This window comes from Micromonospora sp. ATLC16 (assembly GCF_057196645.1).
This window is the reverse complement of the sequence record NZ_JBXUOW010000044.1, coordinates 1-43589: the sequence shown is the minus strand read 5'-3', so window position 1 is coordinate 43589 and position 43589 is coordinate 1. Positions and strand designations below refer to the sequence as shown.

General features: G+C 71.4%; 35 protein-coding genes and 2 pseudogenes. 29 read left to right on the top strand and 8 right to left on the bottom strand.

Annotation, left to right across the window (positions count from 1 at the left end; all coding sequences use genetic code 11):
• Positions 1 to 239 precede the first annotated feature (239 nt).
• The 5 genes from AC2CHE_RS18600 (at position 240) to AC2CHE_RS18580 (ending at position 4515) form a co-directional block, all read left to right on the top strand.
• Positions 240 to 989 (top strand): YebC/PmpR family DNA-binding transcriptional regulator, encoded by a 750-nt coding sequence (locus AC2CHE_RS18600; protein WP_484506163.1) that lies wholly within the window; start codon positions 240 to 242, stop codon positions 987 to 989.
• 179 nt (positions 990 to 1168) lie between these two features.
• The gene (locus AC2CHE_RS18595; protein WP_484506162.1) at positions 1169 to 1783 is read left to right on the top strand and encodes a winged helix-turn-helix domain-containing protein; all 615 of its coding nucleotides are present in this window, start codon (positions 1169 to 1171) and stop codon (positions 1781 to 1783) included.
• Positions 1780 to 3051, top strand: coding sequence for an MFS transporter (locus AC2CHE_RS18590; protein WP_484506161.1), 1272 nt, complete (start codon positions 1780 to 1782; stop codon positions 3049 to 3051). Before AC2CHE_RS18595 ends, AC2CHE_RS18590 begins: the two co-directional genes overlap by 4 nt.
• 206 nt (positions 3052 to 3257) lie before the next feature.
• Positions 3258 to 3875: a hypothetical protein gene (locus AC2CHE_RS18585; RefSeq protein WP_484506160.1), complete on the top strand. Its 618-nt coding sequence runs from the start codon at positions 3258 to 3260 to the stop codon at positions 3873 to 3875.
• Positions 3876 to 3891: 16 nt separating this feature from the next.
• Positions 3892 to 4515: a ribonuclease FAU-1 family protein gene (locus AC2CHE_RS18580; RefSeq protein WP_484506159.1), complete on the top strand. Its 624-nt coding sequence runs from the start codon at positions 3892 to 3894 to the stop codon at positions 4513 to 4515.
• A gap of 112 nt (positions 4516 to 4627) precedes the next feature.
• Here the strand turns inward: AC2CHE_RS18580 and AC2CHE_RS18575 are convergent.
• The 4 genes and pseudogenes from AC2CHE_RS18575 to AC2CHE_RS18560 all read right to left on the bottom strand — a co-directional run.
• A pseudogene (locus AC2CHE_RS18575) lies at positions 4628 to 5509 on the bottom strand (ABC transporter permease); the annotation flags it as partial.
• Positions 5487 to 5666 (bottom strand): annotated as a pseudogene (locus AC2CHE_RS18570) (response regulator); the annotation flags it as partial. The pseudogenes AC2CHE_RS18575 and AC2CHE_RS18570, both read right to left, overlap by 23 nt.
• 120 nt (positions 5667 to 5786) lie before the next feature.
• Entirely contained in the window at positions 5787 to 7727 is a 1941-nt protein-coding gene (locus AC2CHE_RS18565) for a M48 family metallopeptidase (RefSeq protein ID WP_484506158.1), read from the bottom strand.
• A gap of 10 nt (positions 7728 to 7737) precedes the next feature.
• Complete coding sequence (locus AC2CHE_RS18560) at positions 7738 to 8334, bottom strand: LemA family protein (RefSeq protein WP_281562018.1); 597 nt, start codon at positions 8332 to 8334, stop codon at positions 7738 to 7740.
• A gap of 334 nt (positions 8335 to 8668) precedes the next feature.
• Here AC2CHE_RS18560 and dnaE point away from each other — a divergent pair, with 334 nt between their 5' ends.
• The 5 genes from dnaE (at position 8669) to AC2CHE_RS18535 (ending at position 16754) form a co-directional block, all read left to right on the top strand.
• On the top strand, positions 8669 to 12202 hold the full coding sequence (dnaE, locus tag AC2CHE_RS18555) for a DNA polymerase III subunit alpha (protein WP_484506157.1): 3534 nt from the start codon (positions 8669 to 8671) through the stop codon (positions 12200 to 12202).
• Between the two features lie 179 nt (positions 12203 to 12381).
• Complete coding sequence (locus AC2CHE_RS18550; RefSeq protein WP_484506156.1) at positions 12382 to 13419, top strand: aminotransferase class V-fold PLP-dependent enzyme; 1038 nt, start codon at positions 12382 to 12384, stop codon at positions 13417 to 13419.
• Positions 13420 to 13821: 402 nt separating this feature from the next.
• Positions 13822 to 14433 (top strand): transcriptional regulator, encoded by a 612-nt coding sequence (locus AC2CHE_RS18545; protein ID WP_484506155.1) that lies wholly within the window; start codon positions 13822 to 13824, stop codon positions 14431 to 14433.
• Positions 14434 to 14569: 136 nt separating this feature from the next.
• Entirely contained in the window at positions 14570 to 16150 is a 1581-nt protein-coding gene (locus tag AC2CHE_RS18540) for a DHA2 family efflux MFS transporter permease subunit (RefSeq protein WP_484506154.1), read from the top strand.
• A 4-nt stretch (positions 16151 to 16154) separates the two neighbouring features.
• Positions 16155 to 16754, top strand: a complete 600-nt coding sequence (locus AC2CHE_RS18535; protein ID WP_484506153.1) for a TetR/AcrR family transcriptional regulator — start codon at positions 16155 to 16157, stop codon at positions 16752 to 16754.
• Between the two features lie 39 nt (positions 16755 to 16793).
• Here the strand turns inward: AC2CHE_RS18535 and AC2CHE_RS18530 are convergent, their stop codons facing one another.
• Both AC2CHE_RS18530 and AC2CHE_RS18525 read right to left on the bottom strand, forming a co-directional pair.
• Positions 16794 to 18713 (bottom strand): helix-turn-helix domain-containing protein, encoded by a 1920-nt coding sequence (locus AC2CHE_RS18530; RefSeq protein WP_484506152.1) that lies wholly within the window; start codon positions 18711 to 18713, stop codon positions 16794 to 16796.
• 17 nt (positions 18714 to 18730) lie between these two features.
• On the bottom strand, positions 18731 to 19513 hold the full coding sequence (locus AC2CHE_RS18525; RefSeq protein WP_484506151.1) for a 3-hydroxybutyrate dehydrogenase: 783 nt from the start codon (positions 19511 to 19513) through the stop codon (positions 18731 to 18733).
• A 256-nt stretch (positions 19514 to 19769) separates the two neighbouring features.
• Between AC2CHE_RS18525 and ruvC the strand changes: the two genes are divergently transcribed.
• The 8 genes from ruvC (at position 19770) to AC2CHE_RS18485 (ending at position 29110) form a co-directional block, all read left to right on the top strand.
• Positions 19770 to 20297 (top strand): crossover junction endodeoxyribonuclease RuvC, encoded by a 528-nt coding sequence (gene ruvC / locus AC2CHE_RS18520; RefSeq protein ID WP_484506150.1) that lies wholly within the window; start codon positions 19770 to 19772, stop codon positions 20295 to 20297.
• The gene (ruvA, locus tag AC2CHE_RS18515) at positions 20294 to 20896 is read left to right on the top strand and encodes a Holliday junction branch migration protein RuvA (RefSeq protein ID WP_484506149.1); all 603 of its coding nucleotides are present in this window, start codon (positions 20294 to 20296) and stop codon (positions 20894 to 20896) included. The genes ruvC and ruvA overlap by 4 nt, the downstream gene beginning before the upstream one ends.
• Entirely contained in the window at positions 20893 to 21957 is a 1065-nt protein-coding gene (gene ruvB, locus AC2CHE_RS18510) for a Holliday junction branch migration DNA helicase RuvB (RefSeq protein WP_484506148.1), read from the top strand. The genes ruvA and ruvB overlap by 4 nt, the downstream gene beginning before the upstream one ends.
• Positions 21958 to 22095: 138 nt before the next feature.
• Positions 22096 to 22434, top strand: coding sequence for a preprotein translocase subunit YajC (yajC, locus tag AC2CHE_RS18505; protein ID WP_484506147.1), 339 nt, complete (start codon positions 22096 to 22098; stop codon positions 22432 to 22434).
• 282 nt (positions 22435 to 22716) lie between these two features.
• Positions 22717 to 24615 carry a protein translocase subunit SecD gene (secD, locus tag AC2CHE_RS18500; protein WP_484506146.1) on the top strand — a complete coding sequence of 633 codons (1899 nt, stop codon included), beginning with the start codon at positions 22717 to 22719 and terminating at the stop codon, positions 24613 to 24615.
• A gap of 1 nt (position 24616) precedes the next feature.
• Entirely contained in the window at positions 24617 to 25810 is a 1194-nt protein-coding gene (gene secF, locus AC2CHE_RS18495; RefSeq protein ID WP_484506145.1) for a protein translocase subunit SecF, read from the top strand.
• A 104-nt stretch (positions 25811 to 25914) separates the two neighbouring features.
• Positions 25915 to 26481: an adenine phosphoribosyltransferase gene (locus tag AC2CHE_RS18490; protein ID WP_484506144.1), complete on the top strand. Its 567-nt coding sequence runs from the start codon at positions 25915 to 25917 to the stop codon at positions 26479 to 26481.
• 196 nt (positions 26482 to 26677) lie between these two features.
• Positions 26678 to 29110, top strand: a complete 2433-nt coding sequence (locus AC2CHE_RS18485) for a RelA/SpoT family protein (protein WP_484506165.1) — start codon at positions 26678 to 26680, stop codon at positions 29108 to 29110.
• A 45-nt stretch (positions 29111 to 29155) separates the two neighbouring features.
• On the opposite strand, the gene AC2CHE_RS18480 is transcribed toward AC2CHE_RS18485, so the two are convergent.
• Positions 29156 to 29989 (bottom strand): peptidylprolyl isomerase, encoded by an 834-nt coding sequence (locus AC2CHE_RS18480; RefSeq protein ID WP_484506143.1) that lies wholly within the window; start codon positions 29987 to 29989, stop codon positions 29156 to 29158.
• A 66-nt stretch (positions 29990 to 30055) separates the two neighbouring features.
• The gene (locus AC2CHE_RS18475; RefSeq protein WP_484506142.1) at positions 30056 to 30976 is read right to left on the bottom strand and encodes a peptidylprolyl isomerase; all 921 of its coding nucleotides are present in this window, start codon (positions 30974 to 30976) and stop codon (positions 30056 to 30058) included.
• Positions 30977 to 31223: 247 nt separating this feature from the next.
• Between AC2CHE_RS18475 and AC2CHE_RS18470 the strand changes: the two genes are divergently transcribed.
• The 11 genes from AC2CHE_RS18470 to AC2CHE_RS18420 form a co-directional block, all read left to right on the top strand.
• Positions 31224 to 31943 (top strand): MBL fold metallo-hydrolase, encoded by a 720-nt coding sequence (locus tag AC2CHE_RS18470; protein WP_484506141.1) that lies wholly within the window; start codon positions 31224 to 31226, stop codon positions 31941 to 31943.
• Between the two features lie 87 nt (positions 31944 to 32030).
• Positions 32031 to 33359, top strand: coding sequence for a histidine--tRNA ligase (gene hisS, locus AC2CHE_RS18465; RefSeq protein ID WP_484506140.1), 1329 nt, complete (start codon positions 32031 to 32033; stop codon positions 33357 to 33359).
• A gap of 262 nt (positions 33360 to 33621) precedes the next feature.
• Positions 33622 to 34671, top strand: a complete 1050-nt coding sequence (locus AC2CHE_RS18460) for a S1 family peptidase (RefSeq protein ID WP_484506139.1) — start codon at positions 33622 to 33624, stop codon at positions 34669 to 34671.
• 151 nt (positions 34672 to 34822) lie between these two features.
• Positions 34823 to 34984, top strand: coding sequence for a hypothetical protein (locus tag AC2CHE_RS18455; RefSeq protein ID WP_484506138.1), 162 nt, complete (start codon positions 34823 to 34825; stop codon positions 34982 to 34984).
• 127 nt (positions 34985 to 35111) lie between these two features.
• A complete protein-coding gene (gene aspS / locus AC2CHE_RS18450; RefSeq protein WP_484506137.1) occupies positions 35112 to 36935 on the top strand; it encodes an aspartate--tRNA ligase in 1824 nt (607 codons plus the stop codon).
• Positions 36936 to 37060: 125 nt separating this feature from the next.
• On the top strand, positions 37061 to 37873 hold the full coding sequence (locus tag AC2CHE_RS18445; protein ID WP_484506164.1) for an SDR family oxidoreductase: 813 nt from the start codon (positions 37061 to 37063) through the stop codon (positions 37871 to 37873).
• Between the two features lie 84 nt (positions 37874 to 37957).
• Positions 37958 to 38545 (top strand): ArsR/SmtB family transcription factor, encoded by a 588-nt coding sequence (locus AC2CHE_RS18440; protein ID WP_484506136.1) that lies wholly within the window; start codon positions 37958 to 37960, stop codon positions 38543 to 38545.
• Entirely contained in the window at positions 38542 to 39879 is a 1338-nt protein-coding gene (locus tag AC2CHE_RS18435) for an MFS transporter (protein ID WP_484506135.1), read from the top strand. Before AC2CHE_RS18440 ends, AC2CHE_RS18435 begins: the two co-directional genes overlap by 4 nt.
• A gap of 173 nt (positions 39880 to 40052) precedes the next feature.
• Positions 40053 to 40262: a hypothetical protein gene (locus AC2CHE_RS18430; protein WP_155217960.1), complete on the top strand. Its 210-nt coding sequence runs from the start codon at positions 40053 to 40055 to the stop codon at positions 40260 to 40262.
• A 75-nt stretch (positions 40263 to 40337) separates the two neighbouring features.
• Entirely contained in the window at positions 40338 to 41864 is a 1527-nt protein-coding gene (locus AC2CHE_RS18425; RefSeq protein WP_484506134.1) for a replication-associated recombination protein A, read from the top strand.
• A gap of 1470 nt (positions 41865 to 43334) precedes the next feature.
• Positions 43335 to 43589, top strand: a 255-nt coding sequence (locus AC2CHE_RS18420; protein ID WP_484506133.1) for a hypothetical protein, incomplete at its 3' end; no start/stop codon positions are given.

Sequence of the window (43589 nt, the reverse complement as noted above, 5' to 3'; positions counted from 1 at the left end):
TTGTGGTTTGGTTGTGGGGGGGGGGGGGGGGGGGGGGGGGGGGGGGGGGGGGGGGGGGGGGGGGGGGGGCGCGCGCCCCCCCCCCCCCCCCCCCACGTCGGTAGGATTGTCGAGATTCGGCAGGGCCATCTGGCCGCCACTGCTTCCACCAGAGCTGACCGGCACCACCGTGTGCGCCGGTGCGGAGCGGGGCGCTCGGTGCGGTCGGTGCAGACGGCGGGTAGCAACGGAGGTAACAGATGTCCGGCCACTCAAAGTGGGCGACGACCAAGCACAAGAAGGCGGTCATCGACGCCAAGCGCGGCAAGATGTTCGCCAAGCTGATCAAGAACGTGGAGGTCGCGGCGCGTACCGGTGGCGGAGACCCGGCCGGCAACCCGACGCTCTTCGACGCGATCCAGAAGGCCAAGAAGAGCTCGGTCCCCAACGACAACATCGACCGGGCCGTCAAGCGCGGCTCCGGCCTGGAGGCCGGCGGCGCCGACTACCAGACGATCATGTACGAGGGGTACGGCCCGAACGGTGTCGCGCTGCTGATCGAGTGCCTGACCGACAACCGCAACCGGGCCGCCACCGAGGTACGCACCGCGCTGACCCGCAACGGCGGTTCGTTCGCCGACGCCGGCTCCGTGTCGTACATGTTCTCCCGCAAGGGCGTGGTGATCGTGCCCAAGGCCGGCACCACCGAGGACGACGTGATGCTGGCCGTCCTCGACGCGGGCGCCGAGGAGGTCAACGACCTGGACGAGGCGTTCGAGGTGGTCTCCGAGCCGACCGACCTGCTCGCGGTCCGGACCGCGTTGCAGGACGCCGGCATCGAGTACGAGTCGGCCGAGTCCTCCCTGATCCCCAGCGTCAACGTGCCGCTGGACGAGGAGGGCGCGCGCAAGATCTTCAAGCTGATCGACGTCCTGGAGGACAGCGACGACGTGCAGAACGTCTACGCCAACTTCGACGTCAGCGACGAGATCATGGCTGCGGTCGGCTGACCCCGCGTACGAGTCGAAGGCGCTGACCCCATCGGGTCGGCCCCTTCTTCATTCGCCGCCTTCAGTCGCTCCCCCGCCAGCGTGTCGAGCGCAGCAGATCGCTTGTCGCGATGGGGTTCGAGTGCGGAGTCTCCGCTAGGGGGTTGCTAGAGATGTCTTTCTAAAGCACTCTCTACTGTATGACTGACGAGGTACCTCGGCGCGCGCTCAAGGTCACCGACCCGCGTGCCCTGCGGGCGTACGCCCACCCATTGCGGATGCGCCTGATCGGGCTGCTGCGCGGCGAAGGGCCGATGACCGCGACCCAGGCGGCGGCCCGGCTCGACGACAACGTGCCGAACTGCTCGTTCCACCTGCGGCAACTCGCCAAGTACGGGTTCGCCGAACGAGTGCCCGGTGCGGACGGTCGGGAACGGCCCTGGCGGGCCGCCACGCCGTACACCTCCTGGGACGACGACTCCGACGACCCGGCCATGCGGTCCGCCGCCGACCAGATCAACAGCGTGATGGTCGATATCTACCTGCAACGGGCGCGAGACTATCTCGCGATCCGCGCCGACGAGCCGGCCGAGTGGCGGGCCGCCGCCGGCTTCGGCGACGCGCTGCTGCACGTCACCGCCGCGGAACTGCGCGAGGTCACGGAACAGATCGACGCGCTGCTGGCCCGGTACGACGAACGGCTCGCCGACCCGACGAAGCGCCCGCCCGGATCCCGCCCGGTGACATTCGTGCAGATGACGCTGCCGCGCGGAGCCGTACCCCCGGAAGAGCCGGCGGGCGGCGACGGGTCATGACCGGAACTCTCGTCCTGGCCGACCCGGCGCCGCCGCGCCGGCCGCGCATCCCACGGCTGCTGCGGCAGGCGGCCTTCCGTCGCTACTGGTCCGCGCAGACCGTCTCGCTCTTCGGCGACCAGATCACCGTGCTCGCTGTGCCGCTGCTGGCCGTGCTCGCCTTCGGCGCCGGACCCGCCGAGATGGGCTACCTGACCGCCGCCGCGCTGCTGCCGAACCTGTTTTTCTCCATGCCGGCCGGCGCCTGGGTGGACCGGTACCCCCGCCGCCGCCAAGTAATGATCGTCGCCGACGTGGGTCGGGCGGGCCTGTTGCTGACCGTGCCGCTGCTCTGGTGGGCGGACCTGCTGAACCTGCCGCTGCTCTGCGCCGTCACCTTTCTGATCGGCGTCCACTCGATGTTCTTCGAGGTAGCGCACGTCAGCCTGTTCGCCGCCCTGGTCCGGCGGTCGGACTACGTGGACGCCAACAGCCTGGTCAACGGCAGCAGGGCCATGGCCGACGTGGCCGGCCCGAGCATCGGTGGCGTGCTCGTGCAGGTGCTGACCGCCCCGGTCGCACTCCTCTCCGGGGTGATCACCTACCTGACCTCGGCAGTCTTCCTGGCCCGGATAACGATCACCGAGAGTCCCGTGGAGAGCGGACCCGGCCGAGGCATGGCCGCCGGCGTGCGGTACGTGGTCCGCTCGGCGATCCTCCGGGCGACACTGCTCGGCACCACCACGCTCAACCTGTTCAACTACATGTTCGCCGCGCTGTTCGTGCTGTACGTGACCACCGAGTTGGGTGTCTCCCCGGGACTGCTGGGCCTGCTCATCGGGGCCGGCTCGTTCGGTGGACTGCTCGGCGCGGCAGTCACCGGCCCGGTCAGTCGCCGGATCGGCATCGGCCCCGCGGTGCTCGTCGGCTTCGTCGCCTTCCCGGCCCCACTGATCCTGGTGCCGCTGGCCACCGGACCACAGCCGCTGGTGCTCGCGCTGCTGTTCGCCGCCGAGTTCGTCTCCGCCCTGGGCGTCATGGTCCTCGACATCGCCGTCGGGTCGGTGCAGATCGCGGCCACACCTGTGTCGATGCTCGCGGTGGTCTCCGGTTTCCGCCGCACCGTCAACTACGGCATCCGGCCGATCGGTGCCGTACTCGGCGGAACGCTCGGCGCCGCCATCGGGGTGCGGCCCGCCCTCTGGATCGCCAGCCTCGGCGCCCTGCTCGGGGTGCTCTGGATCGTCTTCTCCCCACTGCGCACCATGCGTACGCTGCCAGAGAGCTGAGGCCCGTGCTGCGTCTCGGTCGACGCCCGCCCGCCAGGTCAGAGGAAGAGGGAGACCGGAGGGAGGAAGCTGCCCTCGGTGGCCGCATCCCGTACGTCCATGATCGTGCTCCTCGTGTCCAGGCGGTCGGGCACGGCCAGGCGGCGGCACACGTCGCACAGGACCAGTCTGACCCCAGACGTACGGGGCAGCCGCGACTGCCCACTATGGATATGTTCGCCGCTGATTTTCGAGCCGATCGAAACGGGGCGAACACGAGCAGTGTCGACAAGCGGCAGGACGTACCGGAGAAGGTCGCCAGCCTGGCGGCGGAACGCGGGCTGGGCGCGCTCATCGAAAAGCGCAGCAGCGGCAACCCCATCAGCTCCGCCCTCACCATCGTCGCCGTCGGCGCGGTGGCGATCCTGGTGTCGGTCGCCCTCTTCGCGCTCGCGGCCTCCTGGCGACCGCTCGTCTGGGTGGCGATCCCGCCACTGGCGCTCGGGATCTGCGCTGTCGGCTGGTTCGTCGTCGTGTTGGTAAGGGGCTTCGAGGCCGGCTACCTCTACCCTGGCGGGATGGTGTACGTCCGCAACGGCAACGCCCGGGCAACCACCTGGGCCGAGGTGACCGAGGTGGAGGTCCAGGTCTTCGGCGGCGGCACCCTCTTCGCCGGCAAGACCGCGGCATACCTGGTGAAACCGACCGGCCAGGCGCCGATGCGGGTCAACTCGACAGACGTGGGGCTCAAGGCCGGCGAGCAGGATCAGGTCGGCACGCTGATCCTGCGGCTCGCCAGCGGGGCCGGGCGGCCGATCACCCAGCAGCTCATCGGCAGGAAGTAGAGAGGCACCTCCGCCCGTGACCACGGCTGGTCGGTTCGCACCGGGTGACGTGGTGGTGCGGCGGGAGATCCTGCTCGGTGAGGTGTGGTTCGGCTGCCCGACGATCTGCGTCGAAGATTCACCCGACCTGCTCGCGCTCTACCTGCCGACCGGCGCCGAGTTCGGTTTCCCCGACCGAAGTGAGTTTCCGTGCGGCCGGCACCCGTGGCAGCTCGCCGGGCACACCGCCTGGACCGGTCACGGCAAGCTGATGCTTCAGCGGCCCGGCGAGGCGCACTCGGTCGACGTGTTCTGGTCCGGTCCGGAGCGCACCTTCGCCGGCTGGTACTTCAACCTCCAGGACCCGTTCCGGCGTACGCCGATCGGGGTGGACACCCTCGACCACGAGCTGGACCTGTGGTGGGCGGCGGACGCCGACCGGTACGTCTTCAAGGACGTGGAGATGTTCGCCCAGCGGCTGGTGGAGGGCCGCTACCCGGGCATGGGCGAGACGATCCGCGCCGAGGGCGACCGGATCGCCGCCCTGCTCGACGCCGGCGAGCGCTGGTGGGACGAGTCCTGGAAGACCTGGCAACCCGACCCCACCTGGCCCACCCCCCACCTCCCCACCAACTGGGTCACCGTCCCACCCCACCGCTGACCGTCTGCACCCGCCCGGCCAGCAACTTCGGGGAAACTGCTGCATCGCGCCGCGTTGAGGCAGCAACTTCGGGGAAACTGCTGCCTGAGCGGCGGCGCGAAGGCGGCGACGCTCAGCCCAGCGTTTCGCGTTCGCGCCAGGCGGTGCGGATGGAGGTGCGGCCGTTGGTGCGCAGCAGGGAGCCCTCGTACACCCGGGCTCCGGCGAGCAGGAAGCCCAGCGCCGCGACCAGGAGCAGGGCCAGCGAGACGACCAGCTCCCACCCGGCGGCGTCCCCGGTGAACGACCGCAGCGGCATCGCCGTCGGTGCCGAGAACGGCAGGTAGGACAGCACCCGCATGGCGGTGACGTTGTCGTTGAGGAAGATCACCGCGAAGAACGGCAGCATCACCGCTAGCTGTACCGGCATCGACACACCACCGATGTCCTCCAGCCGGTTCACCAGCGCGCCGGCCGCCCCGGCTGGGCCATCGGCTGCGCCAGCCCGGAAACCCGCCCACATCGACGCGATAAGCACGAAGCCGAGCAGGAAGAACGGCACGAACCAGCCGATCGCCGGCCCGAGCAGCGACAACAGCCCGCCGTCGTCGCCGAACGCCAGGCCGGCCACCGCGACCACCGCCACCAGGCCGATCTGTCCGAGCGCCAGGATCGTACCGGCGAGCATCTTCCCGGCCAGCAGGGCGCGGACCGGCACCGCGGCGACGAGGATCTCCACGATCCGGGTCTGCTTCTCCGCGATGATGCTCTGCGCGATCTGCACCCCGAACGTCTGCGAGGTGGTGTGGAAGATGAAGGCGAACGCGAACGGCACCAGGGAAGGCCACCACCGGGTCCACCGCGTCCGGGTTCAGCAGCCGCACCGGGGTTCGGTGCTCAACGCGGAGACCACGTCGCCGGGGAGCGTCGTCCATGGCGAGCACGGCCGGCCCGCCCGGCCTGCCCGGCTCGCCCGGCCTGCCCGGCTCGCCCGGCCCGCCCGGCTCGTCGTCGGCGCTGATCCGCCGGGTGGCCTCCAGCCCGTCCACCCCGGGCATATCCACATCCATCAACACCACGTCCGGACGCAGCGCCCGGGTCAGGCCGACGGCCCGCTCCCCGTCTGCGGCCTCGCCGACCACCTCGATGTCGTCCTCGATCTCCAGAATCACCCGGAAACCGTGGGCCGAGGACGGTCGAGGCCGGGGCTGCGGGTTGAGGTCGGGGACGTCCGGAGGAGGGACAGCACATGAGCCAGGCAGCGGGGCAGCGGGCAGTGGGGAATCGGGCTGTCAGTCGGTGACGTGGCCGGCCATAGGTGGCAGCGGACAGTGCAGCAGACCGCAGATCGTCCGCAGCAACTCGATCTCGGGTACGGTCATCATTCCGTCGTGGCTGATCACCGCGACGGTGGCTGCCACCAGCCGTTCCTTGTCGGCCGGTCGCAACGCGTCGAGCACCGGCCAGGCGGTCTCCAGGGCGAGCACGCCGTTCTCGGGCGGCGCGTACGGCAGGGCGGTGCCGGGCAGCAGTGCGGCGACGCCGGCCTGGAAGGCCCGTTCCGCTTCGGGTCGGTCAGGGTGTCCGACCTGCGCGAGGATGGCCAGCAGGGTGGCCGCCGCAGACCGCGCGTCGGTGAGTTTGCGCCGGTCGGTGCGCCACCGGGAGTCCGGCCTCAGCGACTCCGCCAACTCGGCGAGCAACAGCCGGGACAGGCAGTACTCGGTCACGTTTATCGCGCCGTCGGCCTGGATCAACGTGAAAACGGCCGCCAGCAGCGACTCCACCTCGGGGCCGGGTCGATCGCGTAGCGCCGGGAAGGCCAGCTCGGCCAGCGGCAGCCGCAGCTCGGCGGGGAAATCGACCAGGTCGTCCGCCGCGCGCAGCGCATCGTCGGCCAGTTCCTGGCCATGCCGCTGGGCCACTGCGGCGTACTGGTGCTGCCGGGCCGCCGGCTCGGCGCTGAGCAGCAGGCCGAGCAGCAGCGGTACGGCCGCCTGCCGATCGCGGGCCCGGTCGAGCAACGGATCCGGGATCCGATCGAGGATCGCCGCGGCGTGGGTGTAGGAGGTCGCGGTAGGGGCGGCGACCTGGGTGAGCACGTCGTCCGGTGCGACGCGTACCCGCTCGCCGCGTTTCGGTGGCTCGGGCTGAGCCGGTGGCGTCCGCCCCGGCGCCAGACCCATGGCGATGTCCTCCTGGCGGCCCGAGGGCGGTGCCGCCGCCCACTGCCGCGACAACTGTTGCAACTGGGCCGGGTCGAACGACGGCTCCAGGGCCTTGATCCGGTCGACCAGCGGGGGATGGGTGGCGAACCAGGACGTCCGGGCGGCCTCGCCGAAGAGCATGTGCCCCACCTCGTCGCGCTTCGGCGACTTCAGTTCGGACCCGTCGCTCAGACCCCCGATCTTCTTCAGCGCTCCGGCGATGCCCTGGGTCTGCCGGGTGTACTGCACGGCCGAGGCGTCGGCCAGATACTCCCGCTGCCGGGAAACCGACGCCTGGATGAGCCGCCCGGCGAGCACCCCGACGTAACCGGCCACCAGCAGGGCCAGGCCCACCAGCGCCAGCGGTGCGGCGCTGCCGCCGCTGTTGTTGCCGCGCGAGCGGCCGCCGCCGATGACCCCGGCACGGGCCAGCCCGCGGCCGATCACGGTCAGGAAGAGGATGCCGAACAGCAGGCCCATCAACCGGATGTTGAGCCGCATGTCGCCGTTGACGACGTGGCTGAACTCGTGGGCGATCACCCCTTGGAGTTCGTCGCGGTTGAGTCGCTGCAACGCGCCCCGGGTGACGGCGACGGCGGCGTCGGACGGGGTCCACCCGGCGGCGAAGGCGTTGATCGCCGTCTCCTCCGGCAGCACGTAGACCTCGGGCACGGGTACGCCGGAGGCCAGCGCCATCTCCTCGACGACGTTGCGCAGCCGGCGCAGCTCGGGATCGGTGGTGTTCGCCGGCACCGGCACCCCGCCCAGCTCGCGGGCCACCTTCCCGCCGCCGCCGCGCAACGCGAGCGTACGGACCAGGGCGGCCAGCCCGATCGCCGCGAGGGTGGCGACGGTGACCATGGCGACGAACCCGGCGAGCTGACCGGGATCGGCGGCGGTGGCATTGAAGGCGAACAACGCCGCGAGGTTCACCACCACCACGATCCCGACCACGGCCAGCAGGAACAGCAGCACCAGCCGGGTCGACAGCCGGCGCACCCGGCGCTGCCGTTCGAAGAAGTTCATCGCGGCCCGATCAGAACGAGACCTGCGGCGCCTGGCGCTGCTGCGGGTCGTCCGGCTGGAACAGCTCCGCCGGGCCGAACGAGAACATCCCCGCCACCATGCTGGACGGGAACACCTCGCGCTTGTTGTTGTAGGCCATCACCGCGTCGTTGTACGCCTGCCGGGCGAACGCGACCCGGTTCTCCGTGGAGGTCAGCTCCTCCGACAGTTGCATCATGTTCTGGTTGGCCTTCAGGTCCGGGTACGCCTCGGAGAGCGCGAACAGCCGACCCAGAGTGGCGGTGAGCGCGTTCTCCGCGCCGCTGAGCTGCTGCATCGCCGCCGGGTCGCCGGGGGCCGCGGCGGCGGTGGCCTGCGCGTTGACGGCGGCGTTGCGAGCGTTGATCACCGCTTCGAGGGTTTCCCGCTCGTGCTTGAGGTAGCCCTTGGCGGTCTCGACCAGGTTGGGGATCAGGTCGTGTCGCCGGACGAGCTGCACGTCGATCTGGGCGAAGGCGTTGCGGTACGCGTTGCGGGCCCGGACCAGCCCGTTGTAGATCGACACGCCGAAGCCGAGCACCGCCACGACGATCAACACTAGGCACACCAGTCCGATGATCAGTTCCACGGCCGCTCCCTCGGTATGTGTCGGTTCTTCCGCTGATCATCGTACGTTCGTCGGTCCAGGTCCGCTCCTGCTCCGCGCGCGGATCGACGGGCCTTGAAGCACGCTGTCGACGACGTACCGGAGGGCGATCGCGACGCTCACCACGACGCTGCTCCGGGCGACCGGGTCGAGGCCGCCGTGGCGCCGCCAGGCGAAGCGGTCGACGTCCTCCGGGTCGAGCGGCGCGCGCCGCACGGGTCGCCGAGCGCCGCGCGTGGCGCGCTGAAACGGCCGGCGACGGCGGGGTTAGGGTTAGCGCCGACCGACTCGATCAGCTGACCCGGGGGGCCTCCGCATGGGCGATTCGTTCGCGCATCTGCACGTGCACACGGAATACTCGATGCTTGACGGGGCGGCCCGGCTCAAGGATCTGTTCGCCGAGGTCAAGCGGCAGGGGATGCCGGCGGTGGCGATGACCGACCACGGCAACATGCACGGCGCGAACGACTTCTACAAGCAGGCGATGGCCGCCGGGGTGACCCCGATCCTGGGCATCGAGGCGTACGTGGCACCGGAGTCGCGGTTCCACAAGCAGCGGGTGCGGTGGGGCCGGCCGGAGCAGAAGAGCGACGACGTTTCCGGTAGCGGCGGGTACACCCACAAGACCATCTGGGCGCGGAACAAGACCGGCCTGCACAACCTGTTCGCGTTGACCTCGCGGTCGTACACCGAGGGCTACTTCGTGAAGTGGCCCCGGATGGACGTCGAACTGCTGGCCGAGTACGCCGACGGACTGATGGCCACCACCGGCTGCCCGTCCGGCGAGGTGCAGACCCGGCTGCGGCTCGGCCACGACGCGCAGGCCCTCGAAGCCGCCGCGAAGTACCAGGAGATCTTCGGCAGGGAGAACTACTTCCTGGAACTGATGGACCACGGTCTGGACATCGAGAAGCGGGTCCGCGACGGGCTGTTGGAGATCGGCCGCAAGCTGAACATCCCGCCGGTGGTCACCAACGACTCGCACTACACCCACGAGGCGCAGTCCGAGGCGCACGACGTGCTGCTCTGCGTACAGACCGGCAGCAACGTGGCCGACCCGAACCGGTTCAAGTTCGGCGGCAGCGGCTACTACATCAAGTCGGCCGACGAGATGCGCGGGGTGGACCACTCCGACCCGTGGCTGGAAGGTTGCCGCAACACGCTGCTGGTTGCGGAGCGGGTCGACCCGACCGGCATGTTCGAGTTCCACAACCTGATGCCGCGGTTCCCGGTGCCCGAGGGGGAGACCGAGGAGTCCTGGTTCCGTAAGGAGACCTTCGCCGGGCTGGCCCGCCGGTACCCGGAGGGCATCCCGCAGGGGCACGTCGTGCAGGCCGAGTACGAGTTGGGTGTCATCATCCAGATGGGCTTCCCGTCGTACTTCCTCGTGGTGGCCGACTTCATCCAGTGGGCCAAGGCGCAGGGCATCGCCGTCGGCCCCGGCCGTGGCTCCGCGGCCGGTTCCCTGGTCGCGTACGCCCTGGGCATCACCGACCTGGACCCGATCCCGCACGGGCTGATCTTCGAGCGTTTCCTCAACCCCGAGCGGGTCTCCATGCCGGATGTCGACATCGACTTCGACGAGCGTCGGCGTGGTGAGGTGATCAAGTACGTCACCGACAAGTGGGGTGAGGACAAGGTGGCCCAGATCGCCACCTTCGGCACCATCAAGGCGAAGGCCGCGATCAAGGACTCGGCCCGGGTGCTCGGCTACCCGTATGCGGTCGGCGACCGGATCACCAAGGCGATGCCACCGGCGGTGATGGGCAAGGACATCCCGCTGACCGGCATCTTCGACCCGAAGCACCCGCGGTACGCCGAGGCCGGCGAGATCCGTGGCCTGTACGAGTCCGACCCCGACGTCCGCAAGGTGATCGACACCGCCAAGGGCATCGAGGGGCTGATCCGGCAGACCGGGGTGCACGCCGCCGGTGTGATCATGTCCGCCGAGCCGATCATCGAGCACATCCCGCTGATGCGCCGGGACGCCGACGGGGCGATCATCACCCAGTTCGACTACCCGACGTGCGAGTCGCTCGGGTTGTTGAAGATGGACTTCCTCGGCCTGCGCAACCTCACCATCATCGACGACGCGCTGAAGAACATCGAGCTCAACCACGGACTAAACGTCGACCTGCTCAAGCTGCCGTTGAACGACAAGCCGACGTACGAGCTGCTGGCCCGGGGCGACACCCTCGGGGTGTTCCAGCTCGACGGTGGGCCGATGCGGTCGCTGCTGCGGCTGATGAAGCCGGACAACTTCGAGGACATCTCCGCCGTCCTGGCGCTCTACCGACCCGGCCCGATGGGCGCCAACTCGCACACGAACTACGCGCTCCGCAAGAACGGGCTCCAGGAGATCACCCCGATCCATCCTGAGCTGGCCGAGCCGCTGGAGGAGATCCTCGGCCCGACCCACGGCCTGATCGTCTACCAGGAGCAGGTGCAGCGCGCCGCCCAGGTCCTCGCCGGGTACAGCCTGGGCAAGGCCGACCTGCTGCGCCGGGCGATGGGCAAGAAGAAGAAGGAGGTCCTCGACAAGGAGTTCATCCCGTTCCGGGACGGGATGAAGAGCAACGGCTACTCCGACGAGGCCATCAAGACCCTGTGGGACATCCTCGTCCCGTTCGCCGACTACGCCTTCAACAAGGCGCACACCGCCGGCTACGGGCTGGTGTCGTACTGGACCGGCTACCTGAAGGCCAACTACCCGGCCGAGTACATGGCGGCGCTGTTGACCTCCGTCGGTGACGACAAGGACAAGATGGCCATGTACCTGTCGGAGTGCCGGCGGATGGGCATCCAGGTGCTGCCGCCGGACGTGAACACCTCGGCCGGCCCGTTCACCCCGGTCGGCCGGGAGATCCGCTTCGGCCTCGGCGCGATCCGCAACGTCGGCGCGAACGTGGTCGCCGCGATCATGCGCTGTCGCGAGGAGAAGGGCGACTACGCCGACTTCTACGACTTCCTGTCCAAGGTGGACGCGGTGGTCTGCAACAAGAAGACCATCGAATCTCTGATCAAGGCGGGGGCGTTCGACTCGCTGAAGCACCCCCGCAAGGCCCTGCTCGCCGTGCACGCCGACGCCATCGACGCGTACGCCGACGTCAAGCGCAAGGAGGCCGTCGGGCAGTACGACCTGTTCGGCGCGGGCTTCGGCGACGCCGAGGTGGCGACGAACACCACGGTCATGCCGGTCATCGCCGAGGGGGAGTGGGACAAGCGCGACAAGCTCGCCTTCGAGCGCGAGATGCTCGGCCTGTACGTCTCCGACCATCCCCTGTTCGGCCTGGAGCACATTCTCGGCGCGGCGGCGGACACCACCATCGCGGCGCTCTCTGAGGAAGGCACCGTGCCCGACGGCGCGGTGGTCACCCTCGCCGGCATCCTCTCCGGAGTGCAGCGGCGGGTAACCAAGCAGGGACGGGCGTGGGCCTCGGCCACCCTGGAGGACCTGGCCGGTGGCGTGGAGACGCTTTTCTTCCCGAACACCTACGAGGTGATCGGGCAGTACATCGCCGAGGACGCGATCGTGGTGGTCAAGGGGCGGGTCGACCGGCGCGACGACACCCCGCGCATCATGGCGATGGACATGTCCCTGCCGGACGTCAGCACCAGCGCGGCGAACAAGCCGGTAACCCTCACCATTCCGGTGACCCGCTGCACCCCGCCGCTGGTGGAACGCCTCAAGGAGACCCTGGTGCTGCACCCCGGTGACGCCGAGGTGCACGTCAAACTCCTCAACGGCACCCGCACCACCACCCTGCGCCTGAGCCCGGTCCGGGTGGCCGCCACCACCGCCCTGATGGCCGACCTGAAAAGCGTCCTGGGCCCCGCCAACGTCACCTGACCCGTACTCACCCACCCAACTCGCCCTGTTGATCATGAGGTTGGCGGTTGATCCATAGATCGAAAATGCCGCCAACCTCATGATCGACGTGATGGGTGGGTACGTGATGGGTGGGTGGGTGGGCCACTGGGGTGGGATTGGCGCTTCGGGGTGGGGCGGCGGGGGGTTAGCGTCGGGGTGTGGATCTGGAGCAGGCGCAGAAGCTGTGGCAACCGCAGCCGGGCTGGCTGAACACCGCCAGCTACGGGTTGCCGCCCGACCCGGCCTGGGACGCGTTGCAGGACGCGCTGGCCGCTTGGCGGGCGGGGCGGGGCGCCTGGGAGGACTGGGGCGCCGCCACCGACAGGTGCCGGACGGCGTTCGCCTCCCTGGTCGCGGTGCCGGTGGCGGATGTCGCGGTCGGTGCCACCGTCTCCCAGTTGCTGGCGCCGGTCGCCGCCGCGCTGCCCGCCGGTGCCCGGGTGCTGGTGCCCGAGGTCGAGTTCACCTCCAACCTGTTTCCCTGGCTCGTCCAGGCCGAACGGGGCGTCGAGGTGCGCACCGTCCCGCTGGACGAGTTGGCCGCCGCCGTCGACGCTGACACCTATCTGGTGGCGTTCAGCCTGGTGCAGTCCGCCGACGGCATGATCGCCGCGTACGACGAGATCGTCGCGGCGGCCCGGACCCACGGTGCGCTCGTCGCGGTGGACGCCACCCAGGCGTGCGGTTGGCTGCCGTTCGACGCGGCCCGCGCGGACGTCGTGGTGACCGGCGGATACAAGTGGCTGATGGCGCCCCGGGGCACCGCGTTCGCCTACCTGGCGCCCGGGCTGCGGGACCGGCTGCGACCCGACGCCGCCGGTTGGTACGCGGGTCGCGATCCGCACGCCTCCTACTACGGGCCGCCGCTGCGGCTGGCCGACGACGCCCGCCGGTTCGACCTCTCGCCGGCCTGGTTCAGCTGGGTGGGTGCCGCTCCGGCGCTGGAACTGCTGCTGGAGATCGGCGTCGAGCAGGTGCGGGCGTACGACGTGGCGTTGGCCAACCGGTTCCTCACCGGTCTGGGGCAGCCGACCGGGCACAGCGCGATCGTCACCGTCGAGGTGCCCGGCGCGCAGGAGAAGTTGGAACGCGCCGGGGTACGCGCGGCGGTGCGGGCCGGTCGGGTCCGGGCCTCGTTCCACCTCTACTCCACCACCGAGGACGTCGACCTGGCCCTCGACGCGCTCACCTCCTGATCGCGCCGTCCGACGCCGCACCGGATGGCTCGCCGGTGTGCGGCCGGCGCTCGCCGCCCGCCCTCATCACCTGACCGGTGAGGGCGGGCGGCGCTGTCCCCGGCCCGGGTTGCCGGCCTACCGCCACCCCGGCCCGGGGGAGGTGCGGAAGCTGTCCGCGGCGGCGCCGCCCTCGGTCTTGTCGTCGTGGTTGACCCGGGTGATGGTGACCGACAGGATCTAGACGTCGTCGGCCAGCCTTCCCTCGGCGTTGGACTTGATGCTCGCCGAGAAGGGCTTGAGGCCGACGTTCTGGATTGATCATGAACTTGGCGGTCCGGGTCAAGGCCGTGGCAAGCGCATCCGTGGCGGGCCGTGCTGACGAATCCCCCGGTGGAGACCTGTCCACTGGGAGGAAGTCTGGTGTCTGGGGTTCTGGTACCCGCCGAGGTCGGGCAGATCGCGGTCAAGCGCCTCACGGCCGCCGCCGAGGAACTCGACGTCAACCTGGTCGCCGCGCTGGTGGTCGAGTTGGCCGAGGTGTGGGGAGTGGTGCGGCTGTGGGACGACGTCTGCGTGCCGGTGCTCGCCGCGCTGAGCGGACGGACCGCCGTCGGGATCGCCGTCGGGCACGCCCTGTCCGAAGGCGTCCGGGTCGGTCTGGACGTGTTCCGCCGTGAGCCGGGCGTCGGTTCGCCCACCGACGGTGTGTTGCTGGCCGGGGCGGAACAGGAGGAACACGGTCTCGGACTGCACGCGCTGGCCGCCGCGTTGCGGGAACGTGGCCGGGGCTGCCTGCTGGTCGGGCCGGCGCTGCCGTGGGCGGCGTTGGCCAGCGCCGTCGTCCGGGCCCGGCCGCACACCGTCGCGGTCTGGTCCCAGTCGCCGGTGACCGGCCGGTCGTACCGCATCGGGCGGTTCGCCCGGGATTTTCCGGCGGTCCGGGTGTACGGCGCCGGTCCGGGCTGGGTCGAGCCGCTCGCCCCGCCCGTGACGCGTCTCGACTCTCTCTCCGCCGCCCTCCGGGTGCTGTAGTCGGGGCGGGCGCACGTGCGGTCGCCGTCCGCGCTTATCGTGACGTGGGTCATACCGATACGGTTCCGTACCGTATCGTAAATGTCCTACGCTCGAAGTCGACGCGGACGGGACCGAATCGAAGTCGGGGGCGGGAATGCAGCCGAACGAGCAGAACACCGGACATCCGAGGAGGTGGGCGATCCTCGGGGTGCTGGTGATCAGCCTGCTCGTGGTCGTCCTCGACAACACCATCCTCAACGTCGCGCTACGCACGCTCGCCGATCCGGTGCACGGGCTCGGGGCGAGCCAGGGCGAGCTGGAGTGGTCGATCAACTCATACACCCTGGTCTTCGCCGGGCTGCTGTTCACCTTCGGCGTGTTGGGGGACCGGGCCGGCCGCCGCCGGATGCTGCTGATCGGGCTCGTGCTCTTCGGCCTGGCCTCACTGCTGTCGGCGTACGCGCAGACGCCCGGCCAATTGATCGCGGCCCGGGCGCTGATGGGGTTCGGCGGCGCAGCGATCATGCCGGCGACGTTGTCGATCATCTCCAACGTCTTCGATCCCCGGGAACGAGGACGCGCCATCGGCATCTGGGCCGGCGCGGTCGGTCTGGCGGTGGCCATCGGGCCGGTCCTCGGCGGGTTGTTGCTGGAGCACTACTGGTGGGGTTCGGTCTTCCTGATCAACGTGCCGGTGGTGGCGCTCGGCGTCACCCTGGTCGCGTTGCTGGTGCCTGAGTCGCGCGACCCCGAACCGGGCCGCATCGACGCGGTCGGTGTGCTGCTCTCCGTGGTCGGTCTGGTCGCCCTCACCTACGGCATCATCGACGGCGGCGAGCACGGCTTCGATCGCCCCCTGGTCTGGGCCTCGATCCTCGGCGGCGTCGCGGTGCTGGCCTGGTTCGTCCGGCACGAGCGAGGCAGCAGCCACCCGGCGCTGGACGTCCGACTGTTCCGGGTGCCCCGGTTCGCCGCCCCGGTGGCGATGATCGGCCTGGTCTTCTTCGCCGCGATGGGCGTGATGTTCTTCAGCTCGTTCTACCTGCAACTGGTGCGCGGCTACAGCCCGCTGGAGACCGGCCTGCTCTTCCTGCCCTTCGCGGTCGCCCAACTCTTCTTCGCACCACGCAGCGCCACCATGGTCCGCCGGTACGGCAGCCGGGCGGTGTCGGTGGTGGGGCTGGTGTTGACCTCGGTGGCGTTGGGCGGGTTCGCCTTCGTCGACGCCGCCACACCCATCTGGCTGGTGCTGGTCGCCTTCTTCCTGCAGGGCGTCGGGATGGCCAACATCATGCCGCCGGCCACCGAATCGATCATGTCGGCGCTGCCCCGGGAGAAGGCCGGCGTGGGCTCCGCGATCAGCAACACCATCCGGCAGGTGGCCGCCGCGCTGGGCGTCGCGGTGATCGGCTCGGTGCTGGCCGCCGGCTACCGCCACGGGATCGAACCGGCCCTGGTGGACCTGCCACCGGCAGCCGGCGAAGCAGCCGGCGAGTCCATCGCCGGCGCGTACGCCGCAGCGGGTCAGCTCGGTCCGGCGGGCCCGCAACTGGTCGAGGCGGCCAACGACTCCTTCGTCTCGGCGATGCATCTTTCGGCCACCCTGGCCGCGCTGGTCGCCGCGGCCGGCATCCTGGTGGCCCTGCGCTTCATGCCCGGCCGGGCCACCACCGGCGGGCCGGCGACGATCGGCGGACCCGGGTTGGCCGCTGCCACATCCGGGCAGGGACAATGAGGGGATGACCAGCACGGCGGACGCTGCACGACCACCCGGCCGACCACGCAGCGTCCGCGCGGACGAGGCGATCATCGAGGCCACCCTGGATCTGCTCGCCGAGGGCAGCATCGTCGAGACGATCTCGGTCGAGGCGATCGCCGCGCGGGCCGGGGTGGGCAAGGCCACCATCTACCGCCGCTGGCCGGGTAAGGACGCGCTGCTGCGCGACGCGTTGCGTCGGCTCAAGGGCGATCCGCCGCAGCCGTCCGGGGAGTCCGTCCGCGAAGACCTGATCACGCTGGTGACCGCGATCGGCCACAACGTCGACCCGCGCGCGGCGCAGATCATGCCCGGTCTGGCGCCGGTGATGAAACGCAGCCCCGAGCGGTACGCGTTCTACCAGAGCATCGTGGAGCCCCGCCGGGCGGCGATGCGGGAGGTGCTGCGCCGTGGCGTCCGCGAGGGCGAGCTGCGCACCGACATCGACATCGAGGTGACGATGGCGATGCTCACCGGGCCGATGCTCATCCAGCGGGTGCTGAACTGGAACCCGGACCTCGACGCGGCGAACCTGCCGGAGAGGGTCGTCGACGGCGTCCTGGCCGGTATCCGCGCTCGCTGACCCGTGCTGCCGACACATCGCACGGTGTCCGGCGGTCGCTCAGCCGGCCGGCGTACGCAACCGGTGCAGGCGCAGGGCCAACTGCACCTCCAGGGCCCGGTCCGGCCGCTGCCAGTCGGCGCCGAGCAACTGCCCGACCCGCTCCAGCCGCTGGGTCACCGTGTTGACGTGCACGTGCAACTGCTCGGCGGCCCGGGCCAGGCTGCCACCCACCCCGAAGTACGCCTCCAGGGTCCGCACCAACGCGGTGCCGCGCCGGGCGTCGTATTCGATCACCGGGCCGATCGTCGCGGTGAGGAACCGGCTCACGTCGGCCTCGCCGCTGTCGTCGACGGCACCCAGCAGCAGCCCGACGAATCCCAGCTCGGCGCTGCTCGCCCCCTGCCCGGCCCGGCCCAGCGCGCCCAGCGCGGTCAGGCAGCGGTCCGCCTCCCGGAACGCGGCGGCCAGCGACGCCGGGCCGGTCGACGGGCCGCTCGCTCCCGCGGTCACCGGTCGACCGGTGGTCCGGGACAGGTCCCGGGCCACCGCGCGGGCGCTGCTCCCGGCGTCCTGACCGGGCAACATCAGCGCCACCCTGCCGTCGCGCGCCGCGGCCAACCCGCTCCGGGTCGAGGCGTACGTGGTGGCCCAGGAGAGCACCCGCTGCCGGGCGGAGCCGGTCGCCGCGATGGCATCGTCGCCGACGGCCACCAGCACGTGCGGGGCGTCGAGATCCACGCCCAGCCGACGCGCCCGGCTGCGCAGCGCGTCGGTGTCGCGCAGCGGCCGGGCGATCAGGTCGTCGAGCAACTCGCCCCGGACCCGTCCCTCCGCATCGGCGACGGTACGCCGGAACAGCAGTAGCAGGGCGGTCACCAGCGCCGCACGCTCCAGGATCCGCTGGTCGGCGTCGGCCGGTTCCCCCTCGGGACGCAGCACCAGTACGCCCAGGTTCTCCGCGCCGGCCACCACGGCGGCGTACCACAGCGTGCCGCGGCGTACGCTGCGTCCCTCCGTCCGCGACGCCGCTACCGCCTCCACGATCTCCGCCCGGTCCGGCTCGTCGATCTCACCGACCTGGGCCAGCCGCCGTCCCTCGGCGTCCAGCGCCAACAGCGCGCCGCCGAGCACGTCGGTGACGGCTGCGGCCACGTCCTCCACCCCGCCGCCGCGCAACACCAGCGCGGTCATCCGGTCGTGCGCCGCGGCGGCCCGCTCCACGGAACTGCTGTGCGCCCGGATGGTGGTGTTCGCCGAGGACAGTTCCTCCAACGCCGCGCGGGTCTCGGCCAGCAGCCGCGCGGTGTCGATCGCCACCGCGGCGTGGGCCGCCAGGGAGAGCAGCAGCGCCACCTCCTCGCGGGCGAACGGCCGGGCCGAGCGGTTGGCCGCGTAGAGCACGCCGATGCTTGTCGAGCCGAGTCGCAGCGGCACCCCGAGGATGGCGACCAGCCCTTCCTCACCCACCCCGGCGTCGATCTCGCGGGTGTGGTGGAACCGCTCGTCCTCCGGGTAGTTCGCGGTCACGTACGGGGCGCCGGACTGGGCCACCAGGCCACCGAGCCCGGCGCCCATGGGCAGCCGCAGCCGCTGGAACCGGGCGGAGACCGAGCCGTCGGTCACCCGCATGTAGGTGTCGCCGCGCTCGGCGTCGTCGAGCGTCATGTAGGCGACGTCCGCGCCGAGCAGGTGCCGGGCCCGGTGCACGATCGCCCGCAGCACCTCGTCCAGGTCGCGTAGCCCGGCCAGGTCGCTCACCGTGTCGTACAGGCCGGACAGCTCGCCCTCCCGGCGGCGGCGGCGCTCCAGCAGCGCCCGCACGCGCAGCGCCACCGTCTTGGCCTGTTCCAACTCGGCGAGGCGCTCGGCGGGCAGCCCGGCCGAGCGGGCGGCGACCAGCGGTCCCTCGAACTCGACCGCGGCCGCCTCCCGGGCGAGCAGTTCCAGGAACTCCACCGGCGACGACATGACGGACATTCTGCGGGTGGCCGGCGTCAGTTCGCCGTCCAACCCCCGTCGAGCGCGATCGAGGCGCCGGTGAGGAAGCCCGCCGGCGGCGAGCAGAGGTACGCCAGCAGTTCCGCCACCTCCTCCGGCTCGATCAGCCGCTTGACCGCCGCACGGGCCAACATGATCTTCTCGATGACCTCGGACTCGGGGATGCCGTGGGCGGTCGACTGGTCGGCGATCTGGCTCTCCACCAGCGCGGTACGCACGTACGCCGGGTTGATGCAGTTGGCGGTCACCCCGTGCGCCGCGCCCTCCAGCGCCACCACCTTCGACAGCCCTTCCAGGGCGTGCTTGGCGGAGACGTAGGCGGCCTTGTACGGCGAGGCGCGCAGCCCGTGCACCGAGGAGATGTTCACGATCCGACCCCAACCGCGGGCGTACATGTGCGGCAGCGCCCGCCGGATCAGCAGGAACGGCGCCTCCACCATCACCCGCTGGATGTACTCGAACCGCTCGACGGGAAAATCCTGGAGCGGCGCGACATGTTGCAGCCCGGCGTTGTTGACCACGATGTCGACGTCGGCGTACAGCGCGTCCACCGCCGCCGGATCGGCGAGGTCCACCCCCTCTGCCCGGCCCCCGGCCTCGCCGGCCACCTGCTTGGCCGCCTCGACGTTGCGGTCCACCACCACGACCGTGGCACCGGCCGCCGCCAGCCGCAGGGCACAGGCCCGGCCGATGCCACCGCCCCCGCCCGTCACGAGGGCGGTACGACCGGCCAGGTCGACGTTCACGACGTGGGGGACCGCCACGGGTTCTGCCGTCATGGCGCATGAAGTTACGAGCTGTGTGGTCGGGCGCACATGGGATGGCGGCACATACTGGCCCCGTGCTGTGTGGTTGTCCGCTACATCCCGGCCGCACCCGCCACGGCGGGCGCGTCCGCGCGGCACATCGTGACCGCCTCGCCGCGACGGCGTGTCCGGCGGCGCGCGGTGGCGGGCGTGTCCGGCGGCACGCCGGGTCGGCGGCATCGGTAGGGTGTCGAACACACGTACTGGCTGACGGTGGGAGGGAGACGGCGTGCGGGTGCTCGGCGTCGACCCGGGGCTGACCCGGTGCGGTGTCGGCGTGGTCGAGGGGGTGCCCGGACGATCCTGCACGCTCATCGCCTACTACGTCGTCTACACCGACCCGGCCGACGAACTGCCCACCCGCCTGTTGCATCTGGACCGTGCGCTTACCGAGTTGGTCGCCGAGCACCGACCGGACAGCGTGGCCGTCGAGCGGGTGTTCAGCCAGCACAACGTGCGTACGGTGATGGGCACCGCCCAGGCCAGCGGGATCGCGGTGCTGGCCGGGGCGCGTGCCGGGCTGCCGGTGCAGACGTACACCCCGAGCGAGGTGAAGGCGGCGGTGACCGGTTCCGGCCAGGCGGACAAGGCCCAGATGACCGCGATGGTCACCCGGCTGCTGCGGCTGCCCGAGCCACCCCGGCCGGCGGATGCCGCGGACGCCCTCGCGCTGGCCATCTGCCACGTGTGGCGTGGCGGCACCCGCTCGAAACTGGCCGCCGCGGCGGACCGGGTCAGACGAGGAGGAGCGAGATGATCGCCAGTGTGCGCGGCGTGGTGACCGCCGTCGGCCCGGACCAGGCGGTGATCGAGGTCGGCGGGGTCGGACTGGCCGTGCAGTGCGCTCCCGGCACGCTCGCCGACCTTCGGGCCGGCCAGCCGGCCCGGCTGGCCACCAGCCTGGTCGTCCGGGAGGACTCACTCACCCTCTACGGTTTCGCCGACGACGACGCCAAGGCACTGTTCGAGCTGTTGCAGACCGCCAGCGGGGTCGGCCCGCGGCTGGCTCAGGCGGTGCTCGCGGTGCACACCCCCGACGCGGTACGCAAGGCCGTCGCCAACGCCGACACGGCGGCGCTGACCCGGGTGCCGGGCATCGGCAAGAAGGGCGCCGAGCGACTGGTGCTGGAGCTGCGCGACCGGATCGGCCCGGTGCCGGTGGGTGCCGACGGCGCGGCCGGGGTGACCGGCGGCAGCTGGCCGGATCAGGTCCGCCAGGCGTTGATCGGGCTCGGTTGGACGGCCGGCCAGGCCGACCAGGCGGTCGCCGCCGTCGCCGAGAGCGTCGACGGTCCCACCCCGCCGGTGCCGGTGCTGTTGAAGCAGGCCATCCGGCTGCTGGGTCGGACCCGATGAGCAGCGAGAACCTGGTCTCGGCGTACGTCAACGACGCGGAGCTGGACGCGGAGGTAAGCGTCCGACCGAAGCGCCTCGCCGAGTTCATCGCCCAGGACCGCGTTCGCGACCAGCTCGACCTGCTGCTTCAGGGCGCCATGCGGCGCGGCTCGCCGCCCGACCACATCCTGCTCTCGGGCCCGCCGGGCCTGGGCAAGACCAGCCTCGCCAACATCGTGGCCGCCGAGCTGGGTACCGGCATCCGGGTGACCAGCGGGCCGGCGATCGAACGCTCCGGTGACCTGGCGGCGATCCTGACCAGCCTGGCCGAGGGGGACGTGCTCTTCATCGACGAGATCCACCGGATCGCCCGGCCGGCGGAGGAACTGCTCTACAGCGCGATGGAGGACTTCCGGGTCGACGTGGTCGTGGGCAAGGGGCCGGGGGCCACCGCCATCCCGCTCGACGTGGAGCCGTTCACGCTGGTCGGCGCGACCACCCGGTCCGGTCTGCTCACCGGCCCGATGCGGGACCGGTTCGGCTTCGTGGCGCACCTGGATTTCTACTCGCCGGCCGACCTGGAGACGCTGCTGCACCGCTCGGCGCGCATCCTCGGGGTGCCGATCACCGAGGACGGGGCGGCGGAGATCGCCGGCCGGTCCCGGGGCACGCCCCGGATCGCCAACCGACTGCTGCGCCGGGTGCGGGACTTCGCCGAGGTGCGCGCCGACGGTGTGGTCACCGTCGCGACCGCCCGGGCGGCCCTGATCGTGTACGACGTGGACGCCCTCGGGCTGGACCGGCTCGACCGAGCGGTGCTGACCGCGCTGGTGGATTCGTTCCGGGGTGGTCCGGTCGGCCTGTCCACCCTGGCCGTGGCGGTGGGGGAGCAGCCGGACACGGTCGAGGAGGTCTGTGAGCCGTTCCTGGTGCGGGCCGGGCTGCTGGCGCGTACGCCCCGAGGCCGGGTGGCCACCGAGGCCGCCTGGCACCATCTGGGCCGTACGCCGCCGAATGGTACATTTGCGGCAGAAGCTCCTCCCGCGCCGGATCTGTTCTCGCTGGACGTCGGCGAGCCGTGATCTGTTCGTGATCTCTGCCGCGTTCGGCGTTCCCAGACAGAGCGACTAGACTCGCCGCGGTCTGTACAGGACGTGAGAATCCGCCTCCGGTGCGGCGCCGACGCGCCGGTCCGGCGGCCAATGGGAAGGTCGACAACCGTGCACTACGCAGCAGAAGGCGGCGGAGCGGGAGGCTTCACGCCGATCCTCATGATCGCTCTGCTCTTCGGCGTCATGTACTTCATGATGATCCGTCCGCAGCAGAAGCGCCGCCGCGAGGCCGAATCGATGCAGGCCAACCTCTCCGTGGGCGACGAGGTGGTCACCATCGGCGGGCTCTACGGCGCGGTCACCGGTGTCGAGGACGACAGCGTGCTGCTGGAGGTCGCTCCCGGAGTGCAGACCCGCTACGCCCGGCCGGCGATCGCCCGGGTGGTCACCCCGGCGGAGCGCCCGGTCGAGTCGCCCGTCGAGGAATCCGACTCCGTCAAGGACTGACGCCGAGTCCCATCCGGGTCGCCGGTCTCCCGGCGATTCGGACGGGAAGTGCCCACGCGTGTCCCCGGGTGGGTGCCATCCTCGAATTGCGCATTGAGACAATTGGATAGAAGGCCGACGTCGGGCGCCGGCGCGCCGACTCGTACCCGGTCCACGCTCCGCGTCGACCCCCGAGACGGCGGTGCCCGCCTGAGCGCCGTCGGAAGGCAGACCGTCGGCCGGGGGACCGGCCGACCCGCCGCCGCGCCCGCGGCGGCGTGACCACAGGGAGACAGGACAGCCGTGGCACCACCTCAGGGACAGATGCGCCCGGGACGGCAGTTGGCCGTGCTCGGGGCCATCTTCGTCGTCCTCTATCTTTTGGTGTTCTTCTCGGGCGGCGCCAGCGGTGGCTGGAAGGACCGGCTCGAACCCCGCCTCGGTCTTGACCTGGTCGGCGGCACACGGCTCACGCTGGAGGCCACCAACACCCTCGACGGCCGCGCCCCCACGGCGGAGAACCTGGAGCGGGCCCGCCAGATCATCGAGAGCCGGGTCAACGCGTACGGCGTGGCCGAGGCCGAGGTGGTCACCGAGGGCGACCGCAACATCGTCGTCTCCCTGCCCGGCGAGAACCGCGAGCTCAACGAGGTCGGCAGCGCCGCCGAGCTGCGGTTCCGGAAGGTCCTGAAGATCGCCGACGGCAGCGGGTCGATCCCGTCGCCGGCACCGAGCGAGAGCCCTTCGGCGACCCCGTCCGGCTCCGCGAGCCCCGAGGCCACCCCCTCGGGCTCCGCGAGCCCCGCGCCCGACGCCGAGGCCACCTCGTCGCCGGACGCCGGTGGCCAGGGCGGTGGCGCGCCGACGCCGACCCCGTCGGCGACCCAGACCCCGACCCCGACCCCGTCGCCGACCGCGACCGAAGAGGTGCCGCAGAGCATCGAGGAACAGCGCCGCGCCGTCGAGCAGAAGGTCGGTGCCGAGGCGTGGGCCGCCGCCAGCGGGTTGCAGGCGCCGGCCGACCTGAGCGCCGACCCCTCGCTGGCCGACAAGCTCAAGCCGTTCGGTGAGCTGAGCGGCCGTGAGGTCGCGGTGCTGCCGGGGCAGATGCAGTTCAACGTGCCGACGATCAGCTGCGCCCAGCTCGACGACCGGCCCCCGGCGTCCATCTCCGACCCGGAGCAGCAGGTCGTCGCCTGCGAGGGCGGGTACGCAAAGAACCTGCTGGACGTGGCCAAGGTGCTCGGCACCGACGTCTCCGACGCCAACGCGGTGCGCGACCAGACCAGCCAGTGGGTGGTCAGCCTGAACTTCACCGGCTCGGGCCAGGACAAGTGGACCGCGCTGACCCGCGAGGCGTTCAACAACGAGGGCCAGGCGTGTGACGCGTCCGCGCTCGGTGACGAGGGCAAGTGCCGGGTCGCCGTGGTGCTGGACAACCAGATCATCTCGTCGCCGCAGATCCAGGGCGTGCTCACCGGCAACTCCCAGATCACCGGCAACTTCAGCAACGCCGAGGCCAGCGAGCTGGCCGGCTACCTCAGCTACGGAGCCCTGCCGGTCACCTTCGAGGCGCAGGAGCAGCAGAACGTCACCGCCACCCTGGGCGCCAGCCACCTGCGGGCCGGTCTGCTCGCGGCCGGCATCGGCATGCTGCTGGTCATCATCTACTCGTTCTTCTACTACCGCCTGCTCGGCTCGGTGATCTTCCTGAGCCTGATCCTGTCGGCGCTGCTGCTCTTCGGCGCGTTGGTGGTGCTCGGCCGGCAGATCGGCTTCACGCTCACCCTCGCCGGCATCGCCGGCATCATCGTCTCGCTCGGTGTGGCGGCGGACTCGTTCGTCATCTACTTCGAACGGCTCAAGGACGAGATCCGGGAGGGGCGCAGCCCGCGCAGCGCGGTACCCCGGGCCTGGGTCCGGGCCCGCCGGACGATCATCTCCGCCAACGCGATCACGATCATGTCGGCGCTGGTGCTCTACATCGTCTCGGTCGGCACGGTGAAGGGCTTCGCCTTCGCCCTCGGCCTGGCCACGGTGCTGGACCTGCTGGTGGTCTTCCTCTTCCGGCATCCGATCATGACGATGTTCGCCCGTACCAAGGCGTTCCTGTCCCCACGGGTCAGCGGCCTGGGCCGGGCACTGCCGGCCCGGTCGGAGCCGGCCCCGTCGTCCCGCAACCAGCGCGTCAAGGAGGCCTGAGATGGCTGAGACTGGTCTGGCGGCCCGCCTCTACCGAGGTGAGGCCGGCCTCAACATCGTCGGCCGGCGCAAGATGTGGTTCACCATCGCCAGCGTGCTGGTGGTGATCGCGCTCGGCAGTGTCATCTTCCGGGGCTTCAGCCTGGGCATCGAGTTCGCCGGCGGCAACTCCTTCCAGGTGCCGACCAGCGTCGGCGCCCTGGAGCAGGTGGAGGACCGGGCGGGTGAGGTGCTGGCCACCGCGGGCGAGGGTGGCCGGGTGGTGACCACCCAGCAGGTCGGCGGGGGTGGCGGCGAGTTCTACGAGCTGCGTACCACCGAGCTCGACGCGGAGCAGGCCGAGGCGGTCCGGACCGAGTTGGGTCAGGTGTTCGACATCGACCCGGCGGAGATCGCCAGCAACCGGGTCAGCGAGGCGTGGGGCAGCCAGGTGACCAACCGGGCCCTGCTCGGTCTGGTTGTCTTCCTGGCGCTGGTGACGGTCTACCTGGTCCTGCGGTTCGAGTGGCAGATGGCGGTCGGGGCGATCTTCGCCCTGGTGATGAACCTGGTCCTCACCGCCGGCCTCTACTCGATCGTCGGGTTCGAGGTCACCCCGTCGACGATCATCGGATTCCTCACCATCCTGGGCTTCGCCCTGTACGACGTGGTGGTGGTCTTCGACAAGGTGCAGGAGAACACCAGAGGCGTCACCGCGAACAACAACCAGACGTACGGCGAAGCGGCCAACCTGGCCGTGAACCAGAGCCTGATGCGGTCGATCAACACCTCGGTGGTCGCTCTGCTCCCGGTCGGCGGCATCCTGTTCATCGGTGCCGGCCTGCTCGGCGCGGGCACCCTGAAGGACCTCGGTCTGGTGCTCTTCGTCGGTATGGCGATGGCCTTCCTCACCTCGATCACGCTGGCCACCCCGCTGCTGGTGGTGCTGAAGAACCGCGACCCGCGGATCCAGGCGCACAACAAGCGGGTGCTGGCCCGGCGGTCCACGGTCGGCCGGGGCGAGACCCCCGTCAAGGCGGGCGGCGCGCCGCGCCCGGTCGAGCGGGACGAGGAGCCGGTCACCGCGGAGACCGGCGCCCTCGCCGGTGCCGCCGCGCCGAAGGTGGGCGCCCGGCCGGCGGGCAAGCGTTCCGGTGGTGCCCGGGGCGGGCGTCCCGGTGGCGGCAACCGTCCGGGCGGCGCAAAGCGACGCTGAGGACGCCCGGGGCGACCCGGTAGAGACTGGTACCGGCGGCGTCCTGCATGCTGTGCGAGCAGCGTGCGGGACGCCGCCGTCGTGTGGAAGGAAGCGGAACTGCCGTGACGGAGACCCACAGCACCGGGGTACGCGGAGACAGCGGGCCGGAGGTGGCCCGGCTGGTGGCCAGCCGGGTGCTCGACGTGCCCGACTTTCCCAAGCCCGGCGTCATGTTCAAGGACCTGATGCCGTTGTTCGCCGACGGTGACGCCTTCCGGGACGTGATCGACGGAATCGTCGCCTACCACGGGCGGGAGTCCTTCGACGCCGTGGTCGGCATCGAGGCGCGGGGGTTCGTGGTCGCCGCCGCGGTCGCGTACGCGACCGGAGTCGGGGTGGTGCCGGTGCGTAAGGCCGGCAAGTTGCCCCGGCCGGCGTACGCCGCCTCCTACGAACTGGAGTACGGCGAGGCCACCCTCGAGGTGCACCAGGACGCCTTCACCGCCGGACATCGGGTGCTGGTGGTCGACGACGTGCTCGCCACCGGCGGCACGGCGGCGGCCACGCTCGACCTGGTCGAGCGGGCGGGTGGCACGGTGGCGGGTTTCACCGTGCTGCTGGAGTTGTCGTTCCTCGGTGGACGCGACCGGCTGGCTCCGCGTCCCGTGCATGCCCTGTTGACCGTTTGAGAGGTCGGCGACCCCGGACGGACCCGGCAAGGTCCGTCCGGCGGAGCGGCACGGCACCCCGGGTGGGGGTAGCATTGCCCATTGCTGACTGGGCGGTTACCCGCCTGTGCGGCGCTAGACCAGACCGGCCGGCGCACGGTCGGTGTCGTCCCGGCGAGCGGTGAGGAGGCCGGTGTCCCACGAGGTCGTTCCTCCGGTGGAGGGCACGGTGCACCCGACAGGTGACGCGGAGGGCACGCTGACCGACCGTAACGGCGCCGCGGCGGCGTCCGGTGGCGGGTCGGGGGCGGCGCAGCAGGCCAGCGACCCGGCTCGTCCGGCCGTCGACGCCGGCGACGGTGATTCCGCGGCTGCCGGTGGGTTCGGCCTGTCCCACGCGCCGACCGGGCGGCGGGTTCGGGCACGTCTCGCCCGGTTCAACGCGCCGTGGCAGTCCTCGCAGGTCAGCGAGGTACTGGAGCCGCTGATCGCGTCACACCGGGAGAATCACCCCAAGGCCGACGCGCGGCTGTTGCAGCGGGCCTTCGACACGGCTGCGCGCTGGCACTCCGGGCAGTACCGCAAGTCCGGCGACCCCTACATCACCCACCCGCTCGCGGTGGCGACCATCCTGGCGAACCTGGGCATGGACACCACCACCCTGGTCGCGGCGCTGCTGCACGACACCATCGAGGACACGGAGTACACCCTCGACCAGATGCGGTCCGACTTCGGTGGTGAGGTCGCCCTGCTGGTCGACGGGGTCACCAAGCTCGACAAGGTCAAGCTCGGCGATGCGGCGAAGGCCGAGACGATCCGCAAGATGGTCGTCGCCATGGCCAAGGATCCGCGGGTTCTGGTGATCAAGCTGGCCGACCGCCTGCACAACATGCGGACGCTGACCTTCCTGCCGCGCCCGAAGCAGGAACAGAAGGCGAAGGAGACGCTGGAGATCCTCGCCCCGCTGGCCCACCGGCTCGGCATGAACACGATCAAGTGGGAGCTGGAGGACCTGGCGTTCGGGACGTTGTTCCCGAAGAGGTTCGAGGAGATCAACCGGCTGATCGGGGAGCACCAGCCGCAGCGGGAGGCGTTGCTGCGGCAGGTGACGCAGAAGGTGCAGACCGATCTGAAGGCCGCCAAGATCAAGGCGGAGACGACGGGTCGGCCGAAGCACCTGTACTCGATCTACCAGAAGATGATCGTGCGGGGGCGGGACTTCAACGACATCTACGACCTGGTGGGTGTGCGGATCCTGGTCGACACGGTGCGGGACTGCTACGCGGCGCTTGGGGTGATCCACGCGAACTGGCAGCCGGTGCCGGGCCGGTTCAAGGACTACATCGCCATGCCGAAGTTCAACATGTACCAGTCGCTGCACACCACGGTGATCGGTCCGACCGGTAAGCCGGTGGAGATGCAGATCCGCACGTACGCGATGCACCGTACGGCGGAGTTCGGCATCGCGGCGCACTGGAAGTACAAGGAGCACAAGGGCACCCAGATCGTCGGTCCGCCGGCCCACATCGACGAGATGACCTGGCTGCGGCAGTTGCTGGACTGGCAGCGGGAGGCCGCCGACCCGAGCGAGTTCCTGGACGCGTTGCGGTTCGACCTGTCCAGCCAGGAGGTGTACGTCTTCACCCCGAAGGGCGACGTGATCCCGTTGCCGACGGGGTCGACGCCGGTGGACTTCGCGTACGCGGTGCACACCGAGGTGGGGCACAAGTGCATCGGGGCGCGGGTCAACGGCAAGCTGGTGCCGTTGGAGTCGACGCTGTCCAACGGCGACGTGATCGAGATCTTCACCTCGAAGTCCGAGACGGCCGGCCCCACGCAGGACTGGCTCGGCTTCGTGAAGAGCCCCCGGGCGCGGACGAAGATCCGGCAGTACTTCAACAAGGAGCGCCGCGAGGAGGCGATCGAGGAGGGCAAGGACGCGATCGTCAAGGCGATGCGCAAGCAGGGCATGCCGTTGCAGCGGATGCTCACCTCCGACAACCTGATGGCCATCGCCCGGGACCTGCACCTGGCCGACGTGGCGTCGCTGTACGCGGCGGTCGGCGACAGTCAGGTCTCCGCCCAGTCGGTGGTGCAGAAGCTGATGGCCTCCTACGGCGGGGAGGAGGGCGCGGCGGAGGACATCGCCGAGACCGCCGTGGCCACCCGCCCGCCGCGCAGCCGCGCCTCCAGCCACGACCCGGGTGTGGTCGTACGCGGGGTCAGCGACGTGTGGATCAAGCTGGCCCGCTGCTGCACCCCGGTCCCGCCGGACTCGGTCTTCGGTTTCGTGACCCGTTCCGGCGGGGTCAGCGTGCACCGCGACGACTGCGCCAACGCCGAGGACCTGCGCGCCCAGGGCGAGCGGGTGGTCGAGGTGAACTGGAAGCTCACCTCCGCCTCGACGTTCCTGGTGGCGATCCAGGTGGAGGCGCTGGACCGGCACAAGCTGCTGGCGGACGTCACCCGGATGCTCTCCGAGGAGCGGGTCAACATCCTCTCCGCCACCGTCACCACCACCCGCGACCGGGTGGCGGTGAGCCGGTTCAGCTTCGAGATGGCCGACCCGAAACACCTCGGGCATCTCCTCGCCGCCGTACGCAAGGTCGACGGCGTCTTCGACGCCTACCGCGTGACCTCCGGCGCCTGAAGCGCCCGTCGGCGGGGCCGACGGGCGCTTCGAGTGGTTCGGGGGTCAGGCGTCGGTCATGGTGAGGTCGGTGATGACGACCTCCTTCTTGGGGTGGCCGCCGCCGGCCTGCTGGGCGAACGCGCCGTCGTCACCGGCCGCCGCGACGTCCCTGACGATGTCCATGCCACCGGTGATGGTGCCCAGGACGGTGTAGTTCGGGTCCAGCGGCGAATCGCCGTACACGATGAAGAACTGGCTGCCGCTGCTGGACGGCTGGCCCGAGTTGGCCATCGCGATGACGCCCTCCGGGTACGGCGGTCGCTTGTCGGTCGGCAGGTTCTCCTCCGCCATCCGGTAGCTCGGGCCGCCGGTGCCGTCGGTGTCCCGCCAGCCCTCACCGGTGGCGCTCGGGTCGCCGCACTGGAGCACCTTGATGCCCTCGGTCACCAACCGGTGGCACTTGGTGTTGTCGAAGAAGTTCTTTTCGGCCAGGTGCGTGAAGCTCCCCGCCGTGCACGGCACCGCGGACCTGTCGATCCGGGCGGTGATCGGCCCGAGGTTCGTGGTGATCGTCATGGTCTGGGCACCCACCTTGGTCTGCTGGGTGTCCGGCAGCCCGACGTCCTTGACCTGCGGGGTGCGCTCGCCGTCGGGCAGCTCGACCCAGTCGCACTGCACGGAGTTCGCTTCCTGGGCCGCGTTGTCGGTGCCGCTGTCGTCGCCGAGCATGTTGCTGGCCAGCCAGGCCGTGCCGGCGACCACCAACAGCAGGACCACGCCGGCCCCGACCACCGCCTGCGTCTGGCGGCGCTTACGGGCCCGAGCGGCCCGCTCGGCCATCTCCTTCTCGAGCCGGGCGCGGGCCGCCGCGCGCTGCCGCTCTCTGGTGGACGTCACGCCTCGATCCTCCTGGACTGTATGTGGATGCCGCTGCGGTGGGGTGGGTGGCTCGGTCGCGCGTGGTCAGCCGGCGCTGGCGCTGGCCTCGGGTGCGCCGGAGGGCTCCGGACTCGGCGTGCCCGAGGGCGCCGGATCGGCGGGCGACGCCGGGTCCAGCACGGGCTCACCGACGGTCAGGCTCTGGATGACCACGTCGTCGTTCTCCGGCTTGACCTTCTCCCCGGCCCCATTGTCCACAGTCGGCAGGGCGCCGATCTTCTCGACGACGTCGAGACCCTCGGTGACCCGGCCGATGATCGGGTACTGCGGTTCCTCGGTCGGGGTGAAGTCCTCGAAGAAGAGCAGGAACTGGCTCCCGTTGGCCCCGGGCGGGTTCGAGATCATCGCGACCGTGCCCTTGGGGTACGTCGGTGGCTGGTCCGGGGACGGGCTCGGCTCCGCCGACGCCTCCGGGGCGGTCGGCACGTTCTCGTTGTAGAACGAATACGCCGGGCCACCCAGACCGGTGCCGCTGGGGTCACCACAGCGCACCGCGCCGTCGGCGGTGATCTCGTGGCACTTGGTGTTGTCGTAGAACGATTGGCTGGCGAGGTGGGTGATGCTGGCTGCGGCGCACGGGGCGCTGGCGAGGTCCAGCTCGACGGAGATCGGCGCACCCTGGTTGGTGGTGATCGTCATCGGCCGGGTGCCGGTGACCGGCAGCCCGGTGGTCGCAGGCTCGCCGACATCCTTGAGGTTGGCGTTGCCGTCGGTGTTCTGCGGGGTCCAGAGGCAGACCTCGTCGGTCGCGGTGTCCTCGGTGGGCTCGCTGTCGAACGCGCCGAGGGCCCACGCCGAGCCGGCGACGACCAGCACCAGGATCAGGGCGGCGCCGACACCGGCCTGGATGCGTCGGCGATGCCTGGCGGCGGCGGCCCGGCGGGCCAGTTGCCGGTCGAGCTTGGCCCGCGCCAGTTTGCGCTGCCGGTCCCTGCTGGAAGCCACCCGTGCTCCCCTTTCCTCTACCCTGGTCTTCACCCGGTGGTCGTGTACCTGTCGGGCGGCAGGTGTGCCACGCCACACGCCCGCCAGAGTGTACGGGTACCGGCTGGGAAAGTGGTGTACGAGGTCGGTGCCCTTCCACATCGGGATCCGTCAGTGCCTCACTCCGGGGTGCCGGCGGGTCGGACCGGCCGGACCGCGACGCCGGTAGGCTGCCGGAGAGGACGACTCGACGGAAAGGGGAGCGGACGTGCTCGTGGCCGGCTTTCCCGCGGACGCCTTCGGCACCAACTGCTACGTGGTCGCCACCGGGCCGGGGGAACAGTGCGTGGTGGTCGACCCCGGCATCGGGGTGATCGACCGGCTCGACGCGCTGCTCGCCGAGCATCGTCTGCACCCGGCCGCGGTGCTGCTCACCCACGGCCACCTCGACCACACCTTCTCCGTGGCGCCGGTCTGCGGGGCGCGTGGGATCACCGCGTACGTGCATCCGGACGATCGGGAGCTGTTGGCGGATCCGACGAAGGCGCTGTCGATGGACCTGACGCAGCTCTTCGGCGGGCGCCTGCCGTACGCCGAGCCCGAGGACGTGGCCGAGCTGGCCGACGGCACGACGCTCGCCCTCGCCGGGCTGGAGATCACCGTCGACCATGCGCCCGGCCATACCGGCGGGTCGGTGCTCTTCCGGCTGCCCGGCGCCGGCTCGCCCTGGGAGGCGGAGCAGCTCTGCCTCTCCGGTGACGTGCTCTTCGCCGGCTCGATCGGTCGCACCGACCTGCCGGGCGGCAGCATGCCGACGATGCTCACCAGCCTCCGGGACAAGATCCTCCCGCTGGCCGACGACACCGTAGTCCTGCCCGGCCACGGCCCCGCGACCACCATCGGCCGCGAGCGCGCCACCAATCCGTACCTCGCCGAGGTGGCGGAGTTGGGCGGCGCGCGACCGGCGGCACCCACCCGCGGCCTGTAACGGTCGCGTCGAGACCTCACCGCGCGGACCGCGCGGGATCGCCAGCAGACTCTGCCGCGCAGCGCGCGGCTGCCGAGGGAGTACGCCATGAGTAAGCCCACGCCCATCTCCGGGTTCCCGGAGTGGACGCCCGCCCAGCGGATGATCGAGCAGTTCGTGCTGGACCGGATCCGGTCCACCTTCGAGCTGTACGGCTTCGCGCCGCTGGAGACCCGCGCGGTCGAACCGCTGGACCAGTTGTTGCGCAAGGGGGAGACCTCGAAGGAGGTCTACGTGATCCGGCGCCTGCACGGCGACCCGGACGGGTCGGCCGGCGACGACTCGCTCGGCCTGCACTTCGACCTGACCGTGCCGTTCGCCAGGTACGTGCTGGAGAACGCCGGCAGGCTCCAGTTCCCGTTCCGCCGCTACCAGATCCAGAAGGTGTGGCGTGGCGAGCGCCCGCAGGAGGGGCGGTACCGGGAGTTCGTCCAGGCCGACATCGACATCGTCGACCGGGACACCCTCGCGCCGCACCACGAGGCGGAGATGCCGCTGGTGATCGGCGACGCGCTGCGCTCGCTGCCGATCCCGCCGATCCGCATCCAGGTCAACAACCGCAAGATCTGTGAGGGCTTCTACCGGGGCATCGGGCTGACCGACCCGGAGGCGGCGCTGCGCGCGGTGGACAGACTCGACCGGATCGGCCCGGCCGGTGTCACGGAGCTGCTGGCGACCACCGCCGGGGCGAGCGAGGCGCAGGCCAAGGCGGTGCTGTCACTTGCCGAGATCTCCGCGCCGGACGCCTCCTTCGCCGACGCGGTGCGCGCGCTCGGGGTCAGTGATCCGCTGCTCGACGAGGGGGTCGAGGAGCTGGTCCGGGTGGTGGATACCGCCGCCGCGCACTCACCCGGCCTCTGCGTGGCGGACCTGCGGATCGCCCGTGGCCTGGACTACTACACCGGCACCGTCTACGAGACGCAGCTGATCGGGTACGAGCGGTTCGGCTCGATCTGCTCCGGCGGCCGGTACGACAACCTGGCCACCGCCGGAGCCGCCCGCTTCCCCGGGGTGGGCATCTCGGTCGGGGTGACCCGACTGCTCGGGCTGCTGTTCGGCGCCGGCGCGCTGTCGGTGTCCCGCGACGTGCCGACCTGCGTGCTGGTCGCGGTGACCAACGAGGAGCTGCGCGGGGCCAGCAACGCCGTCGCCGAGGCGCTGCGTTCGCGCGGCATCCCGACCGAGGTATCGCCGAGCGCGGCGAAGTTCGGCAAGCAGATCCGGTACGCCGAGCGGCGTGGCATCCCGTACGTCTGGTTCCCGGGGGCGGACGGCGCACCCGACGAGGTCAAGGACATCCGTTCCGGCGAGCAGGTGGCCGCCGCGTCGGGGGAGTGGACGCCGCCTCGCGAGGATCTCAAGCCACTGGTGAGCTGAGCCGGTGCGGTCGTAACCGCTGAGATCGCTCTCCTGGTCCGGGGTGTCACACGGGGTCGTACTGGCCGTGTGACACCCCGGCGTTCGTATGTGTCCTCCCTGTTACGGATTGCCGGTGGGTGAATTCGGGCACAGCCAGGTCTTGTTAACGATCTTAAATATGTGAATACTTTCCCTCGCCTGGTCATTTCCCCAGGTGGTCGAGCTGCCCCCGCCCCTGTTGGCATGACAGGGGTCAACCCCCATATCGGGAGGCTGTTACATGCGACCCACGAGGTCAACGCTCCGCCGCGTCGTCACCGTCGCCGCTGCCGGAACCCTGGTCGCCGGCGTGTTGGCCGGCACCCCCGCCCAGGCGGCACCCGGCAGCGTCTCGCCCGACGCCGCAGCCGCGCTCGCCGACCGGCTCGGAGACCGCGCCGCCGGCGCCTACGCCGACGCCAGCGGCAAGATGGTCGTCGCCGTCACCGACGTCGTCGCCGCCCGCCAGGTGGCCGCCGCCGGCGGCACCCCCAAGGTCGTCGAGCGCGGCGCCGCCGAGCTGGACCGCGCCACCACCGTGCTGGAGCGCTCTGCCAAGATCCCCGGCACCGCCTGGTGGACCGACCCGGTCACGAACCAGGTCGTCATCTCCGTCGATAGCACCGTCACCGGCGCCAAGCTGGAGCGGGTCAAGGCCGCCGCGACGCGCACCAACGGCGCGGTGCGCATCGAGGCCGAGGCCGCTCCGCTGAGCACCCTCATCTCCGGCGGCCAGGCGATCTACGCCGGCGGCGGCGGGCGTTGCTCGCTCGGCTTCAACGTGCGCAGCGGCAGCACCTACTACTTCCTGACCGCCGGGCACTGCACCAACATCTCGTCGAGCTGGTACAGCAACTCGGGCCAAACCTCGCTGCTGGGCACCCGCGCGGGCACCAGCTTTCCGGGCAACGACTACGGCATCGTCCGGCACAGCAACTCGGGCAACGCGGCCGGCAACGTCTACCTCTACAACGGCAGCTACCGGGACATCACCGGCGCCGGAAACGCCTACGTCGGCCAGTCGGCGCAGCGCTCCGGCAGCACCACCGGCCTGCGCAGCGGCTCGGTGACCGCGCTCAACGCCACGGTCAACTACGCACAGGGCTCGGTGTCCGGCCTGATCCGCACCAACATCTGCGCCGAGCCCGGCGACAGCGGCGGCCCGCTGTTCAGCGGCGGCACGGCACTCGGCCTGACCTCCGGCGGCAGCGGCAACTGCCGTACCGGTGGCACCACCTTCTTCCAGCCGGTCACCGAGGCGCTGAGCCGCTACGGCGTCAGCGTCTTCTGACCTGGGAGAACCTCCTCAGCCAGCGGGCCGCCGGATTCCTCCTCCGGCGGCCCGCACCGCTGTCCGGATCACGTTCCATCAACTACGGCCAACCGATGACCGTACGACTCCTGACGCATTCGATCAGCCGGAATTCCGGGTGGTCGCCCTGGTGACCCAGACGATCGGCGCCGGCGTCGTCGCGCTGGCCCTGTACGACACGGCGGACAAGCGGGCGCTGTGGGCGTACGTCCTGGCCACTCTCGGCGCGGTGGCCCTGCCGTCGAGCCGGCTGGCGCTCGGTCGGGTCGGGTCCGTGAGCCGGACGCGCTGACGGAGTGCCCGTCCGTCACCGCAGGTGTCGACCGGGTCCTGCTCCGCGCACCCGGGGAACGTCGACGGGCGGGTGCTGACAGAATGCCGGGGAGTAGACGTAGGGCAAGACGAGGGAGACGCACGTCGTGATCCGTACCCATGACGCCGGCAGCCTGCGCGCGACGGACGCCGGCACCACGGTGACGCTCGCCGGGTGGGTGGCCCGCCGGCGCGACCACGGCGGTGTCATCTTCGTCGACCTGCGCGACGGCTCGGGCGTGGTGCAGGTGGTCCTCCGGGAGGAGGACGCGCACGCGCTGCGCAACGAGTACTGCGTCAAGGTCGTCGGTGAGGTGACCCGGCGGCCCGAGGGTAACGAGAACCCGGAGCTGCCCACCGGCGAGGTCGAGGTGACGGCGGCCGAGCTGGAGGTGCTCTCCGAGGCCGCGCCGCTGCCGCTGCCGGTGGACGACCAGGTGGTGGCCGGGGACGACGTCCGGCTCAGGTACCGCTACCTCGACCTGCGTCGCGGCGGCCCGGCGCGGGCCATGCGGCTGCGGTCCCGGGCCAACCAGTTGGCCCGCACGGTGTTGCACGAGCGGGACTTCCTGGAGATCGAGACTCCGACGCTGACCCGTTCCACCCCGGAGGGCGCCCGCGACTTCCTGGTGCCGGTGCGCCTGCAGCCGGGCAGCTGGTACGCGCTGCCGCAGTCGCCGCAGCTGTTCAAGCAGTTGCTGATGGTCGGCGGGATGGAGCGTTACTACCAGATCGCCCGCTGCTATCGCGACGAGGACTTCCGGGCCGACCGGCAGCCGGAGTTCACCCAGCTCGACATCGAGATGTCGTTCGTCACCGAGGACGACGTGATCGATCTGGGTGAGGCGATCGTCGCCGCGCTCTGGTCGGAGCTGGCCGACCACGAGATCCCCCGGCCCATCCCGCGGATCACCTGGCACGACGCGATGGCCCGGTACGGCTCGGACAAGCCGGACCTGCGCTACGGCGTCGAGCTGACCGAGCTGACCGACTACCTGCGCGGCACCACCTTCCGGGTGTTCGCCGGGGCGATCGACGCGGGTGGCTACGTGGGCGCGGTGGTCATGCCCGGTGGCGCGGCCCAGACCCGCAAGGAGCTGGACGGCTGGCAGGACTGGGCCAAGGCCCGTGGAGCCAAGGGGCTGGCGTACGTGGTGCTCGACGCCGAGACCGGCGAGGCTCGCGGGCCGGTGGCGAAGAACCTGTCGGCGGAGCACCTGGCCGGGCTGGCGGACGCGGTCGGCGCCAAGCCGGGCGACGCGATCTTCTTTGCCGCCAGCGGGCAGGCCCGCGAGGCGCAGGAGCTGCTCGGCGCGGCCCGGATCGAGATCGCGCGACGGGCCGGCCTGGTCGACGAGAGCGCCTGGGCGTTCTGCTGGGTGGTCGACGCACCGATGTTCGAACGGACGTCGGACGAGACCGGCGCGGCGGGTGGTTGGACGGCGGTGCACCACCCGTTCACCTCACCCAACGCGGAGTGGGTCGACCGGTTCGAGGAGGTGCCGGACCGGGCCCTGGCGTACGCGTACGACATCGTCTGCAACGGCAACGAGATCGGCGGCGGTTCGATCCGTATCCACCGCCGTGACGTGCAGCAGCGGGTGTTCGACCTCCTCGGCATCAGCCCCGAGGAGGCGCAGGACAAGTTCGGCTTCCTGCTGGAGGCGTTCAGCTACGGCCCGCCCCCGCACGGTGGCATCGCGTTCGGCTGGGACCGGGTCTGCATGCTGCTCGCCGGGGCCGACTCGATCCGCGAGGTGATCGCCTTCCCGAAGACCCGGGGCGGCTTCGACCCGTTGACCGGCGCACCCACGCCGATCACCGCGCAGCAGCGCACCGAGGCCGGCATCGACGCCAAGCCCAAGCCCTCGCAGCCGCCGTCCCACACCGGCACCGCCGGCCCCGCCGCCCCCGTAGCCGACCCCACCTGACCCACCCCACCCCTGCGCGGCCAGCCCGAGTCGTCGTTGATCATGAATTCGTTGTCCCGTGATCCGGCGTGGTGTGACAACAAGTTCATGATCAACGGCATGGGTGGCGGGTGAGGGGGGCGACTGTGCGGGTGTTGGTGGTGGGTGGGAGTGGGTTTCTGGGGCGGGCGGTCTGTCGGCTCGCGACACGGGCCGGGTGGGACGTGGTGGGGACGTGCTACTCGGGTCAGGTCGGGACGCCGGGTGTCGAGGTGCGTCGACTGGACGTGACCGATCGGGCCGCGGTGGTCGCGCTGGTCGCGGCGGTACGCCCGGACGCCGTGGTCGCCACCCCCTACCGGTACGGCGACTGGGCGGTCACCGCCGACGGGGCGGCGCACGTCTCGTACGCCGCCGCGCGGGTGGGTGCCCGGTTGGTGCACATCTCCAGCGACGCGCTGCACGCCGGGCGACCCGAGGCGTACGCCGACGACGATCCCCCCACACCGATTTTTCCGTACGGGACGGCGAAGGCGGCTGCGGAGACGGCGGTGCGGGCGATCGACCCGGGTGCCGTGCTGGTGCGCACCTCGCTGATCCTCGGCGAGGGCAGCAAGCAGATACAGCTCTGCCGCGAAGCCCTGGCCGGTCGGGCGACCCTGTTCACCGACGAGCTGCGCTGCCCGATCGACGTCGGTGACCTCGCCGCCGCCGCGTTGGAACTGGTGCGCGCCGAGGTCGCCGGCCCGCTGAACGTGGCGGGCCCGGACGCGGTGAGCCGGGCGGAACTGGGCCTGCTGGTGGCCCGCCGGGAGGGCATCGACCCGGCCGTCCTGAAGACCACCACCGGTGTCGATGCCGGCGTGGTGCGGCCCACCGAGGTACGCCTCGACTCCTCCCGAGCCGCCAGTCTGCTCCGCACCCGGCTGCGCGGTGTCTCGGAGCTGCTCGCCCCCTGATCAGTCCGGCGTAGCCGGTGGGATGTGCACACCAGCTATGCACAGTGATTGTGCATAGCTGGTGTGCACAGGTACTGTGCATCTATGGAGAATGCGTCGACCATCGTCGAATCGAGCGTCGTGCATGTCGACGCACGGCAGATCCGGGCACTTGCCCACCCGCTGCGTGTCCAGTTGCTCGGCGCGCTGCGCGTCGGCGGACCGGCGACCGCGACCGACCTGGCCGCCGAACTCGACACCAACACCGGCGCGACCAGCTACCACCTCCGCCAACTGGCCGAGGTCGGGTTGGTCGTCGAGGAGCCGACCGAGGGCGTCGGCCGGCGGCGTTACTGGCGTGCCGTCCACGACATCAGCTCGTGGCAGCCCACCGATTTCGAGGACGACCCGCAGGCCCGGGCCGCGTCGGACTGGGTGCAGAGCAGGCATTTCCAGTACGTGGCCGAGTTCGCCCAGCGCTGGGTCGCCGTGCAGCACGACCGGCCGCGCGACTGGCGTCGGGCCGCCGACTTCAGCGACGCACTGCTCACTCTCTCGCCCGCCCAACTGCGCGCCCTCAACGACGAGTTGTCGGCGGTGGTCAAGCGGTACCGTGACGCACCGGCCGCGCCCGACGCAGCGCAGGTCGTTCTCTTCGTCGCCGGCTTTCCCCTGGTGCGGGACGCCCAATGAGCACTCTCACCGTCTCCCAGATCCGGCGTCGTTTCCTGGCCCTGCACGGTCTGCGCTGGCTGCCGACGGGCCTGCTGATCCCGGTGGTGATTCTGCTGATGCAGGAGCGGGGCCTGACCCTGACCCAGATCGGTCTGGCCGCCGCCGCCCAGGGGGTGGTGGTGCTCGCCCTGGAGTTGCCCACCGGCGGCCTCGCCGACGCGCTGGGCCGCAAGCCGGTGCTGGTGGTCGCGAACGTGGTCGGACTCGCCTCGCTGGCCCTCCTGCTGGTCGCCGACTCGTTGGCCCTGCTGGCCACAGTTTGGGCGATGCAGGGCGTGTTCCGCGCCCTGGACAGTGGCCCGCTCGAATCCTGGTACGTCGACTCCACCCTCGCCGTCGACCCCGAAGCCGCCTACGAGAAGGGTCTGGGCCAGGCCGGCATGGTCCTGGGCGTGTGCATGGCTGCCGGCGCGCTGCTCAGCGGCGGCCTGGTGGCCCTCGGCCCGGTGGGGCCGGTCAGTGCCCTCACCACGCCGGTCGTGGCCGCGCTCATGTTGCAGGCGATCGCCCTGACGGGTCTGCTGGTGCTGCTGGTGGAGCGGCGCTCGGCAGCCGGCACGGATGCCGTGCGATCGTCGTTGCGCGAGGCACCACGCATGGTTGGTGAGGCGATCCGTCTGCTGCGTCGTTCCCGGGTGCTGCTCGCGTTGGTGACGGTCGAACTGTTCTGGGGCTTCGGCATGGTCACCTTCGAGAACCTGTTGCCGGTCCGCCTCGCCGAGGTGGTGGGAGACGCCGACCGGGCCGCCGCGCTGCTCGGCCCGGCCAGCACGGCGGCGTGGCTCGCCTCGGCCGGCGGCGCCGCTGTCACCCCGCTGCTCATCCGCTGGTTCGGTGCTGCACCCGGTGCCGCGCTGCTGCGGATCGTGCAGGGCGTCACCGTGGTCGGGATGGCCCTGCTGGCCGGCCCGGTCGGGGTGCTGGTCGCCTTCGTCGCCTGCTATGCCGTGCACGGCGCGTCGAATCCCCTGCACATGGGACTGCTGCACCGGCAGGTCGACGGCCCGTACCGGACCAGCGTGATCTCGGTGAACTCCATGGTGGCCATGCCGGCCGCCGCCCTCGGCGCAGTGCTGCTCGGCTTCATCGGTGACCGGGCCGGGGTGAGCACGGCGATGCTCGTCGGTGCGGTCGCGCTGGCGGTCGCGGCGCCGCTGTACCTACCCGCCTGGCGGGCAGGCCGGCCCGCCGGCTCGGCCACCGGACTGCCGGGGCAGGCCGTCGACCCGGCAGTCGGCCCGAGCGGCGATCAGGCGAAGCGGACCGAGGTGAGTGGGAACGTGTCGACGTAGCCGAGTCGCCGATAGAGCCGGATCGCCGTCACGTTGCTCGGATGGACGCCGAGCGCCACCATGCCGTAGCGGTGGGTGGGGAGGGGGCGCGTGATCCACCGTGGAGATTGGCGAGCCGACCGATCGGGTACATCCCGCGCCGACCTACTGGTAACCCCCACCGGAGGAACGTCATGCTCGCCATCGCCGCGGCCATCGTCTTCGGCTTCGCCCTGCTGCTCGATTTGCTGGACACCAAACTCGGCGCACCGGACCTGTTCAACTGGAACACCCTGGTGCTGATCGGTCTGCTGCTGCTCTCGCTCTACCTGGCCGGCGTCGGCCGGGGCCCGGGTGGCGGCGGTGGTCGGTGGTACCGCGGTCGCCGACCGGGGCGCGGCTGACCGGAAACGACCACCCCGGGCTCGGCCGGCGGCGCGATTCCGGCGTTGTCGGCCGAGCCCGGTACTGTTCTCGTGATGGAGTCCGACGCCCTGTTCACCCTCGGTGAACCTGCCGCTGCACCCGGTGCGCAGGCGGGTTCCGGTGGCGTCGGCGGCTTCAACCCGGCCGGTCCGGACGCGCCGCTGCCGGTCCGGATGCGCCCGGCCGATCTGGACGAGCTGGTCGGCCAGGAACACCTACTCGCCCCCGGTGCGCCGCTGCGGCAACTGGTCGCCGGCAACGCGCCGATGTCGGTCATCCTCTGGGGGCCGCCGGGCAGCGGCAAGACCACGATCGCCCACCTGGTCGCCGCCGCCACGGACCGGCGGTTCGTCGCCATGTCCGCGCTTACCGCCGGGGTCAAGGACGTCCGTGCCGTGATCGACACGGCTCGGCGACAGCGGCGTTCGGGTGGCCCGCCGACGGTGCTCTTCATCGACGAGGTGCACCGGTTCAGCAAGACCCAGCAGGACTCGCTGCTCGCCGCGGTGGAGGACCGGACGGTCACGCTGCTGGCGGCCACCACCGAAAACCCGTACTTCTCGGTCATCTCCCCACTGCTCTCGCGGTGCGTGCTGCTCACCCTCCGACCCCTCGACGACGACGCGGTACGCGGGCTGTTGCACCGTGCGCTGGTCGACGGGCGCGGGCTGGGCGGCGCGCTCACCCTCGCCGCCGAGGCAGAGGATCACCTGGTCCGGTTGGCCGGTGGGGACGTCCGTAAGGCGCTCACGGCGCTCGAGGCGGCGGCCGCCTCGACGACCGCGCTGGGCAACGACCAGATCGACCTGGCCACCGCCGAACGCGCGGTGGACACCGCGGCGGTACGCTACGACCGGGCGGGGGACGCCCACTACGACGTGACCAGCGCCTTCATCAAGAGCATGCGCGGCTCCGACGTGGATGCGGCGCTGCACTGGCTGGCCCGGATGCTGGTCGCCGGGGAGGACGCCCGGTTCATCGCGCGGCGGTTGGTCATCTTCGCCAGCGAGGACGTCGGCATGGCCGACCCGGCGGCACTCGGTGTGGCGACCGCCGCGGCCCACGCCGTGGAGTACGTCGGCCTGCCCGAGGCGCAGCTCAATCTCGCCCAGGCCGTCATCCACCTGGCCACCGCGCCCAAGTCGAACTCGGCGACCACCGCCATCGGGGCGGCGATGGCCGACGTGCGCTCCGGCCGGGGCGGGCCGGTGCCTCGGGGTCTGCGTGACGCCCACTACTCCGGTGCCCGGGGTCTCGGGCACGGCACCGGCTACCGCTACCCGCACGACGACCAGCGGGGCGTGGTCACCCAGCAGTACGTGCCTGACGACCTGGTCGGCACCGACTACTACCGGCCGAGTCAGCACGGCGCGGAGCGATCGGTGGCCGGCCGGCTGCCGTTGCTGCGTCGGATCGTCCGCGGGCTGTCCACCCCTGCCCGCACGGACGAGCCGGCAAAGGGCGGTCGGCCGGCCCGGCCGACGTCGTCCGGGGGGGACGATGACGACGGTCGTACGGCCACGACAGCCCAGGTGGTCGAAGAGGTCGGCGCGAGCGCCGACGGGAGGGGTCAACAGTGAATTCGTCGGACCGACCGGACGAGAGCCCGGACGCGCGGCGCGGCAAGAGTCGTCGCTGGGGTCGGGGCAGATCCGAGGCCGCCGCACCGGAGGAGTCGGGCGGCGGCGAGGATTTCGGCTGGATCGACGATCTGCGTTCGGCCAAGCAGCAGCGTGCCGAGCTGGGCCCCGATGGTGCCGCCGTCGAGCCGCCCGCCGCAGGACGCAGCGGTCCGGAGCGACCCGGTCAGCAGCCACCCGTGCGGCCCGGCCCCGCGCCGGTCAACCAGCAGGGACCGGACGGTCCGGCAGCGCCGCCACCTGGCCGAGGCCCGGCCGAACCACCGCGAGCGCGTCCCGTTGACGGCCCCTGGCCAGGTAATCCGGCTGCCCGGCCGCCGGCCCGCCCGCCCGGCGGACGGCTCCCGGGTCCTCCGCCGTTCGCCGCCGCGCCGCCGCCCGCCGCCCGTCACGAGCCCGACGCACCGAAAACCCCGCCGGCCGGTTGGCCGCAGCAGCCCGCAGCCGCCGGGCCGCCCACCCGGCGGCCACATCCTGGTGAGCCGGTTTCGGGTGGCGGTCCCAGGCCGGTTCCGGAGGCAGGCCCGGTCTCCGGCGCACCGACCGTCCCGGGCTGGCCGCCCGGACCGGTGTCGGGTGCGCCCACAGGCTCAGTGCCGGGTCCGTCCGCAGGCCCCGTGTCGGGTCCACCCGGACCGCGGCCCATGCCCGGCGTCCGGCCGGGCGCCGCGCCCGCCGGTCCGCGCCGCCTGCCCTCGGCCGAACCCGTCCCGGCGTCGCCGGACACCACCCCCGGCTCGGCTGCAACACCCGGCATGACACCCGCCGCCGGTCGGCCGGGTGGTGCTCCGGCCGGTGCTCGGCGAGCCGGCCGTCGGCGGGCCGCCGAGCCGGAGGAGGAACGGCCGGTGGTGCCGCTGTCCGGCAATGCGCCACCGATCCCCGGTGTGCCGTCCGGCCATCCGGCCGCTGGGCTTGGCCAGTCCACACCCGTCCGTGGCGGGGAGTCGGGCGCACCGACCGGCGCCGACCGGGACCGCCGGACCGCACCCGGCGCGGTCGGCCCCGAGGGAACCGGCGACGTGGCGTCGGGCCGTCGGGCGGCACCCGAATCGCAGCCGCCATTCGCCCGCCGCCCTGCCGACGGGCCGGCCGAGCCACAGCGGACACGCCGCGCGGCCGACGCGGAGGACACACCGACCCGGGGCCGGCGCGCGGCGGCCGAGGAGCCGTCCGGACGGCACGCGGTGTCGGGCGCCGATACCGAAACCTCCGATGGCGGTGGGCGGCCGGTCGAGGGTCGAGCCGGCCGGCCGGAGCGGCCGTCCGACTGGCTCCGGCAGGCCGGGCGACCGCACCACACCGACCCGGCGTTGCCCACGATCAGCAAGCGACCCGGCGCACCGTCCGGCCGCTTGATCGGTACGCCCTCCGGCGGTACGCCGACGGTCGGCGACCGGCGTGGCACGGATGTCGGCCCGCCCGGTCGACCGAACGCGGGTGCCGCACCGGCCGATGGACGCGGGGTCGAGCCGGGACCGGAACGTCCGGGCGCCGGGCCTGCCCGCCGCCCCGACGGGCCACCGGCTGGACCGGGCCGCCCCACCCCGCCGGCCGGTCCTGTCCCGGATGGACCTGAGCCAACCGGTCGGGCCGGCGCCCTGCCCCGGATCGGTCCCACCGGCCCGGCAGCCCGGCCCGACGGCCCGCCCCGCGGTGCGGCCC

Bases quoted from the DNA above. Each gene is read 5' to 3' on its own strand.
- AC2CHE_RS18600 (WP_484506163.1), top strand. From the start codon at position 240: ATGTCCGGCCACTCAAAGTGGGCGACGACCAAGCACAAGAAGGCGGTC.
- AC2CHE_RS18595 (WP_484506162.1), top strand. From the start codon at position 1,169: ATGACTGACGAGGTACCTCGGCGCGCGCTCAAGGTCACCGACCCGCGT.
- AC2CHE_RS18590 (WP_484506161.1), top strand. From the start codon at position 1,780: ATGACCGGAACTCTCGTCCTGGCCGACCCGGCGCCGCCGCGCCGGCCG.
- AC2CHE_RS18585 (WP_484506160.1), top strand. From the start codon at position 3,258: ATGGATATGTTCGCCGCTGATTTTCGAGCCGATCGAAACGGGGCGAAC.
- AC2CHE_RS18565 (WP_484506158.1), bottom strand. From the start codon at position 7,727: ATGAACTTCTTCGAACGGCAGCGCCGGGTGCGCCGGCTGTCGACCCGG.
- dnaE (WP_484506157.1), top strand. From the start codon at position 8,669: ATGGGCGATTCGTTCGCGCATCTGCACGTGCACACGGAATACTCGATG.
- AC2CHE_RS18540 (WP_484506154.1), top strand. From the start codon at position 14,570: ATGCAGCCGAACGAGCAGAACACCGGACATCCGAGGAGGTGGGCGATC.
- AC2CHE_RS18535 (WP_484506153.1), top strand. From the start codon at position 16,155: ATGACCAGCACGGCGGACGCTGCACGACCACCCGGCCGACCACGCAGC.
- AC2CHE_RS18530 (WP_484506152.1), bottom strand. From the start codon at position 18,713: ATGTCCGTCATGTCGTCGCCGGTGGAGTTCCTGGAACTGCTCGCCCGG.
- AC2CHE_RS18525 (WP_484506151.1), bottom strand. From the start codon at position 19,513: ATGACGGCAGAACCCGTGGCGGTCCCCCACGTCGTGAACGTCGACCTG.
- ruvA (WP_484506149.1), top strand. From the start codon at position 20,294: ATGATCGCCAGTGTGCGCGGCGTGGTGACCGCCGTCGGCCCGGACCAG.
- ruvB (WP_484506148.1), top strand. From the start codon at position 20,893: ATGAGCAGCGAGAACCTGGTCTCGGCGTACGTCAACGACGCGGAGCTG.
- secF (WP_484506145.1), top strand. From the start codon at position 24,617: ATGGCTGAGACTGGTCTGGCGGCCCGCCTCTACCGAGGTGAGGCCGGC.
- hisS (WP_484506140.1), top strand. From the start codon at position 32,031: ATGAGTAAGCCCACGCCCATCTCCGGGTTCCCGGAGTGGACGCCCGCC.
- AC2CHE_RS18460 (WP_484506139.1), top strand. From the start codon at position 33,622: ATGCGACCCACGAGGTCAACGCTCCGCCGCGTCGTCACCGTCGCCGCT.
- AC2CHE_RS18440 (WP_484506136.1), top strand. From the start codon at position 37,958: ATGGAGAATGCGTCGACCATCGTCGAATCGAGCGTCGTGCATGTCGAC.
- AC2CHE_RS18435 (WP_484506135.1), top strand. From the start codon at position 38,542: ATGAGCACTCTCACCGTCTCCCAGATCCGGCGTCGTTTCCTGGCCCTG.
- AC2CHE_RS18430 (WP_155217960.1), top strand. From the start codon at position 40,053: ATGCTCGCCATCGCCGCGGCCATCGTCTTCGGCTTCGCCCTGCTGCTC.
- AC2CHE_RS18425 (WP_484506134.1), top strand. From the start codon at position 40,338: ATGGAGTCCGACGCCCTGTTCACCCTCGGTGAACCTGCCGCTGCACCC.